Raw genomic sequence first — 57,671 nt, 5'->3', positions numbered from 1 at the left:
ACATCAATAAACCAGCATTTGATTGTTCTGAAGATGTGTTAGCGCTTTCAAATTTTTCATTCATTAATCCAAAAGCAGATAACACTTCTTTGGACATATTCATTGCTAACATTGCGATGAAAACCAGATACATCAGGTTAATCATCTTCTGTCTAGGGGTTAATTTTCCTCCTGCCATTTTTTTCTAATTAGTTCTTATTAATAAATTTAATATAATAGTTAAAAACTAATTATCCTTTGTTACTCATTGCAGAAAGCATACCACCATAAACACTGTTCAAAGAAGCAATGTTTGCAGTCATTGATTGCATTTGTTCTTTTAATTTAGAAGCATTTTCAGCGATTTCGCTGTTTGCTTGTGCATTTCTTGACGCACTTTCTAATTGTACTTTGTATAAGCTATTTAAAGATTCCATTTGTGCAGCAGCCATAGACATTTCTTCAGCATATTTCTTTTGTCCTGCAATAGAATCTACTGTTGGAGAAATTGCTTTTGCAGCTCCTTCGAAATTTTTGATTGAGTTTCCTAAGCTTGACATTAATTCACCGTCAATTTTAGCTTCTTTCAACATAGCATCTAATTTTTGAGACAACAAGCCTTGGGCGTCAGTTGGAGTCTCTACTTTGTCAGTTTTTTTTCTAGCCTGACCATTCGCTAATTCAGGGTAAACAAGAGTCCAGTCTAATTCGTCGTCTACTGGTTCGAAAGCAGAAAGAGCAAAGATTAACGCCTCAGTTACTAATCCAACAGAAAGCATTAACGTTCCTGTTAATGGTCCGATTTCAAAGTGAGTAATTTTGAATAATGCTCCAATGATTACTACTGCCGCTCCCATACCATAAGCGAAATTCATTGCTTTTTTACTTAATAATGCCATAATACTTTTTTTTAGGTTTTAATAAAATAGATTTGATTTGGTTATTGAATTTAATTGTAATTTACTTTTTCTTTTTTCCGCCAGTTACCTGAGTTCCCATGTAATCTTGTACAGTTCTGAAACCAATGTAACTTCTTGCAGAATCAGCATATTCGTGATCACGTGTACCTACCTGTAGGAAGTAAGCAACATCTTTCCATGATCCACCACGAACCACTTTTCTTTGATTGTTCCCGTCGATAACGTTTGGATTCATCGTTGAAACATATTCATATGCATTTGGATTGTAAGCTGAATCTGTCCACTCTGAAACGTTTCCTGCCATATTATACAATCCGTAACCATTTACATCATAAGATTTAGCTTCTACTGTATACAAAGCCTCATCAGCAGCATAATCTCCTCTGCTTGGTTTGAAGTTTGCTAAGAAACATCCTCTGTCACTCTTAGTATAAGGACCTCCCCAAGGGTAAGTTGCAGATTCCAGACCTCCTCTTGCAGCATACTCCCATTCTGCCTCTGTAGGTAATCTGAAAGCATTTACTAAATCACGTCCTTTTTTCTTAGATTTAATATAACTGTTTTTATTTAAAGTTCTCCATGCACAGAAAGCTTTAGCTTGTTTCCATGTCACACCAACTACAGGATAATCTCCATAAGCTTTGTGCCAGAAATAATCATTATGCATTGGCTCATTATAAGAATAAGCGAAATCTTTAATCCAAACCGTTGTATCAGGATAAATTCCGATTTGTTCTGTTTTAACGAAATCTTTTCTTTTTCCAACTTTAGCTTTAGCAGCAGCCTGAATATCCATCCATGAATAACGGAATTTCAATTTATTCACATCAATTGTTCTTAAACCATTGTATGATTCTTCAATTGGCAAATACATAGAATCCATTACTTCAGTGTAATACTCATCCGGATAAGCTTTAGTATCTTTAATTAACTTAACTTTTTTGTTTAATTTTCTACCAGCATATGGATCATCTTTCGTTCCTACACTATAGTAATTATCATACATATATTTATCATACGCCGTCATCTTATCTGGCTCAGAATCATTAAATGCATAGTCAGCAATACTACCTGCCTTTTTACCCTTACCATCACCAGCGGCTTTTTGTCCTGTTTCATCAGCCAAAATAGCCAAACGAACTCTCATTGTAGAGTCTTTTACCCACTCCACAAACTGACGATACTCGCTATTTGTGATTTCAGTTTCATCCATATAAAATGAACGAACTGTTACCGTTTTAGTTGGAGCGTCTTCTACATTAGCTAAATCAGCATCTGATTTACCCATAATAAAGGATCCACCTGGAACTAATGTCATTCCATAAGGTTTCTCAGGATGCCATTTCCCTCCTGTAACACCAACTAACTCACCCTTGTCACCTGACTTACCACAGCCGATTACTAGTGTTAATATTGCTGCAAATGCAAAAAACTTCTTCATATAAATTTGGGATTATCTATTCATTATTATAAGTCCGTAAACGTATTTATTATTTATCTAAAAAACAATACTAGTTGCGAAATTTATTTTACCGTTCAAAAATAATGTTAAATAAAATAAAAAAAAAATATTTCATCGACAAACTAGCGTAAAAAATCGACGTAAAACGTTAAATTTTATATTATATATTTATTTTCCTACTAAATTATCTTAACTTATTTTTAATAATTCTAAAGAATTAAGATTTTTTTAAAAATTATCTTTTATAAAGCATTTTTTCTTTGTGCTTTCCACCATCTTTCTGGCAATTCTTGATTACAAGCACACAAATATTCTTCATAAGAACACGGTAATAACGTATTTCTTTTTAATTTATTGTTCCCATTTGATACAAATGGAATTTCGATCCACCAACGCTCTGTTTTATCACTTTTGTAAAAGATGAGTTCTTCCTCTTCCAGTGGCACTATGTATTTCAGATAGTTAGTCCTGCTGCCAAATGGATATTCTTTAGAACGATAATGATATCCTTCAATAAAATACCAAACAATTTGGGCGATCATGGCCGACTCATATACGGTACTATTGTGATTAAAGATTCCAAATGATGAAACTTTATCACTAATTCCGGCATATCTTGAAAGCGAACAAATCTCTTTTCCGTTGAAACCATTAGGTTCAAAAGAAATATTGTTACCTGAATCTGAAGATTTTACCGAATTCAAATCAATAGTAACCAAATCAGCATCTCTAAAAACAGGCTCTGCTAAAGCAATATTATTTGAAATTTCCCCTAAACGATAAGCATCAAAGAACAGTTTTTCAATCAAATCAATTTCTTCCTGCGAGTTATAGTAGGTTTGATATCCTATATTACAATAGTTAAACAGGTTATTTGGCTCATCTATAATGATTTTCGTCAGATACGAATTGGCCGAAACCGTTTCGTTTTCCTTACCAAAATCAAATCGATTATCTACAGCAACCATATTTACCATTTGCTCTAAATCGTCATATGCACGATACAAGGCATAGGTCAAATCCTGTGAACCTCCCACGACTATAGGAATAACTTTATTCTTAATTAAAGCAGCCGTTACTTTTTTTAACGCAAAATACGTATCTTCTACAGAATCTCCCGCAAGGATATCACCCAAATCAGCAATTGACGCATCCCAGTTGCCAGGAAACATACTATACAGTTTTTTTCTAACTGCATTCAGGTTAACTTCATTAACCATGTTAATATTTCTCCGATCTTCTAAAACACCTACTATAGCTATATGCACCTTGCTAATATCAGGAAATTGATCCTGAGTATGCAAAACAATTTTGCTACCCAATTCTTGCGAAGACAACGAACTAATGAATTGTAAAATTCCGTCGTTAACTGGTTCTAGAAAATCAAATTCCATTTATTATTTCTTTTTAACAGCTGGCTTTTTAGCCGGAGCTTTCTTTGCTGTTGTTGCTTTCTTTGCTGGTGCTTTCTTTGCTGGCGTCTTTTTCGCAATCATTTCCTGAACTTCGGCCAATGTTAATTTCGTTGCATCAACATCTTTGCTTAGTTCAATTTTGATTTTGCCTTTTGTGATAACCGAGCGGCCCCAACGTGCTTTTTCAACCAAAATTCCTTCGTCTTCCCAATTGTGAAGCACTTTGTCTATATTTTTTTGTAATTTATCTTCAATCAGTTCTTCAACATCATTTTGCGATAAATTATCAAAATTGTATTTTTTGCTCACATTCACAAAAAGACCATTCCATTTGATGAACGGACCAAAACGCCCCACTCCTTTTTGAACTGCTTCTCCTTTGTAAACTGCAATTGGCGCATCAGCTAGTGCTTTTTCGTCAATTAATTCCTGAGCTCTTTCTTTTGTAACAGCAAGTGGATCCTCACCTCTTGGCAGCGAAATAAAAACACTTCCATGACGCACATAAGGTCCGTAGCGTCCATTGCTTACTTCCACTTCTTCGCCTTTATATTCACCTAAGTTTTTAGGCAATAAAAACAAATTCAAAGCATCTTCCAGCGTAATATTTCCAATATTTTGATCCGCCATTAAACTGGCAAATTTTTTATCTTCATCGTCTGCTTCTCCAATTTGAGCCATTGGTCCAAATTTTCCTAAACGAACAGATACCTGTCTTCCATCTGCATCTTTACCCAGAATCCTTTCACCGCTTTCTCTTTCTGCATTTGCCTCAACATCTTTAACATTTGGATGAAACTTATCATAGAATTCCTGCATCATGGTTGCCCAATCTATATTTCCTTCTGCAATTTCGTCAAAATCCTGTTCTACTTTTGCAGTGAAATTATAATCAAGGATATTTCCGAAGTTTTTGACTAAGAAATCAGTAACGATTGTTCCAATATCTGTTGGAACTAATTTCCCTTTATCCGAACCTGTATTTTCTTTCAACAACTTCTCGCCAACTTTATCAGCCTGTAAAGTAAGTTGTGTATAATTGCGTTCCTGACCTTCCAATGTTCCTTTCTCAACATAATTTCTGTTGATGATAGTCGAAATAGTTGGGGCATACGTAGACGGACGACCAATTCCTAATTCTTCTAATTTTTTCACCAAAGAAGCCTCTGTATAACGCGCCGGAGGTCTTGAATATCGTTCTGTAGCTGTAATATAATTGTTAACCAATTTTTCATTCACTTTTAAAGCTGGCAACATTCCTTCTTGCTCTTCCTCGTCATCATCATGCCCTTCTAAGTACACTTTTAAGAAACCTTCAAAAAGCAATACTTCTCCGGAAGCTGTAAAAATTTCACTGTGATTATTCGCTTCAATTTTTACGTTTGTTCTTTCTAATTGTGCATCGCTCATTTGAGATGCCAATGTTCTTTTCCAGATCAAATCATACAAACGAGCCTGGTCACGGTCAATATTTACCGTGTGGCGCGACATATCAGTCGGACGAATGGCTTCGTGCGCTTCTTGTGCTCCTTTGCTTTTGTTGGCAAAAGTTCTCGGTTTCGAAAACTCTTTTCCGTATGATTTTATGATTTCAGCCTCAGCAGCATCCATTGCATCTTTAGAAAGGTTCACACTATCCGTTCTCATATACGTAATAAGTCCGGCCTCGTATAAACGTTGCGCTAATTGCATTGTGATTCCTACTGGTAAATACAATTTTCTGGCAGCTTCCTGTTGAAGTGTAGAAGTTGTAAAAGGTGCTGTTGGAGATTTTTTGGTAGGTTTAGTTTCTAAATCGGCTACCTTATATTTAGATCCGATGTTTTGTTTTAAGAAATCTTCGGCTTCTTTTTTAGTATTGAAGTTTTTTGGCAATTTAGCTTTAAAAGCTTTTCCTGCCTCATTCACAAATTCTGCTACAATTGAATAACTCGCAACGGCATTAAAATTCTGAATTTCGCGTTCTCTCTCAACAATCAAACGAACAGAAACAGATTGTACACGTCCGGCAGAAAGTCCGCCTTTAATTTTTCTCCATAAAACCGGAGACAATTCGTAACCTACCAAACGATCCAGAACACGACGTGCCTGTTGCGCGTTTACTAAGTTATAATCAATTTCTCTTGGATTCTCGATTGCTTTAAGAATCGCTGATTTGGTAATCTCATGAAAAACAATTCTTTTGGTTTTTTTAATATCTAGTTTTAATTCTTCCGCCAAGTGCCATGAAATAGCTTCTCCCTCGCGGTCCTCATCACTTGCTAACCAAACCATTTCGGCATTTTTAGATAGTGTTTTTAGTTTACTTACTAAGGCTTTTTTATCAGGAGAAACTTCATATTTAGGTTTAAATCCATTTTCTACATCTACCCCTATTTCCTTTGATGGTAAGTCTGCTATGTGGCCATAACTTGACTCGACCTGAAAATCACTTCCTAGAAATTTCTCTATCGTTTTCGCCTTTGCAGGTGATTCCACTATTACTAAATTCTTTGCCATTGATCTATTTTTCTGCAACAAAAGTAGAAGTTTTTTTTAAATATCAACCCTGATAATGCATTTTTGAGGTATTTTGATATTATGTTTCTAAAAATTGCAGATTTATCTGTATTCTCACCTATTATATATATAGGTATAATTTTAAATGGATTATGTATCAAGAATGTGCTTTTTACCCGAGTGCCCTAGCCCAGATTGAAGAGAAAAGCCCGGAGTAAAAAAAAGCTGATTTCTCTTGCCAGAAAACAGCGACCAACGAAAGCTCCTTTTGGGTTAGAAAAATTAGCTTATTTTATGAGGACATGAAATCGAAAGCTGGAAATAGCTTCTAATTACCATAATTAAGGTAAAAAGCACCTTAAAATAGAATCATCAACATTTCAAAAAACATTGTTAATTCTTTCTCTGCCATCTTGTCATATTTATACCTTTTGCGTTATCTTTGCACTTTGAAATTATACAATGGAAAAGATTATTGAAGAAAGCAAGCAGGGCGAAAGTCTTGTTTTAGAAAATAAACCGGAGAATACTAAGAAACTTTTTATAGAAAGTTACGGTTGTGCGATGAATTTTTCGGACAGTGAGGTCGTAGCTTCCATTTTATCGATTAACGGATACAATACTACACAAACTCTTGAAGAAGCCGATTTGGTTCTTGTAAACACTTGCTCGATTCGGGATAAGGCTGAACAAACTATTCGTAAACGTCTGGAGAAATATAATGCGGTGAAACGCATTAACCCGAAAATGAAAGTCGGCGTTTTGGGCTGTATGGCCGAGCGTTTGAAAAGTCAGTTTCTGGAGGAAGAAAAAATAGTCGATCTTGTTGTTGGACCTGATGCTTACAAAGATTTACCGAATTTATTGGCAGAAGTGGAGGAAGGCCGTGACGCCATCAATGTAATTTTATCGAAAGAGGAAACGTACGGAGATATTTCGCCGGTTCGTTTGATGAGCAACGGAATTACAGCTTTGGTTTCAATTACCCGTGGTTGCGATAATATGTGTACGTTTTGCGTCGTTCCTTTTACTCGTGGTCGTGAGCGTAGTCGTGAACCTCAAAGTATCATGAAGGAAATTCAGGATTTATGGGATAAAGGTTTTAAGGAAATTACGCTTTTAGGACAAAACGTTGACAGTTACCTATGGTACGGCGGTGGTTTGAAGAAGGATTTTGTAAGCGCTTCTGAAATGCAAAAAGCAACTGCTGTCGATTTTGATCAATTGCTTGAAATGGTTGCCGTTGGTTTCCCTAAAATGCGAATCAGATTTTCGACTTCTAACCCGCAGGACATGCACGAAAGCATTTTGCATGTTATCGCCAAATATCCGAATATCTGCAAACACATTCACTTGCCTGTTCAGTCTGGAAGCAACAGAATTCTAAAAGAAATGAATCGTCTGCACACTCGTGAAGAATATATGATTTTGATTGATAAAATTAGATCTATTGTACCGAATGCGTCGATTTCGCAAGATATGATTGCCGGTTTCCCAACAGAAACAGAGCAAGATCATCAAGATACAATGAGTTTAATGGAATACGTGAAGTATAATTTCGGTTATATGTATTCGTACTCTGAACGTCCGGGAACTTTGGCAGGAAGAAAAATGGAGGATGATGTTCCGGAAGAAACCAAAGCCAGAAGATTACAGGAAATTGTCGACTTGCAACAAAAACACGCCTGGTTTAGAAGCGAGGAATTCGTTGGACAAGTTGTAGAGGTTTTAGTCGAAAAAGTGTCTAAAAAATCAAAAGAAGAGTTTTCGGGAAGAAATTCTCAAAGCATCACAGTAGTTTTCCCAAAAGAAAACTATAAAATTGGAGATTTTGTGAATGTAAAAATTGAAAGCTGTACTTCAGGAACATTGAAAGGAACAGCCGTAGGCTTGAGTGAAATGAATTAAAATTAGTTTCAGGTTTCAAGTTTCAGGTTCTTTGCGTAACTTGAAGCTTAAAACCTGAAACAAAAATATATAAGCACGAGGTTAAAAGTTAAATTTCAGTTTCAGTGAGAAACTTGAAACCTGAAACCAATAAAAACTTGAAACAAAAAAATACATGGAAACAGTTCAAGCAATAAAACAACGATTTGAGATTATTGGGAATGACCCAAAATTAAATCGCGCCATTGAAAAAGCCATTCAGGTTGCTCCTACTGATATTTCGGTAATGGTAACTGGGGAAAGTGGTGTTGGTAAAGAGAATATTCCGAGAATAATCCATTCGCTTTCGCATAGAAAGCATGGTAAATATATTGCTGTAAACTGTGGAGCTATTCCGGAGGGAACAATTGATAGTGAACTTTTTGGACACGAAAAAGGGGCTTTTACTGGTGCAACAAGCACTCGTGAAGGTTATTTTGAAGTAGCAGATGGCGGAACTATTTTCTTAGACGAAGTTGGAGAATTGCCTTTAACAACACAAGTTCGTTTGCTTCGTGTTTTAGAAAATGGTGAATTTATAAAAGTAGGTTCGTCTCAGGTTCAGAAAACGAATGTGAGAATTGTTGCGGCAACGAACGTGAATTTATTTAATGCAATCGAAAAAGGAAAATTCCGTGAGGATTTGTACTATCGTTTGACAACAGTTGAAATTACTTTACCGCCTTTACGCGAAAGAAACGAAGACATTCATTTATTGTTCCGAAAATTTGTAGCCGATTTTGCGCACAAATACAAAATGCCTCCGTTGAAATTAGACGACGATGCAGTTCAGCTTTTGCAAAAATTCAGATGGAACGGTAATATTCGTCAACTTCGAAACGTAGCCGAGCAAATTTCGGTTTTAGAAACGAATCGTGATATTACTCTTGCAACTTTACGATCTTATTTACCAACCGAAGGAAGTAATTTGCCTTCTGTAATTAGTGATAAGAAAAAGGATAGTGACTTTAGCACCGAAAGGGACATTTTATACAAAGTGCTTTTTGATATGAAAAGCGATTTGAACGATTTGAAAAAACTTACTTTAGAGTTAATGAAAAACGGCAACTCAAAAGTGCAGGATATTAATCCGAATTTGATTCAGAAAATATATGGTTCTCAGGAAAACGACAGCGAAATTGATTTTGAAGAAGAACCAAGAACGGCTGTTATGACACCTGCACCACGCGAAGATAATTATCGTATACAGGATGACAATAATTATTTAGATGCCGAAACCATTGAAGAAGAAGAAATTCTGCGTTTAGAACAAAAAGAAATCGAAATGATTAAAAAATCATTAGAAAAAAATAAGGGAAAACGAAAAGCGGCGGCTGATGAATTAGGAATTTCGGAGAGAACTTTATATAGAAAAATTAAGCAATTTGATTTGTAGCTTTTGACACAAAGACGCTAAATGTTTTTAAATCAAAAAGAATATCTTTGAACTCTTAAAATTAGAAATGAAAAATTTAAAATATATTTTAATTCTGGTAATCGCTACGACTTTCAGTGGCTGTAGTGTCTACAACTTTACCGGAACAGGAACAATTGATGCCAAAACTTTTCAGGTAAACTTTTTTCAGAATAATGCTGATTTAATTGAGCCTGGAATCGACAGACAATTTACACTGGCACTACAGGATTTGATTATGAATCAAACCAACTTAAACCTGGTAAGCAATAGCGGTGATTTAATGTATGAGGGCGAAATTGTAGATTACAGAATTACACCAATGACGGCAACTGCAGATCAGCAGGCGGCTCAAAACCGTTTGACGATTCGTATAAATGTCAGGTTTTCGAATAGAAAGAAAGAAACAGATGATTTCGAGAAAACATTTGAATTTTACTATGACTTTCCCGGAACATCATTACCAACAGGATCTGTTTTAAATGCAGCGATTACAACTATTTTTGAAAGAATCACGCAGGATATTTTCAATGAGTCCTTGGCAAAATGGTAAAAATGTTGATTTGTTTAATCGGTTAATCGTTAAATCGATCAAACACATTTCCGATTAAACAGTTAAACAAATAAACGATTAAACAACAAAAAATGAACGTAACTGATTATACATACTTAATGAACAAACCCGATGCTATTACAGAAAAGCAGGCGGAAGCATTAGGTAATGTTTTGAATGAATTTCCATATTTTCAAAGTGCACGCGCATTGCGATTAAAAGGACTTTACAATCAAAATAGTTTTAAGTATAATTATGCATTAAAAGTTACGGCAGCACATACTACTGATCGCTCAGTTTTATTTGATTTTATTACTTCGGAGGCTTTCACTTCTATTCAAAGTGAATATTATGACAAAAAGCTTAAGGATCTTTTAAATATTATTGTATTTGACAGCGAAATTGTCTTAGCAGAAGAAAAGAAGAAACTGGCAGAAGTTCGCATCGACCCAATCGAGCAGTCTATTTTAAATTCTATTAAAGAAGCAACGGGAGTTACTTTTGAAGAACCTGTAAAAACGGAAGAAAAACCAGTTGATACTGTTATCGAGCAACCTGCTTTAGATTCTTTTACAGAACCAATAACTGTTACTTTTGAAGAACCTGTAGTTGAAAAAAAACCAATTGATACGGTTATCGAACAGCCAGCTTTAGATTCATTTACAGAAACGACAACTGTTACTTTTGAAGAACCTGTAGTTGAAGAAAAACCAATTGATACGGTTATCGAACAACCGACTTTAGATTCTTTTACAGAAGCGACAAGCGTTACTTTTGAAGAGCCAGTAAAAATTGAATATAAACCAATTGATACAATCATACCAACTTTAGATTCCTTTGAAGAAGTAATAACAACTAAACTTGGAGAAGAACCGAAAATTGAAGAAAGACCAATTGATTCGGTTACAGAGCAATCTATTTTAGATTCTTTTAAAGAAGCAGCAACCGTTACTTTTGAAGAACCCGTGCAAGTTGAAGAAAACCCAATTGATCTTATAATAGAACAACCGACTTTAGATTCTTTTGAAGAAGTAAGTTCAACTATTGATGACGCTCCTATTATTGAAACAACTCCAATTGTGGAATCAACACCTATTATAAAGGGACCAACTCCAACTTTCTTTGATGAAGTTGTAGAGGAAGAAATTCCGGATGTAAGAGTGGAGCCAATTGAAGAATCAGTATACAATTCGCTACAAGAAGTTTCGACAGTTGTTTTTGAAGAAGTGCCTGTAGTTGAAGAACCAAAAGAAAGTGAAGAGCCAAAAGAAATTGCCGTCTCAGAAACCGTAAAAACGGCAGAAGAAAATCTGGAAATCGGAAAACCTTTGGACTTTTCTGCTAATGAAAAACATTCGTTTCAGGAATGGCTTCAATTAGCTAAAACAGAACCTATTGACCGTAGCAAAGATGCTGCGGAAGAAGCAGAAGCAATTCAAAAAGCAGAAAATACAATCAAAAAGGTAGCTAAACCTGAAACAATTGACGAAGAGAAAAAGAAAAAAGCAGAAATAATCAATAAATTTATTGAAGCAAACCCAAAAATTTCTCCAATAAAACAAACTGCAATAGTCCCAGCGGTACAATTGGACAGTAATAACGAAGAGAATTCTTACCTAATGACTGAAACTTTGGCTCGGGTATATTTGGAACAAAAAAAATATACAAAAGCCATACAAGCATATGAAATATTAATTTTGAAATATCCAGAAAAAATTAGTTTCTTTGCAGACCGTATTTCGGATATTAAGATTTTACAACAAAATAACAATAATAATTAAGCAATGAGCACATTTTCAATTTTTTTAGTTTTAATCACAATAGTTTGTTTTCTATTGATCGTAGTAATCATGGTTCAAAACCCTAAAGGAGGCGGATTATCGTCTACTATCAGCGGAACTCAAATGTTAGGTGGAGTACAAAAAACAACTGACTTTTTAGATAAAAGTACCTGGACATTAGCTACTATTTTGATTGCTTTAATTTTGCTTTCAAGCTTAAGTTTCACAGGATCGTTAAGTGATACTGATTCTAAACTTATTGAAAAAACTGAAGCTCCTGCAACTACAACACCAGCAGCACCAGTTCAACAAACTCCTGCTCCGGCAACACCAGCAGCGAAATAATATTTTTAAAATAAATATAAAATGCCAGCCTGTCAAAGCTGGCATTTTTTTTAGGAAAAAATGTCAGTTTTTAGAGCATGGCACAATTTCTGAAAGTTCTTTGAACATTAAAAAACGTATAACTAATAATAATATAAAATCATGACTTTAAACATTAAACCGCTTTCAGACCGCGTACTTATTGAGCCTGTAGCAGCTGAGACTAAAACTGCGTCAGGGATTTTTATTCCAGATACTGCCAAAGAAAAACCACAAAAAGGAACTGTAGTTGCAGTAGGAAATGGATCTAAAGATCACACTATGACCGTTAAGGTTGGCGATACTGTTCTTTATGGTAAATATGCAGGAACAGAATTAAAACTTGAAGGAACTGATTATTTGATTATGCGCGAGGACGATATCTTAGCGATAATCTAAAAATGATAGTATTAAGTTCCGAGTATTAAGAAGTAAGACTGCGGTAACTTGAAACAAATAAAACTTTAAACTAAATAAAAAAATGGCAAAAGATATAAAATTTGATATTGAAGCACGTGACGGATTAAAACGTGGTGTTGATGCATTAGCAAATGCTGTAAAAGTAACTCTTGGACCAAAAGGTCGTAATGTAATTATCGGAAAATCATTTGGTGGACCAACCGTTACTAAAGATGGTGTTTCTGTTGCAAAAGAAATCGAATTAAAAGACCCATTAGAAAACATGGGCGCGCAAATGGTTAAAGAAGTTGCTTCTAAAACTAATGATTTAGCGGGTGACGGGACTACAACTGCTACAGTTTTAGCTCAGGCAATCGTTAAAGAAGGTTTGAAAAACGTTGCTGCAGGTGCAAATCCAATGGATTTGAAACGTGGTATCGATAAAGCTGTTGAAGCTATCGTTGCTGACCTTGCAAAACAAGCTAAAGTGGTTGGAAGCGATTCTGACAAGATCAAACAAATTGCTTCTATCTCTGCAAATAACGACGAAGTGATTGGAGAGCTAATTGCTACTGCTTTTGCTAAAGTAGGAAAAGAAGGTGTTATCACTGTTGAAGAAGCTAAAGGAACTGACACTTTTGTGGATGTTGTGGAAGGTATGCAGTTTGACAGAGGATATCTTTCTCCTTACTTCGTAACAAACCCGGAGAAAATGGAAGTGGAACTAGACTCTCCATACATCTTATTATACGACAAAAAAGTTTCTTCTTTAAAAGAATTATTACCAGTTTTAGAGCCAGTTGCACAATCAGGAAAACCATTATTGATTATTGCTGAAGATGTTGATGGTGAAGCTTTATCTACTTTGGTAGTAAACAAATTAAGAGGTGCTCTTAAAATTGCTGCTGTAAAAGCTCCTGGTTTTGGAGACAGAAGAAAAGCAATGTTAGAAGATATCGCAATCTTAACTGGTGGAACTGTAATCTCTGAAGAAAGAGGATATACATTAGAAAACACTACTATCGAAATGTTAGGAACTGCAAAAAAAGTTTCTATCGACAAAGACAACACTACAATTGTAAGTGGTGCTGGTGAAGCTGATATCATCAAAAACAGAGTAAACCAAATTAAAGCTCAGATGGAAACTACAACATCTGATTATGATAAAGAAAAATTGCAGGAACGTTTGGCTAAATTAGCTGGTGGTGTTGCTGTTCTTTATGTTGGTGCTGCTTCTGAAGTGGAAATGAAAGAGAAAAAAGACAGGGTTGATGATGCGTTACACGCTACTCGTGCTGCTGTTGAAGAAGGAATTGTTGCTGGTGGTGGTGTTGCTTTACTAAGAGCAAAAGCTGCATTAGCAGGAATCAAAGCTGACAACGCTGACGAAGCAACAGGAATCCAGATTGTTTCTCGCGCTGTTGAATCTCCATTAAGAACTATTGTTGAAAATGCAGGTCTTGAAGGTTCTGTAGTAGTAGCAAAAGTGGGTGAAGGTTCTGGTGATTTCGGATACAACGCTAAAACTGACGAATATGTAGACATGCTTAAAGCAGGAATTATCGATCCTAAAAAAGTAACTCGTGTAGCATTAGAAAATGCTGCTTCTGTTGCCGGAATGATCTTAACTACAGAGTGTGCATTAATTGATATTAAAGAAGAAAGCGCTGGCGGAATGCCAATGGGTGGCGGTATGCCAGGAATGATGTAATCGTTCTAACTTCTTATAATTTAAAACGCCGGATAGAGTTTCTATCCGGCGTTTTTTTTTGCCCCAAATTACACTATTTCCACTAATTTTTTTCATAGATTAAGCAAAGTATTCGTGGAAATTTGTGAAATTCGTGGCAAACTTAACATTCTCTTTTTCTTTTAAAAATAGGTTATCGGTATCTTTGCGGTTCTATTAAAATTGTACAATGAGAAAATTCATCACTCAAATCTTATCTTTTACCTTCTTACTTCTTACCACTTTTTCCTATTCCCAATCCAATAAAGACACTTATGTCGTTTTGGTTTCTATGGATGGGTTTCGTTGGGATTATGCGAAACATTTCAAGCTTCAAAACCTCAACAGAATTGCCAAAGAAGGCGTGCATGCCAAATCAATGCGACCTTCCTACCCTAGCAAAACTTTCCCGAATCATTATGCGATCGTGACCGGACTTTATCCCGATCATCATGGGATTATCAATAATGTTTTTTATGATAGTGCTTTAAATGAATCTTTTTCATTGTCAACAAATGCTAAAAATGATTCGAGATTTTATGGCGGAAATCCGATTTGGAATGTAGCCGAACAACAGGGCGTAAAAACCGCTTCTTTCTTTTGGCCGGGATCAGATACAGATAAAAAAAGACCGGGTATTTACAAAAATTATGATGATAAAGTTCCCTACGAAACCCGAATTGATACCGTTATAAAATGGTTGAAACTTCCGGAGAAACAACGTCCGCATTTGATTACCTTATATTTTGATGAACCAGATCATACGGGACATAACTTTGGTCCGCTTTCACCTGAGAATGAAAAAATGGTCATCAAAATGGATTCGGTTATGGGGCAATTAACTTCAAAACTAGATCAATTAACCATTGGAAAACAAATCAATTTAATCATTGTCTCAGATCACGGAATGGCCGACATCAGCAATGACAAAAAAGTAGCTGTTTTAGATTACATAAAACCGGAATGGTTAGGTTACAAGGCTGTAATTAACCCGATTATGAGCCTTCAGGCAAAACCCGGATTTCAGGATTCTATCGCAAAGGCCTTAAAAAAAGTGCCCCATATTAAATTCTGGAGATCAGCCGAAGTTCCAAAGAGATTGCATTACGGAACAAATCCGCGTGTGCATGATTTTGTTATTGAGGCCAAAAAAGGATACAGTCTGGTAAACAGCAAAACACAAAATGTAAAAGGCGGAACACACGGTTACGACAATCGAAGAAAGGACATGCAGGCTATATTCTACGCAAAAGGCCCGGCATTTAAAGTAGATAAAGAAGTCGGATCGTTTCAAAACGTTTCGGTTTATCCTTTAATAGCACGTATTCTGGGGTTAAAAATCGAAGAAGTCGACGGTAATTTCAACGAAGTCAGCGGCATGCTTAGAAATTAGATAATGTGTCAATTAGAAAAAATTTTTAATTAGAAAATTCTATAGATTGCGAATATCATTATCTAATTATCTAATTGGCACATTGCCACATTATAAAACAACCTTATACGTTGGATCTTCAATTACATTGACATTTATAACCGCTTCAGCATTTTTAAGTAATGTTCTGCAATCTTCGCTTAGGTGTTTGAGCTCGACAACTTTATTAAGCTGATTGTATTTCTTCGTCAAATTATTCAAGGCTTCGATGGCTGACATATCGGCGACGCGACTTTCTTTGAAGTCTATAATCACATGATTGGGGTCGTTTTGTATGTCGAATTTTTCCATAAAAACTGCAATCGAACCAAAAAATAACGGACCGTAAATTTCATAATGTTTGATTCCGTTTTCGTCGATAAAATTTCTGCCGCGGATTCTTTTGGCGCTTTCCCAGGCAAAAACCAAAGCTGAAATTATTACACCAATCAATACGGCCAAAGCCAAGTTGTGAAGTAAAATAGTAACTAGAGCCACTAAAATTCCAACGAAAATATCGTGTTTTGGCATTTTATTAATGACCTTAAAACTCGCCCATTCAAAAGTTGTAATAGCTACCATCATCATCACCCCTACTAAAGCTGCCATAGGTAATTTCCCGATTACAGGCGCTCCAAAAAGAATGATTACTAAAATAGTCAAGGCAGCAATAATTCCTGAAAGTCTGGCTCTTGAACCGGCACCAAGATTCACCAAAGTCTGTGCGATCATTGGGCAGCCTCCCATTCCGAAGAAGAAACCGTTTAAGATATTCGAACTTCCCTGTGCAATGCATTCGCGATTGCTGTTTCCGCGTGTTCCGGTAATTTCATCTACAAGATTTAGGGTTAACAAACCTTCGGTCAAACCCACTGCAGCAACGATAACAGCGTAAGGGAAAATGACTTTGAAAGTCTCAAAAGACAAAGGAATATTCGGAATATGAAAGGGTGGAAAACCGCCCTGAACAGAAGCGATATCCTGAACTGTTTTGGTATCAATATTAAAGATAAGTACAATTGCAAAAACCACCATAATCGCTACCAAAGAAGCCGGAACTGTTTTGGTTATTTTAGGAAAAAGCAAAACAATACCAATGGTCAACGCCACCAAACCTAACATTATATACAAGGGCGTTTCCTGCAACCACGACACTTGTCCGTTTACCATGGTCTTAAACTGTTCTAATTGCGACATGAAAATCACCACCGCCAAACCGTTTACAAAACCAAACATAACAGGCTGTGGCACTAGCCGAATAAATTTTCCGAGTTTAAAAAGCCCAATACAAATTTGTACTACACCACCCAATGCGACAGCAGCAAAAACATATTCTATGCCGTGCGATTTCATCAAGGCGATTAAAACAATCACGGTTGCTCCTGCCCCGCCAGAAATCATTCCGGGTCTTCCTCCAAAAATAGCCGTTACCAAACCCGCAATAAAAGCGGCATACAAACCCACCAAAGGCGGAAAACCAGCCAAAATAGCAAACGACAGCGATTCAGGAATCATAGTCATGGCAACTGTTAAACCGGCTAAAATTTCGTTTTTGTAATTGACTTTTTGGGTAAAGTCGAAGAGTTGGAAAGCTTTTTTCATAAGTCGCAAATTTAAAAAAATAATGCGCATAAAGCCAAGAAACCTTTCTTATGGAAAAAAGATAAAAAATAGTCTATTTAATAATGAAGCCTTTTAATAAGCTGATTCAATAAAAATACTAATAGCGAAAGAATGAAACTTATCATGATGAGTTAATATAAAGGTTTTACGAAGAAATTATTTCGCCAAAATTATTGATAATCAAATAGAAAAAAACGGGTGTTTTTACCCTTTTTTCTACTTAAAACTATTTTTTTTATTCTAATGCCACACAAATATATCCCAGAGTATTTACATAATCTATGATGTTTTTAGGCTCAAGTTGTGCACCTTCGACCCTTAATATTTTATCGCAGTCTTCTAAGTCAAAATTGATTTTATACGTTGGAAACTGCCTTTGAATAACGGCGATAACATGATTTTTATCTGCCTCTTTCTGGACATTTGTTTTAAAAACCTCAACTGTCATAATTATTTATTTTAAATTATAATAAAATCATGAATTTCGATTATAAAGTATTGTGATATTCCTAACCTAAAATATCTCTGTATTTACGATATAGTCATAACATATTATGATTAATGATCGAAACCTGAAACAAATGTAATTGACAAGCCTCTTTTATAATAGTATAATTATACAAACGGCGTAAGATTTATACCAATGGCGTTCGTATAATTTTTATATCTAAAGAGGTAGAAACTATAATATTAACCCTAATTTTGCGTCATGAAAATGCTTAAAGTTTACCAGAATTTTTTCCTCAGGAACCTTATCGTACACACTTTCATATTTTTGGTGATTTTCGCCTGCGTGTACGACGAAATACGATTAGACGGCCACAGCTGGCCGTACATGATCAGTAAAATTACTGTTGGCTATTTTCCTTGTATTGTATGGATTACTATTTTCAATCTTTTAATCATAAAACGGTTCTTATTCAAAAAAAAGGTTAAAATATTCTTTGTTCTTTTTGCTACTTACTGGACAGGTTTTTACTTTTTTATGAATTGGTTTTTCCCTCTTGTGGGTTTAGGAAACTTCAAAACACTGCAAGTATTATCGCTGATCATCAATGGAATGTTTTTTTATTTTATTCATGTTGTGATTACTAAAAAAATCATGGATACAGATAAAGACATTATGAATTTCAAGTCAGAACTTTTGTTTTTAAAACAACAGCTTAACCCACATTTTTTGCTGAATGCGATGAATAATTTATATGGAGAATCTCTGACTGAACCGGATAAAGTTCCGGACAGAATTTTGAATCTTTCAGATATGCTTCGTTACCAAATCGAAGCTACCAAAAAAGATTATGTTTTACTGGATGAAGAAATTGCGTTTATAAAAAAGTATATGGAATATTATACTTTTAGAAATGAAAGACTAACCATAACCCAAAATTTTGAAGGCAATTTTGACAGCATTGATATTCCGCCCTTGTTCTTTTTGCCTTTGGTTGAGAATGCAGTTAAATTTTCTGGCGAAACTGCCGAACCTTTTATTTTAATGGATTTAAAAGTAAAATCCCGACATTTATCGTTTACCCTAAAGAACAATTATTTAGAGTCGGGTTCAAGACTTTCGGGCACCGGAATTGGAATCGAAAACCTAAAAAGACGTCTTGAAGTATATGGTTTAAAACATGAATTGAGCTGCAGGAAAGAAAAGAATACCTTTATCGCAAAATTAAACATATGGCACTTACCTACCGCTGTCTTATCATAGATGATGAATCGCCGGCACACAAGGCGCTTACATCGCATATTGCAAAATGTGACGATCTGGAGCATTCAGGAAGTGCTTTCAGCGGAATGGAAGCGGTAAAAATGCTCAACGAAAACAAATACGATATTATTTTTCTCGACATTAATATGCCTGTAATTTCGGGTGTCGAATTAATGGAATTACAACCCAATCGCCCGCTCACGATTGTTACTACGGCTTATTCTGATTTTGCCCTTTCAGCGTATCAAAACGATGCAATTGATTATTTATTGAAACCTATTTCGTTCGAAAAATTCTCTAAAGCGATCGAAAAAGCCAGAACCTATTACTCAGGAAAAAATATCAAAAAAGAAAACACCGCCACCGAAAGAACTCTATCGCACCGTGCAAACGGCCAAATGATCGACACGCTTTTGGCTGATATTCTCTATATCGAAAGTTTAGGCAACTACATGAAATTGTACAGCAAAAAATTAAAATCTCCTATTATTATTTACGGCTCGCTCTCAAGTATCAACGACGAAATTAACAGCAACGATTTTGTGCAAGTACATCGCTCTTATATTGTAAATACAAAAGAAATTGCTGCCAAAACTTTTAAAACACTAACTATGTCCAACGGAGAAATTATTCCTGTTGGGAGGAAGTATCAGATTCTTTTGTAATGAGATAATGTGTCAATTAGATAATTCTTAAAAGCTCAACTTTAATTAGTTGAGCTTTTTTTGTAATAAAAAACCGTATAAATACGTAGTTGTAATCTTTAAACAAACGTTAATATTGTTTAAGCAAATTTATCAACCAAAAAACCTAATTATGAAAAAAATTTTACTACTACTTCTTTTCTTCAAAGTTTTCGTAACTTATGGACAGAAAGATACAATCACCACCAAAACCATCATTTACGACTTCAAAACCAAAAAATACACGAAAGCAAATCTATGTCCGCGTGTTGGAGAGCCTATAGTTCTCAAAATCAAAAATATTAATCGTTTAGCCTATGAAGTAGTTATTAAATCAGAAGATGTTGCGATTGCTGACGAATATTTTAAAGATGGAATTGAAAATGCCTTAAAAAAAACGTTTACCGCTGGAGAAATTAGTGAAGTTGTAACTACAAAAACAATCCCTGAAGCAACTGTATCGACAACATCGCTAAAAGACCAAAATGAAACTGATAAGTCACTTGATCAAGGTATTAAAAATATTCAAGGTGAAATTGATGAAAATCAAAAATTAATAAACGAAAAAATAAGCTTAAGAGATAATCTAGTAGAATTGATAAAAAATCTAACAACAACTTTAGAAAATTCAAAAAGAACTAATAAAGATTTTGATCCAACAAGTGATCAAAAAATAGTAGATACAAAATCATTAGAGGTAATTGCATACCAAAAGGATATAGATTCTTTAGAAAATTTAAATCTTACAAACAAAAATGAAATTATAAAATTAAATAATACTGTTAATGCAGTACATGAAACTTTTAATCAATTCAATAAATTATACAATGATATATTATATGCATCTTACAACGTAAGATCTATCGATGAAAATTATCAAAATTTCTATTTATTAGTTTTAAATCCTTTATTAGAATGTAGTATATATAACAATTATGTTAAAGATCCAAAATACATCCTATATCAATTACCTCAATATCGCTCTCAAATTTATGATTTTGAAAAAACCGTAACTAATTTTATTGATTTTTATAATAGAGCCATGAGTAATTGGAAGATATTCGACGCCATTAAATTACTTGACACCAAAGAAAATATTCGTCTTAAATACCAACAATACAAAGAGGAAGTTGATAAAATAAAAACTTCTATTGATGCTCTAAATTTATCTTCTAAACTGCGAAAAGTAGAAGCAATTCATTCAATTCTTAAGGAAGAAAAGGCATACGAAATGGTTTCTTCTCCTATACAACCGTTAGAAGACTATGTAACTTTTGATGTCACTATTAAACATAGAGATAAAAATAAATCCTCAGAATATAATGATAATAGAGAATTTACTTATATGGAATATACAAGAGGAGGAGTTCGCTTTGATTTCAGCACTGGAATTGTAATGAATTTTATTGGAAATAACGATAAATATGGATTAACAGATGTAAATGTAGTTACAAATGGGGACGGAAGCGAAGATACTGCCATGAAAAAAATAGTAGTAACCGAAAACAATCAATTTACGCCTGCATTGGCTGGAATGTTTCACACCAGTTTTAGAAGTTGTGGCATTTGGGCTTTTGGCTTAACATTAGGCGCTTCTGTAAATGTAGAAACATTTGAGTTAAATTCATTATTTCCAGGAGTTAGTGTGTTAATAGGAAAAAAACAAAAGTTTATTATTTCTGCTGGCCCGGCATTTAGGCAAGTAGATGAGTTAAAAGCTAACTATAGAGAAGATGTAGCTTACAACAGTAGTGATTTTACACCTGAGACACAATTAACCGCAAAACAATTTAAAGTTGGCTTTTTCTGTGGTATCACATATAATTTGACACAAAAACAACGAGCAAAATTTAAAATAGGAACTGAATAAAATTTAATTGTAGCTGTAACTCTTAAAAAAAACCTTGCGCAAAAGCCTATTTGACTTTTGCGCATTTTTTATTAAAACATCACATTAAAAAATAACTCGATTTAAATACACTTTATAAAACCCGTATAAGTACTTGGTGGTTGGGATTTATTTAGTGGTATACTTGTCTGAAAATAAATACTTTATGGGATTATGGATTTCCGTAAAATATGGAATTTATAAATAATGAGATTTGCTTTGAATAAAAATAATTTGATTACTATTTCCTTTTACATTAATAATTCTTTTTTAAAATTATCAATTCAATAAAAAATCATGTCAGAAAAAATTCAAAATAACTTTTACTTGCTAAAAGAAACAAAGAAAGAATTTAAGAAATCGAAAATTGTAGAAGAAAAAATAGACTTTGTATATCTTCGAAAATTATTTAAAGAGAAAGATTTTAAAGAGCAAACTGTCCTTCCAAGCTTAAGTAAACAATACCAAATAAAGGTTTATTATAAAAAATCTGTTACACCAATAAAATGGAAAGATTTCATTCGAACTATAGTCGAACCCAACCAAGATATTCTTAAGTCATCTTTATCAACTTCGGAAAGCTATGTGATAATTTTTTATAACCCTAAAACTAAAAAATATTTCGCTTCGACTGGTGGTTACGCTCATGTTCTAATTCAAGAAATTGCAACTAATGATTTTGGTCTAGAAATCCTTTCACGGATTTTAAAGGCTGATGATAAAACTCTAAGATCATCTAAAGAAAGAAATTTGACTGGTGGAATTCAGGGTGCAATTAAATTTTTTAGAAATGATTATAATCTTTATGAAAATGAAAGTTTTGGAAATATTTACAATGAATTAAATGCATCAATTAGTAAAGACCAATTAATAAAGATATTTGGGTTTGCTAAAAGTGATTTAAAATTAGATAGTTTATGCATTGCTAAAAATTCTTTCTCACTAAAAAAATCAATTTCATTTATAGAATTACTTAGTGTTATAGAACGTTGCGAAAATTTAATAAAACTCCCTCCCATTGTAGAAATCAATAGTGTAGAAAAAATAAGTAAATCAAATAGTGTCCTATTACACGATCTATGGGAAAATCTCAATCAAAACATCTATGCTAATTATTTCGATGAAACTATTTTTTTTAGTGTCGAAATAAGTCATAAAGATTTTGAAAAATATTACTACGCAAATTCAACTACGGTTACACTGTCTACAAAACTTTTAAAAGAAAAATTCGTTTTCGACGAAGGTATTCGTAACATTCAAACTATACTTGATCAAATAAGAATTGCTAATCCTTCTTTATCATATATTGAATTCGAAAAATGTATTGATAGTGGATATATAGAAACTTTTGACGAAAATGGAGCTACAATTACAAAAGACTCAATAAAAAATCATTATTGCTCGGAAATATCTTTGTCTATGAAAAGTTATTTTCTAATTGAAAAAGATTGGTATGAAATAGGTAGCACATTAATAGATAAAATAAATGAACAGGCTAAACACTTTATAACAACCAACAAATATTTAGGGCCTCCCATGAGCAAATGGCTAAAAGGTTCAGAAAATGAATATAATTCAACATATTTCACCATAAATAATTCTTTAGTCTTCGATAAATTCACTCCTCAAAATATAGAAGCGTGTGATATAATGAGATGGGATACAAATAAAATCTATTTTTATCATGTTAAAAAAGGCTTCAATAATTCTATGAGAGATCTATGTAGCCAAGTATTAATTGCCGCAAGAAAAGTTAATGAAGATTCTAAAAATAAATATATTTTTTTAGAAGTTCTTTATGATACTGTCATAAAAAACAAAGGAAAAACACTATACTCAAAAGAAGCAAAGCAAAATCTTTCAAAAATTACTAAATCTGGCTTTATTGATTTAATGAAAAATCGAACCCTTGTTTTTGTATTGGCCGTATTAGACGACGCAACAGTAAATCGAAAAATGGAAATTGACATAGATAAATTCGATTCAAATATTGCAAAATTTTCCTTAAGCGAACTTTCTAAAAGTATGAGAAATTTGGAAGTTGAATTTCAAATATTGCAGTTAGAAAAATAAAAATCAAACTATGAAAAAGACAATTTTATTCTTAATGATTTCTTTCTATATTAATATTTCATATTCACAAGAAGTCAGTTGTGATGATTTATTAAATTTTATCACAGAAAAAGGATATTCAAAAGGAACATTAAGTAGTTATATTTTAGATTCTAGTTGGCTATATAAAGTTACTGCATATGAATATGAATATAAAACCTATGTTATCGCAGAAATTAAAAAAAATGAATACAGTTATCAAACAAGTACCTATATATTCTGTGGAATCCCTAATATGAATTGGAGAAATTTCCAATACGGGAGTTATGGAGATTCAAATTCGTATGGCGACAGATTCCATAAGTACATAATAAATTATAAATGTAATTGTGATTAATACCTCCAGCTAGCGCGAGCGTTCCGCTCGTGAACACAATCAAAATCACATTATATTTTGTGATAATAAGAAATACTTCGCGTTCACGAGCGGAACGCTCGCGCTAGCATTAGACGGTTAAATAATGAATTTTAAATCGTATTTTTCGTTTCACAACCACATCATTTAAAAATGAGAAACTTTCTATTCCTAATACTTTTACTAGCTCAAAATTCTTTTTCACAATCATATGAAAAAAATGCTGAATGTGTTAGAACAAAAAATCTATCAGAACAAAAAAGGTTAAATCATTTTCCCTTCTCCAAAAGCTCACAAATCAAGCTTATTTCTTTTAAAGACAACCCGAAAGAACTTTCTGGACAAGGGTTAATAAAATATATAGATTCCATCACCTTAGGAAAAGATGCTTATAATCCTAAATTTTACAATGAAACAGCCACTTTAACTTCAGAACAAATAAACAAGCTAACTGATATTATCTTCAATTTTAGTTATAAAAAAATGCCATATACACTGGAAGATGTAAAATGTTATATGCCTAGAAATGCTGTTTTATTTCTGGACGTTGATAATAAAATAATTGCATATTTAGAACTTTGTTTAGTTGCAAGCATTTCAGATCTAGCGACAAAAGATTCAGCATAGGCGAATATTGTGACACAAAGTATGATATGCTTAAATCTATATTTGAAAGCAATGGTATTAAATATGGTATTTCTGAAATTGAATAGTTTGCTTCCATAAACGCTACAAGATTATACAAGTATGAAAAACGCCCAAACAACAAATAAAAAGAAAAACTGGCTTAAGATAATTGTTGAAACTTTATTAGATTTTATTCTAATGTCGAGAGAATAATTCACTGGGATAAATACATTAACACAACATGTTTATTTTATTTTACCCATCGAAATTCTGTGAGGATGTTATTATACCATATTATATCATTAAAAAAACCGTAAAACATTATTTTTGGTTAATGCTATATTTGAAAAAAACTGATAATGGCGACAAATAATATTAATTTAAATACTCTGGAGAAATTGGTTCAGGCAGAAGCGGAAAGAAGAAAAATACTTTGGCAGAGAAAATGTAAAAAGCTAATATGGCTTAGTACTTTTTTGATTATAACTTTTATAATCTTACAAACATAAAACCCTCTTTTTCAAGAACTCTCCATTATTCATCTTACTATTTCTGTTCTTCAAAAACTATTTCTTTTTAATCCCGATCGCACGGATCTACACATCGACCACGCAACGATCGCGCTATCGTGTAACTGAAGAGCCAGTCCTTAAATAAATATAGCCTCAAAATACATGTTCCCGTAAAAATGAATTACAGTATATTTACATTTGTTCAACCAAAAAACATCCAATCTCATAAAGCAAAAAACATGAATAAAAGCATTACCTGTTTACTATTCTTTTTAATAAATTTAGGAAGCTATAGCCAAACTGCCCAGGATTTTTTTTATAGTGGATCTGCAAAAGATTGCAAAAAAGATTACAAAGGAGCTATTGAAGATTTCGACAAAGCAATAGCACTTGAATCTAATATAGACACCTATATTTTTTGCAGGGGTATGTCTAAGAATGCGATGGGAGATTACAATGGTGCTATTGAAGATTATACTAAAGCATTGGAAATTTCATATAATAAAAGTTATATGTATTTTCTTAGAGGTTCTGTAAAACAAACACAGAAAAACTATACAGGAGCTGTGGAAGATTTTACCCAGGCTATAGACCTGGATCCAAGTTATTATCAGGCCTACATGGGAAGAGGAATAATAAAAGATCTCTTAAAAGACTACAAAAACGCACTTATTGACTTCGATAAGGCTAAAGAAATCTATTCGTATGAAGAAGAACCTTACTACTTTAGCGGTAATATAAAATTTAAATTTAAAGATTATAACGGTGCTATTTTAGATTATGATAAATACAAAGAACTCAAACCCAGTAGCTACAAAATCTATTACAATAGAGGGATTTGTAAAATAGCATTAAACCAAAAAGCAGAAGCTTGCGAAGATTTTTTTCATGCAGAGTATTCCGATATAGATAAAGATAACGCAGTTGAGGCTATTAAGAAATACTGTCAATAAACTTTTCCCTCTGCAAATGTCTCCGACTTCGCGCATTTTTTAAGTTCTTATAAATAAATCTGATTAAAAGTATCTTGATTCTAAGCAATATTCTCCAACCCACCCGGAAACGGCCTGTAAGCATAATAATGCAAAACCTCTTCAATAGCTGTTTTTAAAGCTTCGTTTATAGGAAGCAGGCTAACACCCATTCTAAGATCGATTTGAGCTAACTGCATATAATAATCAGAAAAAATAGGAACGTATTTGCCTTTGTTAATCGCTACTTCCGCTTTAGTAAAGTTCTCCTGCTGTTCTTCTTTTATGATATTGCAGGTGGCCAATCGTAGCTTTCCAAATTTATCAGTTGTGGCACCGTAACCAAAGAGCCGGCAAATTAAACCCCGATAACGGTAATTACTGCAGCTTCCTTTATGGTATTCCAAAATCGAAAGAGAGCGGTATAAAAAGCAATTTTTAGTCGAAATACTGTTTAATTCTTTTAGGGTTTCTTCGGCTTTACCATTCAAAAACAAATGAAAAGCCCAGGGTAAAAATTCTAAAGGCGAAGCGTCTATGTTGGGAGTGGAGCAGCATTTGCCACAACCGGCGTTGCAATGCAAATGTGTTTCAGACTGAAAAGCCGTAATTTCAATTTCAAGACGATCAAACAATGCTTCAACCTGCCTAACCTTCTCTTCTATTGACATTTGTTTTTTGGTAAGGTAGGCTAATAGAAACGGCTCTAGGATTTTAGATTTTAGATTTTAGATTTTAGATTTTAGATTTTAGATTTTAGATTTTAGATTTTAGATTTTAGATTTTAGATTTTAGATTTTAGATTTTGTCGCTTTGCTCCAATTTATCCACTTCTGCGAAGTGTTCTCTGATAGTGCCGATAGCTTTTTCCTTTAACAAATTAATCGCGAAAGTTTTCCATATATTTATCTCCGATAAATTAAAATTATTCAGACACCAAATCTAATTATGCTGGAATGACACTTTTTTCAGAATTGAGAAAGTCATTATAAAAGTAAAACCGTTTTTAAACAAATCATTAATGAACAAAATCAAACTTGCCTTACTAATGGGCGCTATTTTTACCTTTATAGTATCAATTGCTTTAGGAGGAAGAAGTTTGACCTTTTATTTTAAGAATAAGGAAATGTTTCAAAATCCTCAATCTTATAAAAAAGAATTTATTGTTATTGACTCCACTTATACCAAAACAATAGGCTCGAAAAATAAAAGGGATCTAACTTATGGTTTATCTAAGGAATTCGATAATTATAAAACGATTTTTGATTTAAATACTCCGGACGGAAGTGCTGTTATTGAAAATGATATTAGTGTAGAACCCATTGCAGATACACTAACCGAATCGCACCTAAACTACTATGCCTGGGTAAACCAAGAAAAGAAAAAAGGCTTTATCTGCAACCAATATGAACAATCTATTCAGGATAACTGGATTTTTTCAGATCAAATCTTATACTTTAAAACTTCCATAGTTATGTTTCTGTTTTCACTTGCTATTTTTTATTGGCTGAAAGTATATCGAATTTTTATGAAGAAATAAACCCGATAGCACAAATTTGCAATCCCGTGCCCGGAGAGATTAAACACGTCAATTCAGCTAAAACAAAACCTGACAAACTGTAGGGGACGGAATTGTAGCTTTTTTATGTTTAACAAAATGTAACCCCAATATTAAATTTACTGCATGATATTAAAAACAGGTATAAATACGTGGTGCCTACTCCAATTTAATTCTTAAACTTGCTATCAGTATGGTGGAACATATTTTTATCATGGTTTTTCTGTAGGTAGGAACCTTGATTGTTTAATACTATTTTTTGGGGCAAAAAGTGAGATCACAATCGACAACGATTTACGATCTCACTTTTTAGTTTACACCATATCAACTTCCAAATAGTTTCTTTAAAAAAGCGCGAATGTCATAAACATTCGCGCTTTTTATCTTGGCTTCAAAAGAATATAAATTTGAAATCTTACTTTTTATTTTGATTATTTACTTCTATTTGAGCTTCCAGATATAAAATTATTTTTTTAAGGCTGTCAATGGTTTCTGTCGTTAATACAAACACTGCAATGGACAAAATATAAAAACAAAACCGAGTTATAATCAAGATGTCCTAAAGATTATAAAAGACCGACACGGATATTCGTACGATTATATCCGAAAATCGATTCGTGGTGATTGATGCTTTTAAAAAATCTCTGTCACTCTCAACCTTTGAACCTTTTAAAAAAAACCTTTGTATCTTTGCCCAAGTACCCCAAGAACCTCCAAACATGACACGAGAACATTATATTCCCTTCAATAAGGAATTCTTACTCGAACAACAACTTGCCGCTTTCTCGCAAGATCCCAAAAAAGTTGATGATTTTAAAAAATTGTTTGATATTATCGAGCATTATTTTCATTATGAAGCTTTTAATCTTAACCGAAATCTAAAGCAGAACTATGCTTTGTTTGATCCGGATTTGAGCAACAAAGAGCGTAAAAGTTTTATTGGCAAAAGTGATTTTTCGGTTTTTAAAGAAACATTGCTGACCGTTTTAGAACTCGGAAATTATACGCGTATTGAGCAGGAAACTTTGAATGTTGCTTTTAAGGAATCAGATTTGATTGGCCTGAATCTCTCTATCGATTTTAATGCTTTTAAGGATTATGAAATGTATGTTCGTGGTCAGCATACAGCAAAAGAAAAGGTTAAGAAATATTTTTTTTGGAAGAAGGAGGTCGAAATCGAATACTACGATCGCGTACTGATTTACCTGCATTACAATGACACGAATTTCCTGAAAGAAAAGAAAGTTAAATTGGGTAAAATGCCCATTGAACCGGGTTCGGTAGTTTTGAAAATCTTTAAGCGTGTTCCTAAAAATGATCTTGAAACTATTTTCCCCAATGCGATTCCGAGAATGTCAACTACTGACAAATTGCTGCTTTGGGTTCCGGGAATCTTTGGTGGAATTTCATTGTTAAGTGCGAAAGTAATTCCGGCACTGATCAATATGTATGACGCTTATCAAACCGGCGAAGCGATTGATTTACTGAACAGCAAAACGTCTTTAAATCAAGGATTAATCGCCTTGGGAATTCTGTCGCTTTATCTGTTTCGACAATACAATAATTTTGTAAACAAGAAAATTAAATATTCTAAAATACTTTCGGATAGTTTGTATTTCAAGAACCTCGGAAATAACAGCGGCGCTTTTTATTCACTTCTGAACTCGTCTGAAGAAGAGGTGCTTAAGGAAACTATTCTGGCTTATACTTTTTTATACAAAAATGAAACTCCTTTAACCGCAGAAGAACTCGATTCTCAAATTGAATCCTGGTTTGAAACAACATTAAAAACCAATCTTGATTTTGATGTAAAAGATGCTTTGGATAAACTACAACGAACTGGTCTTGGTATAGAAACCAATGGAAAATGGGAAGTGGTTCCGTTAGACAAAGCACTTGTTATTATTGATGCTTTATGGGATGGGGTTTTTGAGTATAATTCATAATTTGAGTTATGAGTTATAAGTTGTGAAATGTGAAAATGTGAATTTGGTTGCGCATGACAAATTGAAATGGGTTGGCGATTTAATTGACGATTTTGATTGCGAAGAATGGATTGAAATCCATCCCTACAATATATTTTGTTCCTACGGAACGGCTTAGAAAAAACTCGTATCTATGACTTATAAATGCGCTTTCATTTCAAATGATAAACTTTGCCAAAACTTCTTATAAAAACAGGTGCCCTAGCCCTGATAGGAGCGGTATCCTTTTTCTTGCTCCTTTAGCAAGGAAAAGATACAAGCGGATAGCAGGAATTGCTCCTTATAAAACAAAAAAAAGAGGACCTAAAAGCCCTCTTTACAATTATAATTTTGATAGATTACTCGCTATCAGTTTCAACCAAATCTTCTACATTTTCGCCCATATCTCCTACGGCTACTAATTCTGGTTTTGAGCCTTTAAGCGCGTTGAATCTTTCGATTTGTTCCAGATCTCCTTCTTCTCCACTAAAATATGGGAAAACATCCATAATTGGCGATTCTGAAATAGCCGGGATTGTGTAATCTCCCATCGTGTTTTTCATTACCGAAATCGTATTATCATACGCTTCTTTTACGTCATTTGCCTGAACTAACAAATACATGTTTGTTTTGCGTTCTTTGCCACTTTCTTCGTCAAAAGCGATTAACGATACTTTTGATTTAAACCAGCGATCGGCATTTTCGAACGGGTGAATCTCAGCGTAATTGGCCACTTTGATGTTTGTGATTTTAAATTCTTCACTTACATACGCCGCCATTTCTTCGTTGATTCTGCTCTCTGCTTCTGTATATGATATGGCGTCTACCAAATAAGGTTCTGTGGTAACCTTTTGTGTTCCAATATCATCTGTTTTTCTATATTTTACTTTGCATTCGTACCAAACTGCGCTCATTTCTATAAATTTTAAGGATGCCAAAGATAGATTTTAACGGAAATAAAATCGATTAATTGTGAAATAGATATTCACAATTTCGAATAATTTTTGTCTTTGAATCTGACTTCATTTTTAAATTACTATTTATCAGTCCCTAACATATAATTCAATCATAAAATTGCGAATTAACTTATAAAAATTTAATAAATTTGTAGTAGCTAAATCCTATAAACGAGAATATTACAAGCTAATTATTTTCAAAAATAAGATTAGACCAAAACAAATTTTATCAGACAACCCAAACTACTACAAACTTTAAATACCTCTACAATGAAACTTACCAATTTTTTAAGCGAACAAGGTTATGACTTAATTGAAGGACCAGTTAGAAATCATAAACCATTGCAATTATGGCTAAAAAAACCTTTTGATGAGGCTCAGCTTTACTACGACAATATCGGCCATGCTTTTAAAAGCGATATTGTTTTGACCGAAATCGAGAACGCAGCCCTAAATGTCGATTATACCAAAAAAGACGAATACGGATTTAATATCGGAATTACGCTTTTGGGAGAAATTTTGAAAACGCTCGGACTCGGAACATTCGGAATTACATCAAAAATACAATCTGGGAAAACGGTAACGATCAGCTATGGAAATTCGGTTACCAAAGAATATACGATTGGGAATCTTGAAGAATATTTTTATGGTGCCGATTTCCTGCATCCGAATCCTTCTCTTTTAAGAAACATCAACCAAAATTATCTTTTATTGACAACAGGAACCGTTTTTGCCCAAAATCTTGTAGTCGATATTGAGACCGATTTTACTTTGAACGCAGCCTTTGTTGCCAGTCTAAATGATACCGCTGAAGGCAAACTCGATTTTTCGACAAGCAATCTCAATAAGCTAAAAATGACATCGAACGTGGGCATTTCTTTTCCGATTGCCGTAAAAGCCAGCCGAATTGATTATGACAGAAGCCGATTTAAAAAATTAATTCAGGTTACGGATACGAATAATATATTTTAATTACCTGTATAATTCTTTCAGGCTCCTGACAAACTGAAAGAAATTTTATTAGATTTACATACCTAAATCCAAAAAAATGAGAACATTAGAACAATGGTTTGAAGAATATGCCGTAAGTCATCAGAACCCGAAAAACAAGGCTATTCATTATGTTTGCGTGCCGGCAATTTACTTTTCTATAGTGGGTTTACTGATGAGTATTCCGAGTGGTATAATTGCCAGTACTTTGAAATTAAATACCCCAATTATCGAAAATTGGGCTGTTGTTGTTTTGCTTTTTGTGCTGATTTTTTACATTCGGTTATCGGTTGCCATGGCAATTAAGATTGCGATTTTCTCAGCGATTTGCCTGGTTGTAAATTATTATATTGGGCAATTTGTTCCGTTGTGGATATTCTCCATTGGCGTGTTTGTGATCGCCTGGATTGGGCAATTCTACGGACATAATATTGAAGGCAAAAAACCTTCATTCTTAAAAGATCTTCAGTTTTTAATGATAGGCCCGGCCTGGGTTGTGGAGAATTTGTTTTCCCGAAAGTAAGGTTTTGAACTGTTTTGAGATGGAACGCGGATGACGCGGATTATGACGGATTTTTCACAACTTTTATTTTTACAAATTGGGCATAACGGAATAGGCCTAGTCTAATTTATAGCATATTATAACATAAAAAAATGAGAATACTTTTAGTCTTTATTTTTCCATTACTATTTCTTACCACTGGAGATACCCTTAATTGGAAAAGAAACATGTCACTTAATGAAAGTGATTTCTATTTATTAAACAGTTTTGAATTGAAAGGCAAAGTAAAATCTGTTAAAAATTATACACGTATTTTTAAAAACGAGGAAAAAAATTTAGACGGAATAGATCCTGTAAACATTAATAAAAACTTAAAAGTCGATCTACATGATCAACTTTTCTTTGACACCAGGAAACTTCTAACTTCTAAGATTAATTATTTAGTTGGTACCAACCAAATATTTTCAGAACACCATTTTGCATATGATAAAAACTTAAATATCATCAACATAGAAGAAAAAAAAGGTTTTGGCATACGTTATAAATATGACAGCCAAAACAGAAGAATTGAAAAGAAATTATATGCAACTGACAAGGAGGTAATCGAAATAACATCATTTTTATATGACGTTGAGAATCCTTTGTCTGTGTTAAAAGACATGAAATCTCTGGCTAGAGATCACTATGTCAATTTTGTACATTATAACGAAGACAATCAGCAAGTTGATACAAAGAAATATTTACTGGAAACAACTGCAAGATATGTGGGAGAAGAAAGTATAAAATACAATAAGGACGGATATTTTTTAGAAACCTTAGTTCATGGCTCAAAGGCTGACAATCATTATATAGTGAAATACAAATATACTTATGACGATCAGAACACTATAACAAACTATCTTCATGATGATTATGAAATTTGCAAAAATATTTATCTCTTTGACAAACAAGGAAATTGGATTTTAAAGATTAAAGGATCGGATATAAATAATTATGTCTATGTCTATAAAAGAGAAATCACTTATTATCCATAAATTATTTTTATTCAAGAAAACCAACATAAAGTTCCCCTATTTTCGAGCTAAAATTTCTTCTTTGCCAAAATAACACAAAAACCATTACTATTCGTTAAAAATCAAGCACTTAATCAATAATCTCTTAACTTTATCTTTCAAAAAACCCAAATAGTCTGGCTATGAAAATAAACAACAAAGAAATTAAAATTGAAAGCTTTGATATTTTTACCTACAGAAGAATCAGGCGCGCTATTGGGTATTTAGGCATCAGTCTGCCGATACTTTTGGTTGGTTTGTCTTTTATTCCTTTTTTTAAAACACCACTTCAGCTTTCTATAAGCAATTACTATTACACTAATCTCAGGGAAATTTTTACCGGAACTTTGGCCGCTGTCGGGTTATTTATGATTCGGTACAAAGGTCATGGAAATGCTTCCTTTTGGAAAAATGATAATTTATTGACCAATATCTCCGGAATTATGGCAATTGGCGTGGCGCTGTTTCCTATGAATCCGGATGATTTTGCTGCTAAAATTTATACGCTGATTCCGTATCCTGAAAAATGGTTGGGCTGGCTTCATTATGGTTTTGCAGCTTTACTTTTTTTAATCATGTCTTTATTGGCTATTAATGTTTTTACCATTGGGCAGGAGAATGAAACCAGAGATCCGAAAAGCATTTTAAACGAAAACAATATTTATCGCTTTTGTGGTTATTCAATCATTGTTTTTGTAATTCTGGTTCCCATTTCTGAGACTTTAAAATGGTTTCGATATTCCACTTTGATTCTCGAGGCCCTTGCCCTATTTGCTTTCGGAGTTGCGTGGTTAATTAAAGGACGCGCTTTAGGCGACAGTGGCGAAATTGGTAAAAAACTATATCAGGAAAATAATCCTGTGGATACGGAAAAGGTTTTTGAAGAATAACGTTCTTCTGAAGTTAAATCTAGATGGTACAGTAAAATCAAAGTATTATAAAATAATAAAAAAGATATTTCTTTTGAAAACGAGTGCCCTAGCCCAGACAGGAGCGGCATCCTTTTGGGGCGGGGTTCGCCCCAAAAGATATAGCGGATGGCTGGAAACAGCTCCTGAAAAAACTACTAAAAATTAAAAAACTTCTTTATAAGATTTTTTATAAAGAAGTTTTTTGTTGTCCCAACCTTTTCATAAAAATAGTACTCTATAGTAATAGAGAAGTTTCTTCCAGAAAACTTAAAACTATCATTTATGAAAAACGTACTTCTAATTTCGCTATTATTCTTCGGATTTTTTACTCAGGCTCAAAGTCCGCAACTGAATGTAAAAGGTAAAGATTCTTCTTTGGTGAGACTGAATCAACTTAAGGTTGCTGTAAAAATTGTGGGCAATATTGCCTATACAACTACCGAAATGCATTTTTATAACGGCACCAATCGCCAAATGGAAGCCGAACTGCTATTTCCATTACCGGAAGGGGTTTCGGTTTCGAGGTATGCGATTGATATTAACGGGAAAATGCGTGAAGCGGTTCCGGTAAACAAAAACAAAGGGAAACAGGTTTTTGAAGCTGTTGAACACCGTCGTGTCGATCCGGGATTATTAGAGAAAGTAGAAGGAAATAATTTCAGGACCCGCATTTATCCTTTGATGCCGGGAAAAGAACGTATCGTAATTATTGGATATGAACAGGAATTAAGCAGTTTTGATGCGACACATTTATCGTACCAAATGTTGAGCAGTTATTCCGGGAAACTGGATGTTTTTGAGTTGGACGTCGCGGTTTTGGGGGCAACCGCGGCACCAACCATTGCGAATGAAGAAGGAATTCTGGCATTAGAAAATCAGAATCAGTCTTATCTGACTTCGATTAAAAAAGTGAATTATCAGCTTAAGGATAAATTAGTCATCACGATTCCGATTCGTGCTGAAATTCCGAGTGTTGTGGCCCAAAGTGTTAATGATCAGCATTATTTTTATGCCAATACAATTTTGGATAGTCCTAAAATATTGAAGAAAAACCCAAATACCATTGGTTTGATTTGGGATGTTTCGCTAAGCTGCAAAAACCGAAATATTAAAAAAGAACTACAATTGCTTGCCGCCTATTTTAATCAATTGAAAAACGTATCGGTGACTTTGTATCTTGCAGGTTATAATTTCGAAAAAAAGAGCACTTATACCATTCAAAACGGAGATTGGTCTGCCTTGAAATCAGTTTTAGAAAATGTGGTTTACGATGGCGGCACCCGATTCTCAAAAATCAAATTGCCTGTTCATGATGAATATTTATTTTTTACGGATGGCTTATCTTCTTTAAGTTCAAACTTATTAAATACTACTAAAAAACCAATTTATACGATTAGTTCTTTGGGCTCATCAGATTATGCTTTTTTGAATTATAACGCGATAAAAACTGGCGGAAATTTCATTAATCTGAATCAGTTAAAGATTGAAGACGCTTATGATAAATTGATGTATCAGAGTTTGAAATTTCTGGGAATCAAAGAAAATTATCTGGTAACCGATTTATACCCGATGGCCGGAACGCCGGTTTCAGGAAGCTTTAGCGTTGCCGGAATTTCATTGAAAAGCAAAAATGATGTGGTATTGCTTTTTGGATATGACGAAAAAACTGTATTAGAAAAAACAATACATATTGATGCGACAATTCCGGTTTCCGGAGAAATTAGCATCGAAAAATTGTGGGCACAAAAGAAAATAGCAAATCTTGAAATTCAGTATAAAACAAATGCTGATGAAATTGAAGCGCTGGGAAAACGATACGGAATTGTAACGCAAAATACTTCGCTTATTGTTTTAGAAAGTCTGCACGATTATATTCAATATGACATTATTCCACCTGCAGAATTGAGAGCCGAATTTGATAATATCATGAAACAACAATTGGCCAGCGCACAGGCAAAAAAATTCAGCAACTGGGAAAATGTCGCCAGTTATTACGAACAGCTTAAAACCTGGTGGGATAAGAATACAAAATATAATATTCCGAAACCAGAATCAAATTCTAAAATTACTGGTAATGTAAGAGGTGTTGTTTTAGACGAAGGTGGGCTTCCGTTACCCGGAGCGACAATTGTTGTAAAAGGTAGTAAACGCAATACCCAAACAGATTTTGATGGCAAATTTGGCATTGATGCTGTAAGTGGCGATAAACTACAGGTTAGTTATATTGGGATGGAGACGCAGGAGATAAGAGTTGGAAGAGGAAGAAATTACAATATAACCTTGAGAAGTGCCCATCAGGAATTACAGGAAGTTGTGACTGTTGGATATGGAACAAGTCGCCGACGAGATGATGTTGAAGAGGACGAGGAATCAGATAAAAAAGAAAAAAGAAATTACACTACTGCTTCTGCGATGATGGTACGTTCGGAGAGTATTTCAGCTCCAAATATAACCGTTGAAAAAGCATTGGCCGGAAAAGTTGCAGGAGTTGCTGTTAGCAATGCACCTCTTTCTGAAAACGCAATCCAGAATCAAAATGTTGTAGATTCTAATTTGGATGTTACTGTTGGTTATTCCAGCTTTAACCAAACCAAAGTGAACACCTGGAATCCGGACAGAATTTATTTGAAAGTTTTGGCCAATGCTCCGGCTGATAAAAGATACAGTTTGTACCTTGAGTTACGTACAGACCAAATCAACAATCCGAATTTTTATTTTGATGTAGCCAATTACTTTTACGACAATGGCGATAAGGAAAAAGCGTTGTTAGTATTGAGCAATATTGCCGATTTAGGTTTAGAGAATCATCAACTTTACAAATCGCTGACTTATCTATTACGCCAGTGGGGAACGTATGAAGATGCTTTGTTCACCGCCACTCAGGTAGCAAAATGGAGAGAGCAGGAACCACAGGCGCACCGTGATTTGGCTTTAACACTGGAAGATAATAAACAATATCAGGCTGCTTTTGATGAATTGATCAAGGCTTTAGAAGTAAACTATTTCGGTGAAATGAGCGGACAATATTCTGGTGTAGAAGATATTATTTTAATGGATTTAAACAGAATGATTCAGGAACACAGCGGCATTAAAACAGATAAACTGGACAAGAAATATCTAAACAAAATGCCAGTTGCGATCCGCATTATCCTAAACTGGAATCAAATGGATACAGATATCGACCTGCACATTATAGAACCAACCAACGAAGAGTGTTATTACGGACATCGCGATACCGAAATTGGTGCCCGTTTCTCTAAAGATTTCACACAAGGTTACGGTCCGGAACAATATTTATTACGAAATGCCGTGAAAGGGAAATACATCATCAAATCGAATTATTTTGGAGAAAGAACTTTAACCGAAAATGGCCCAACAACAGTAATGGTTGAAGTTTATACTTCTAAAAATGGAATCACAGAACGAAAATTGCAAACGATTCAGCTTGGTAAAATCAAAGAAAATCAAAATCTTGCAGAAGTTGTGATTGATTAATTATTGATTCTTTTTTAGCGAAAAAGGTTTTAATTGACATATGAAAGTATGTCAATTAAAACCTTTTTCTTGTCTGTTTGTTTTTGTTTTGGAGCAGAAAAATTTCGTTTTCAAAATACGTTTGGTCCCGCTATCCGCTATATTCCCGATTAACAAAAACTACGGCTAAAAAACTTTGTTTTTCTAAATCGGGAGATACCGCTGCTATCGGGGCTAGATGAGAGGTCTTGTTTTTCATCACATGTATATCCAAAAAAAATATAAATAATTTCTTATTCTTTACTATCTTCGTTATTACGTTATTTTTGAAATTGTAATAGAAATAATAATTATCACATTTATAAAACATTGAAATCATGGAAAATAAAAAAGTAGTAACCTTTATCTTTTGGATTGTTGCCATTATTTTAGGCGTTACATTGTACAAGCAATTCGACTTTGAAAATCTAAAATTTGAGAAACCGGCATTAGCCGTTATTTACATACTTTGCTTTGCGTTTGCAATTTTTATTCTGGTAAAAAATTCTAAGAAAAAGATATAAAAAAAAACCATTTCATTATGAAATAGGTTTTTTGCTTTAGTGAATTCATTGGTGTAGAATTTAAAACTTTTTCCTGAAGATTTCAGATTTTAAACGACTTGATAGAAGCTTGAAAGAAAAAGTATTTAACTTTCAAAGTTTGTCATAAGTATTAAATAGACCTGAACCCTTTAATTATGTAATTGATTTTTGAGAGCGTATAGTTTGCTTCTAAGATTTTTTAACATTAGAGGATCAGAAACTTTACCTCTAACCCTGGTTAAAAAAATAGCTTCTCCGATAGTCATCTTTAAAGCATGTCCTTGTTTGTTAAAGAGTTCCGAGATTAGTTTTGAGGTTTGCAACATCGGATGAATTGATTTTAACATACTGAAAAAATAACCATTGTTTCCATGAAAATATATTGGCAAAATAGGTACATCTGCCTTACAGATAATTTTACCTACTACCGGATGCCACTCCGGATCTGTAATTTCACTTGTCTTAAAATCATAAGATGAAACTTCTCCAGCAGGAAATATTGCGACAGGAATACCTTCTGATAAGGCTTTGAGTGTCATTTTTAATCCCGTAATACTCGCAGAATTTTGCACATTTTCAAAGGGGTTTACTGCAATAATGCATTTTTCAAGATTTGGAATTTCCTTTAATAAAAAATTTCCCATATACATTGTATCCGGACGTACTTTCGCAATTGTACTTAATAAAGCTAATGATTCGATACCTCCATACGGGTGATTTGCAACAACTATAAAAGCACCTTCACGCGGAATATTTAATAATTCGGCAGCATCAAATTGAACATTCACACCAATTTTCATTAATACATGATTAGCAAAATCTGCACCTTCGAGATTACCGGCCTCTTTTACAATAGTATTTAAATTATTAATTTTCAATACTTTCATTAAATAAGAAGATAATCCGGGAATAGGAATTTTAGAAAGGCCAGCAGCTTCTGAAAATTTTTCTTTGGAAATTAATGTCATATTATGGCTTATTAAGGTTGAATGCGAAAACTAATAAAAACCTAAAAAGGAATGCAACTAGCAATAGTTAATGTTTATTAATAAAATTTTGTTTTTATAATTTCATGACTTGAAACGAGAATTTTGAGTTATGAGGAAAGATAATCAACCAACTCCATATTCTTTATCGCAATCATGGGTAAAGATACTCTGATTTTATATGTGAACATTGAATCTGCAAATAAAACATCTATAAAGAGTGATTATATTGGTTGATACACACTCTTTGGCTTTAAACTTATACATAGAAAGCATTGAAACTAGAGAAAGGTTTTTTTATGTAAATCAAAGCCAGAATATCAGATCAAAAATTAAATTCCTAGCTAACACAGGCTTCAATCGTTTTGCGGATTTAGTGGAATTACTATTTTATTTCATAATTTTGTTTAGCAGAAAGTACTCTGCTATTGATTGAAGCGTGCGAGCATTATATATTATGTAAAACGACCGCTAGTATTATAGCTCATAACAATTTGAAAGATTAGTTCCAACCAAATATTTAATATTATGAAAAAGTTACAATTCAAAGTAAGCATCAATGCACCTGTAACCAAGATATATGATATTATGCTTGGCATTACCAGTAAATCAACATATGAACAATGGGCTTCATTGTTTAACCCCACCTCTACCTATGAAGGAAATTGGGACAAAGGAAGTAAAATTCTATTTATTGGAATAGATGAAAAAGGAGAAAAGGGAGGTATGGTGTCCAGGATAGTTGAAAATATTCCTAACCAATTTGTTTCTATTCAACATTATGCACTTTTAAAAGGAGATAAGGAAATAACAGAAGGACCAGAAGTAGAAAAATGGGCAAACGGATTTGAAAACTACACCTTCCAAGAAAACAATGGAACGACAACCGTTACTGCTGACTTAGACACAACTGAAGATTTTGTAGCTTATATGAACGAGACTTACCCAAAAGCACTCGACAAGCTGAAAGAAATTTGTGAAAAATAATTGCTTGCAAACACTGGTTTTCTAAAAACGAAAGAATTTTTGAACCATAAAAAAGCCTAAGAATATAAAACTCTCAGGCTTTCGTTTTTTATAGTAACCCTAACGCTACAGAATTCGAATCTTTTATGGGGCAGATCTGAAGATATTAAATAAAATTAATTCCAGATCTCTATTTTTCCTTCATTAAAACCTTGATCCAAATGTCTTATTTGAATTCTCTTAAAAATACTTCATTCTAAAATTAAATCGCAAACCGTTACCTGTCAAAGAAAATGAGACAATAAATGATAATTTCATTAAATTTGAATTAAGTTAGTTTTCATTTTATTGGAGTTTATAAATTTCACAATTATCATAGTAATTTAATTGGTATATAAATATCAATAATATGAAAGTTTTCAGGATGTAATTTAGGATCATTTAAATGACTTAAAAAGAAATTTCTATTATCTGGCTGATAACCATTTTCTTCAAACCATACTTCGTAAATATAATTCCAAGTTTTAAAACATTCAGACATAGGGGCTTCTTTATGAAAAATAGCATATAATCCACCGCTTATTATTGTACTGCCAATTATCCCTTCTCCCACTGTTTTCTTAGGAACAGACAAACAAACATCTGCCTGAAGCATTCCTAATAAATTAGCATTACTTCTATAAACAGTTAATGCTTTGGTTTCAGGAAAATTCACTAAATTTCTGGGAGAAGCCCAGCTAAAAAGCTGTTTAAACATTTCCCCAAAGGTTTCGCTATCATGATTGTGGATATTGAGACTTCTGATGTAAATAACATTAAACGCCTCTAGTTTTTTGATTTCAAAATCAAGTTTCATAATTTCACTCATTTCAATCTTTTTTAAATTATTTAATTTGAGTGCAAGGTAGTTTTCGATTTCCGACTGCATTTTTCCAATATTGCTATCTGTTATACCAATATTGCTATTTTGATACAGCTTTCGCCATTCACTTGGTGTTATTTGTTTGACTTCACGAAAACTTCTTGAAAAAGATGAAATGCTTAGAAAACCACAATCATTGGCTATTTCACTAATCGTTTTTGAAGGATTGTTCATTAAGAAAAATAGAGCTCTTTCTATCTTTGCATTTTTAATAAACTCATTGACTGTGGTCCCTGTTACTGATTTAAAAATTCTATGGAAATGAAATTTTGAGAAATTAGAAAGGATAGCCAGTTTTTCTAAAGAAAGTTCTTCATGAAGGTTTTCTTTAATATAATCTATACTTTTATTGATTCTAAAGTAGTACTCTTTAATAGACTCTTCTTTTGTCATTCGTTTTGATCTATAGTGTCTTATTAATTAAATATTATTTGAATTTGCAAACGAATATTGAAGACAAAGTTAGGAAGTATTATAGAATCTTTTTAAGTCATTTTTTAACACAAAATTATTGTGCCTATAAAATTAAAGCCCAATGGTTGGGTTCGAACCAAAATTACTTACAAATAGTATTCTTTTAAAAAGCAAAAAAATTACAAGAGAACTTCGAACCCATAAAAAAAGCCTGAGAATCAACATTCTCAGGCTTTTTCTTTTTTTAGTGACCGCGGAGGGGTTCGAACCCCCAACCCTCAGAGCCGAAATCTGATATTCTATCCAGTTGAACTACGCGGTCGTTTGATTTATGAGTTTAGATTTTAGATTACCAATTGGAATCTAAAATCTAAACTCTGCAATCTAAAATTTTTTATACTAAAAGTTTCTTCACAATTGCAGAAATGGTTTTTCCTTCAGCAGTTCCGCCTAATTGAGCAGAAGCTAATCCCATAACTTTACCCATTGAAGCAATTCCAGAAGCTCCAGTTTCAGCAATGATTTTTGCTACCACTGCTTCTACTTCTTCTTCGCTTAATTGAGCTGGCAAAAATTTCTCGATTACAGCAACCTGAGCCAATTCTGGTTCAGCTAAATCAGGGCGATTTTGTTCTGTAAAAATTCTGGCGCTTTCTTTACGGGTTTTAACAAGTCTCTGAAGTAATTTAACTTCATCGTCTTCAGTTAATTCTTCTTTAGAACCTGTAGCTGTTGCAGCCAATAACATCTCCGATTTAATAGCTCTTAATGCTTCTAATGCAACTGTATCTTTTGCTCTCATGGCGGTTTTGATCTCGTCCATGATTAATGTTTGTAAACTCATTTTTTTATTTTATTTAAATAAGCCAGGCTTATAAATGATGTGATTATTTGAAATTGTTTTCGACTTCACTCAAACTGATAATAAGATTCACTTTAAAAGTCTAATAAAGAAGTCAAATTTCGAAATTCTGTGCGAAGATAAAAAAAATAACCCGAAAATTAAATCCAATTTTCGGGTTATCCTAATATTATGAATGTAAACTTAATCTACGTTATCGTGCAAAAATGAATTATTTGAACGCAATTGCAGATCGTTATTACTATCAGTACCAACAGATATTCTTGAATTGGTTGTATTCGATTGATTGTTTGAAAGATCAATACCTAATCTTTTGTAAGCAGGCTCTTTTTCAAGTTCATCAATTCTCGAAACATTATTATGGAATTTATAGTTAAATTCTTTCAGTTTCTTTCTTCTTTCTTCAGCTCTCAAACGTAACGTTTCTTCGATAGTCAATTCCATTGGAGAAACACTTGAAGTTGTCGCATAATCAGCTTCCTGAGCAAAATCAACCTTCGGTTTTAACTGAATATTCAATTCTGCAGGAACAACATCTTCTACCACTTTTTCAATTGGTTTAGACGTCATCAAATCATTCTCAACTTCCATATATTCTTCAAGAGAATATTTGATAACTCCATTTTCAGCAACTTCTGTTACCGGTACAAATTGTACAGGGTCGTTAACTTTGATATTGCGTGTTTCGTTTGTTAATTCGAATAAAATCTTACTCTCCTCAACAACCGGTTCTTTTTTAACTTCCGGCTCAGATCTGAAAAGAGGCAAGTCAAAAGAGAAAGTCGTTTGTTCTTCTCTTTCAAAAGTTCTTTGCTGAACTGGTTTTACTTCCTGAACAGCTTCCGCTGCCGGAGCTGAAATCGTAAAATCGATATCTGTAATTGGCGAAACGATTTCAAAGGTTACATCAAGATTTTTGATAAACTCTGACATCACCACTAACTCTTCCTGATTGATAGTTGGAGCAACTGCAACTGGAGCAACAGGAGTTGGAACTAGAGGATTATGAGTATTAGCAAAAGGCTCATCTTCCATTAAATCAAAAACAACTTTTTCTTCTGATTTCGCAGTAGGTGTTTCAGCATTTAAATCAAAAGATGTAACCGTTTTATTCGTTAGATTATGAACACTTCTTTGCTCATCTTCTAACGTATGAATAATTTTTTTAGGTTCTGTATTTACAATTTCATTTTGTTGTTCAACATCAAAACCAGTCGCAATAATAGTTACTGCAATAGCCTCACCAAGAGTTTCGTCTTCACCAACTCCCATGATAATATTAGCGTTATAACCTGCTTCTGCCTGGATATGATCGTTGATTTCTCCAATTTCATCAAGCGTGATCTCATTAGATCCAGAAACGATAAGCAACAATACGTTTTTGGCTCCTGTAATTTTGTTGTCGTTTAATAACGGAGAATCCAATGCTGAAATAATAGCTTCTTTCGCTCTGTTTTCACCTGTAGCAACAGAAGATCCCATGATCGCAGTTCCACTGTTTGACAAAACAGTTTTGGCGTCACGTAAATCGATATTTTGAGTATAGTGGTGTGTAATTACTTCAGCAATACCTCTGGAGGCCGTTGCCAAAACTTCATCCGCTTTAGAGAATCCGGCTTTAAAACCAAGATTTCCGTATACTTCTCTTAACTTGTTATTATTGATTACAATTAACGAATCGACTTGTTTACGTAATTTTTCGATTCCTAAAAGCGCTTGTTCCTGACGAACTTTACCTTCAAACTGAAACGGAATTGTTACGATACCAACCGTTAAAATCTCTCTTTCTTTTGCTAATTGCGCAATTACCGGAGCCGCACCTGTACCTGTTCCACCACCCATACCAGCGGTGATAAATACCATTTTAGTACCACGGTCTAACATTTTTTCAATATCGGCGATACTTTCAATAGCAGATTGTTGCCCTACATCTGGATTTGCTCCTGCTCCAAGACCCTCTGTTAAGTTCATCCCTAACTGAATTTTATTTGGTACAGCACTATTCTGAAGTGCTTGTGAGTCTGTATTACAAACGATAAAATCTACCCCTTTAATACCTTGTTTGAACATGTGGTTGATTGCATTACTTCCGCCTCCACCTACACCTATTACCTTGATTACATTTGATTGGTTTTTTGGTAAATCAAATGAAATACTTCCAAATTCTGAGTTGCTCATCATCTTTTTGGTTTTGAAATTCTTATTAAATACATTTTTTACTTCTTGACTTGGGGCAAAAAGTAATCCTTTTCGTTTATTACTATTTTATTCTGCGTTGTCTAAAAAATCTTTGATTTTATCGACATAACGATCAAAAAATGATCTTCTTATTTTTGTTTCGGTAGATTCTGCTTCAACAGTAGTATTATTTCTAACTTCTCTTGACTGCTCTATAGCTTCTACTCTTTCAACGTAGTTTTCCTCCACTTCGTATCGTTGTTGTACCGGTTGCTGTGCCTGTGGCGGAACATTTCTGTACACCACCTTTGGCTGTTCGTTAACCAACTCCATTCTAACAGCACTTTGTGTGCTATTCTCGATGCTGTTCATTACCAAACCAACTGCAGTTGCAAACAATGGGCTCGAAATTTCTTCGCTTGAATTTCCTGCTAAATGCTCATTCGGATATCCTATTCTGGTGTCCATTCCGGTAATGTACTCTACTAATTGTTTGATGTGCTTTAGTTGAGCTCCACCACCTGTAAGAACGATTCCTGCAATTAATTTTTTACGGGGATCTTCGTGTCCATAAGCTTTAATTTCTGCAAAAACCTGTTCAATAATTTCCACCACACGTGCATGGATAATTTTAGATAAGTTTTTAAGCGAAATCTCTTTTGGTTCTCTACCTCTTAATCCGGGAATAGAAACAATTTCGTTGTCTTTATTTTCACCCGGCCATGCTGATCCAAATTTTATTTTTAAAAGCTCTGCCTGTTTTTCTATAATCGAACATCCTTCTTTAATGTCTTCTGTAATTACATTTCCTCCGAAAGGGATTACAGCAGTATGACGAATGATTCCGTCTTTAAAAATGGCCAAATCTGTTGTTCCACCACCAATATCGATAAGCGCAACACCGGCTTCTTTTTCTTCCTGACTCAAAACAGCATCTGCCGAAGCCAATGGCTCTAATGTCAATCCTGATAATTCGATTCCTGAACTCTGAATACATCTTCCAACGTTTCTGATAGAAGAAGCCTGTCCTACTACAACGTGAAAACTAGACTCCAGTCTTCCACCGTACATTCCGATTGGTTCCTTAATTTCAGATTGTCCGTCAATTTTAAATTCTTGCGGCAAAACGTGAATGATTTCTTCTCCCGGTAACATGGCCAGTTTATTTACCTGGTCAATCAAAAGTTGAATATCTTTTTCGCCAATTACTTCTTCCGGATTACTACGGCTGATGTAATCTGTATGCTGAATACTTCTGATGTGCTGTCCGGCAATACCTACCACCACATCTTTAATTTTATAACCTGAATTATTTTCTGCCTCTAAAATAGCTTGTTGAATTGATTGGATCGTTTGCGTAATGTTGTTTACAACACCTCTCGCAACACCCAAACTTTTGGATTTACCAATACCCAAAATTTCCAACTTGCCATACTCGTTCTTCTTGCCTATCATGGCAACTATTTTGGTTGTTCCAATATCTAGACCTACTGCAATGTTATCTTTTTCCATTTTCTATTATTTTGTGCAAACTACTTGTTCCGTAAACCTCAGGTCAATCTTTTTGTATTTGTATAACGAACTATCTAAAACTGCTTTTTGAAAAAAGGCTTTATAGTTTCTAAATTTCTTATCAACATTCATCGTTCTTCCAAAATCGATGAAGTAATCATAATTTCTATTAAACATTTTTAGGCTACCATTAGGCATAATTTGAATTGCAATGATGTTTTTTTTCAAAAACGCATCGTCATAAATTGTGCGAAATAAGGTAGCTAAATCTTCGTTATTTTTTTCATTTATTGCCCCCGAAACAAGAGGAACCCGCGCCGTAAAATTGTCTGATAAAGGCATTTTATTACCCTCATAGTCAATATAAAAAGAGTTATCACCATCATAAACTCTCGCTATTGGTGTCTTCTGTTTTACTATCGCTTTTAGAACGCCATCGATACTTACAAAAACATCTGACTTCTCAATCATGTCTTGCGTATCAAGGGTTTTTTCTATGTTATTCAAATCTAGTTCATCTTTTCGGATACTGGAAGCGTCTCTTTTATTTTCTATCAACAATTTATTAACCATTTCAGGCTTTACAAAAAGCGTATTTTCTCCTACAAAAACGACCATGGATTTTTTCAATTTTCGATCTCCATTTCTATGCTGTGCGAACGAATACAAAAAAAGTACAAGCCCAAAAATGAGAATCAATCGAATATTTGTCCAATTAAATATTTTCATTTAGCATTTTTTTAATTGACGGAACCATTTCACCAATATCACCAGCTCCTATTGTCACAATTATTGGCGCATCACTGGCTTTGATTTCCGCTAATAAATCATTTTTTGCAACAATTTTCTTGTTCGAATTTGTCATTTTCCCTAACAACCAATCTGATGTAATCCCTTCCATCGGTAATTCGCGTGCCGGGTAAATATCCATTAAAAATACTTCATCAAATTGCGATAAACTTTCAGCAAATCCGTCAGCAAAATCTCTCGTTCTGCTGAATAAATGTGGCTGAAAAATTGCTAATACTTTACGCCCAGGATATAATTCGCTAACCGCTTGATGTACAGCATTTATTTCTGTTGGATGATGTGCATAATCATCTATATAAACCAAATTATCAGATTTAATCTGATAAGAGAAACGTCTTCTGATTCCATTGAATGAAGCAATGGCTTTTGCAATGGAGTCGGTCGGGGTGCCAAACGTTTTGGCCATTGCAATAGCCATCAATCCATTCATTAAATTATGTTTTCCTGGCAATCCAAAATGCAGGTCTTTCATTATTTCTGATGGTGTCTGAACATCAAAAACATAACTTCCATCTTCAATACGAACATTGAACGCCTTATATACAGCATCTTCATTTATAGCACATTGCACGCCTTCAAGAGGCAATTCTTTGGTTATAAAGAGTTTACTTTTATCTTCAACTTTAGAAGCAAATTCTACAAACGAAGCCTCAATAGCATCGCTGGTTCCGTAAATATCTAAATGATCCGCATCCATAGAAGTAATACAGGCAATATTTGGATGCAAATGCAAAAACGAACGATCAAATTCATCAGCTTCTACAACAGTTACCGTTTTTCCGGTTCCAATTAAATTAGAATTGTAATTCTCTACAATTCCACCCACAAAAGCAGTTACATCTGCACCACTTTCATATAAAATATGCCCTAAAATACTGGATGTTGTAGTTTTTCCGTGAGTTCCGGCAACCGCGAAACTAAACGTATCTTTAGTAATGATTCCTAAAACTTCAGCACGCTTTTTAATCTCATAATTTCTTTCGATAAAGTAATTCCACTCCGAATGTGTTTTTGGAACTGCAGGTGTAAAAATCACCAACGTATTCTCTACAAAATAATCACTCGGAATTAAATTAATATTATCTTCAAAATGAATATCAATACCGCTTTCAATCAATTCATTTGTCAACATTGATGGCGTTTTATCGTAACCTGAAACCTGTTTCCCGATATATTTGAAATAACGGGCCAGAGCACTCATTCCGATGCCTCCAATGCCAATAAAATAAACGTTCTGTATTTGATTTAAATTCATTTTAATTTTTATTTTTTGGGCTATTTACATCTAGTTTTCTTTTGTAAAAAAACTAGCAATTAAGCCTTTGTATTTTATCTTCTTTAATAACCCAAAATGCCTAAAATAGCATTATGATTTCTTTTTCTTGTTTTATAATTTTAGACTAAACTTATATTATAACAACTTTTTAATTTCCTCTACGATCACTTTTGTTGCATTCGGCATCGCCAATTTTTTAATATTTGCACTTAATTGTTTCTGCTTTCCGTCATCTTTCAATAAAGCTTCAAAAACAATACTAAACTGACTGTCTAATTCTGATTCTTTCAATAAAATAGCGCCTTTTGCTTCTACAATTGCCTGTGCATTTTTGGTCTGATGATCTTCGGCTACATTTGGCGACGGAATAAAAATTACTGGTTTCCCAACAATACACAACTCCGAAACCGATGATGCTCCGGCACGTGAAATAATCACATCTGCGGCAGCGTAAACAAAATCCATTCTTTCAATGAAATCAACTACCCTAACATTCTGTTGATTGTGCTTTTTATAATCTTCAAAATACAACTTTCCGCATTGCCAAATAATCTGAACATCCTGCGAAAGCATCATATGCAATTCTTTTTCAATTAACTGATTCACTCTTCTGGCTCCTAAACTTCCGCCCAAAACCAAAAGCGTTTTTATATTCGGATCTAAACCATAAAATGCGATTGCTTCTTCCTTTTTACTCTCGATATCAATTAAATCCTGACGAACCGGATTTCCAGTCAGCACCATTTTTTCTTTTGGAAAAAAACGCTCTAAATTTTCATATGCAACACAAATGGCATTCGCTCTTTTGCTCAGCAATTTATTTGTAATCCCCGGAAATGAATTCTGTTCCTGGATTACTGTGGGAATTCCGGCTGAACCAGCCGCTTGTAACAAAGGCCCACTGGCAAAGCCACCGGTTCCAATTACAACATTAGGTTTAAACTGCTTAATGATTCTTCTTGATTCTAATAAACTTGTTGCCAATTTTAATGGAAACATCAAATTTTGCAACGTTAGTTTTCTCTGTAAACCAGCAATCCAAAGCCCTTTTATTTCATAACCTGCCTGAGGCACTTTTTGCATTTCCATTTTATCCTGCGCACCTACAAAAAGGAATTCAGCATCAGGAAATTGTAATTTTAATTCATTTGCAATTGCAATTGCAGGATAAATATGTCCTCCAGTACCGCCACCGCTTAATATGAATTTATAATTTGTCATCTTTTAAAAATTTTACTCTTTAAAAACTATATTGTTCTTAACTTATTTATTTAAAACTGCATTCATAGGATTTCTCGAATTGTCCTCAATTGAATACATCATTCCTTCTTCTTCATATATTCCATCAGCAGGTAAATCTTCTTCTGCTAATTCTTTATCAATTAATCTCTGAAGCGCTTCTTTTCGTCTTTCTTTTTCTTCTCTTTCTTCAGCAATTTCTTCGTCTTTTTTAGTTACGCTGATGATAATTCCCAGAGAGAAACAAGTCATCCAAATCGAACTACCACCACTACTAATCAGTGGCAATGTTTGTCCCGTTACCGGCAATAATTCAACTGCAACTGCCATATTAATCATTGCCTGAAATATCATCGGAAAACCAAGCCCGACGACGACTAACTTTCCAAATAATGTAGTTGCTTTATGAGATGCGATAACAAATCGGAACAATAACAACAAATACAAAACCAATATCGAAACTCCTCCTACTAAGCCATATTCTTCAACTACAATGGCATAAATAAAATCGGAAGAAGATTGTGGCAAAAAGTTCTTCTGAACGCTTTTCCCCGGCCCTAATCCGCCTAATCTTCCAGATGCAATTGCAATTTTTGCTTTTTCAATTTGATAATCATCTTCATCCGGTTTGTCTGTGGTAAAGTTCGTAATACGGCTTTCCCAGGTTGATACCCTGCTAAAGAATCTTGATTCTGGAAAAGCTTTGGCTACCAAAAGGAAAAACGCCAGCATTGCAATTCCTGAACCTATAATAAAACCAATATACTTTAATGGATATTTACCAATAAAAGTTAACATCATAACCATAGCAAAAATCAGCGCTGTGGTCGAAAAATTCGCAGGTAAAATAAGCGCCAATGTGATAAAAACCGGTACCCAAAGCTGTAGGAATGAAACCTGAAAAGGCTCGTTCTCCTCTTTCTTTTTTGACAAATAACGTGCTACGAAAATAAACAGCACAATAGAAGCCAAAGTCGAAGTCTGAAATGTGATCCCGATAAACGGCACCTGAATCCAACGACTTGCATTTGCTCCCGCAATTACAGTTCCTTTCAGCAAGGTATAAAGCAATAAGAACCACACAATTGGCAAAGCAATTTTTGAAATCGCCCTGAAATAATGATATGGTACTCTATGAACCCAATAAATAATCAAAAATCCAATACAGATATGAGCCAAATGTTTTACCAAATAACCCAAAGTGTTTCCGGTTCCGTGGCCGATATAAGCCAAATTACTACTTGCACTAAAAACAGGCATAAACGAAAACAGCGCTAACAAAGCCACGAATGACCATATTACTCTATCTCCTTTTAATTTGTTAACTAGCTCTTTCATAATTATTTAGTTTCAAGTTTTTCTTGTTTCAGGCTTCAGGTTCCTCCTAACGTGAAACCTGAAACTTGAAATTATTTTTCTACAAGTTATGAACCGCTTGTTTGAATTGTTTTCCACGATCTTCATAGTTTTCGAACAAATCGAAACTTGCACAGGCTGGAGACAATAAAACGGCATCACCTTTTTCTGTTAAACGTTGCGCTGTTTTTACAGCATCACTCATATTATTTACTTCTACCATGATATCAACTACATTGCCAAAAGCTTCGATAATTTTACGATTATCAATTCCTAAGCAGATAATTGCTTTTACTTTTTCACGAACTAATGACATCAATTCGTTGTAATCATTTCCTTTGTCAACACCTCCAACAATCCAAACCGTTGGAACATTCATACTATCTAAAGCAAAGAATGTAGCATTCACATTTGTTGCTTTTGAATCGTTGATATATTGTACATTCTGAATTTTTAATACTTTCTCTAAACGGTGTTCTACACCTTGAAAATTGGATAAACTTTCGCGAATTGTTGCATTTCTAATTTGCATCAATTTTGCTACAGAGCTTGCTGCCATTGCGTTTTTCATATTATGTTTTCCTTCTAACGCAATGTATTCTGTTTCCATTGTAAACTCTTCTTGGTTGATCTTTATTTCCATTTTGTTGTTATTTATAGAAGCCCCTTCGTCGAATTTTTTAGTCAGCGAGAAAGGAATTAATTTTGCTTTTGTTGTGTTGTTTTTTAACCATTCTGCGCTTGCCTCATCATCTGCATCGTAAATAAGATAATCGCTTTCGGTTTGATTCATTGTTATTCGAAACTTTGAATCGATATACTTGTGATATTTATACTCATATCGGTCTAAATGATCCGGACTAATATTCGTAATTATGGCAATATCCGGCCGGTAATCTATAATTCCGTCGAGTTGAAAACTGCTCAATTCCAGAACGTACGCATCAAATTTATTTTCGGCAACCTGCCATGCAAAACTTTTTCCAATGTTTCCTCCCAAACCTACATTTAACCCTGCTGATTTCAACAAATGATACGTTAGCATTGTTGTTGTTGTCTTACCGTTACTTCCGGTAATTCCAACTGTAAGTGCTTCTGTAAAAGGTTTTGCAAATTCAATTTCAGAAATCACTTTTACTCCGGCTTCAATCAGCTTTTTTACTATGGGAGATTTTTCCGGAATCCCCGGACTTTTCATAACCACGTCGGCATTCAAAATCAGGTCTTCCGTATGCTGTTCTTCTTCCCAGGCAATTTTATTAATGATAAGAACTTCTTTGTAACTCTCTTTTATCTTTCCAAAATCTGATACAAAAACATCGTATCCCTTTTTCTTTCCGAGAATAGCAGTACCTACACCACTTTCTCCTCCTCCAAGTACTACTAGCCTCATCTATCTTAATTTTAAAGTAACGATTGATAATATGGCTAACATGATGGCAACAATCCAGAAACGGGTCACAATTTTACTTTCGTGATATCCTTTTTTCTGATAATGATGATGCAGTGGCGACATCAGGAAAATTCTTCGACCTTCACCGTATCTCTTTTTAGTAAATTTGAAATAACTCACTTGTAAAACCACTGAGAAATTTTCCACTAAAAAGATTCCACACAATAACGGAATCAATAATTCTTTACGAACTGCAATGGCTAAAACCGCAATGATTCCACCAATAGTTAAACTTCCTGTATCTCCCATAAACACAGATGCGGGATATGAATTATACCAAAGAAACCCAATTAAGGCTCCAACAAAAGCTGATATAAATACCGTCATTTCCCCCGAATTTGGGATGTACATGATATTCAAATAATTAGAAAAAATAATATTTCCCGAAACGAATGTAAATATTCCGAGCGCGAGGACGGACACTGCCGACGTACCGGCCGCGAGACCATCAATACCGTCTGTTAAATTAGCGCCGTTAGAAACTGCCGTGATAATGAAAATTACAACCGGAATAAAGATCAACCAAGCCCATTTTTCATATCCTTCACCTGTCCAGGCTAATATTTCAGCATAATCAAATTCATTATTTTTTACAAAAGGAATTGTAGTTGCCGTCGATTTCTCTTCAATAGGAGCTGGCAAAACAACCGTTGTGTTTGTTCCGCTTTTATAAATATCAGTTCTTCCTGTATCAGTTCGCACCGTTACAGCCGGATTAAAATAAAGTACTGTCCCAACAATAAGCCCCAAACCAACCTGACCAATTACTTTAAAAATTCCTTTAAGACCTTCTTTATCTTTTTTGAATATTTTAATATAATCATCAATAAAACCAATTGTTCCCATCCAAAGTGTGGTTACAATAAGCAATACGATATAAATATTATGCAAACGAGCAAATAACAAAACAGGCACAAGCGTTGCAAAAATGATAATCAGTCCCCCCATTGTTGGTGTTCCTGCTTTTTCATTTTGTCCCTGAAGACCAAGCTCACGAACCGTTTCACCTACTTGTTGTTTTCTCAAAAAGTTGATGATTCGCTTACCGTAAATCGTAGACAAAAGCAGCGAAAGCATTAATGCTAAAGCCGATCTAAAAGTGATGTACTGAAAAACTCCCGTTCCCGGTATATCTAATGTTTTGTCAAAATATTCAAATAAATAGTATAGCATATATCTTGGTTTATTTGGTTAATCGTTGATTTGTTTATTCGTTCGTTTTTAATTCAATAATTATTCGATTAAACGAATAATCAATTCACCGGTTAAACTTTTACTTTCTTAGTTGATCTAAAATTTCTTTTACCGTTTCCATATCATCAAAATGATGACGAACACCATTTACTTCCTGATACGTTTCATGGCCTTTTCCCGCAATTAAAATAATATCATTTGGCTGAGCCAATTGACAAGCCGTTTTTATAGCTTGTTTTCTGTCGGTTATTCTTAATATCTTTTTATAATTATGAGCTTCCACTCCTTTTTCCATTTCATCTAAAATCACTTCCGGATCTTCGTTTCTTGGATTATCAGAAGTTAAAATTGCTTTATCACTCAAATCTGAAGCAATTTTAGCCATAATTGGTCTTTTGGTTTTATCTCTATTCCCGCCGCAACCCACAACTGTAATCAATTGTTCGTTTTTGGTACGGATATCATTAATCGTTTTCAAAACATTATCCAATGCATCCGGCGTATGTGCGTAATCTACAATTGCTGTAATGTTTCCTTCTGAAACTATATACTGAAAACGACCAGAAACACTCTCTAAATCAGACAGTAACCGCAATGCTTCCAGACTATCCATTCCTAGTTCGACTGCAGTTCCGTAAATTGCCAAAACATTGTAAGCGTTAAAAGTCCCGATCAGTTTTACCCAAACTTCGTTGTCATTTACTTTCAATAACAAACCAGACAATTGACTTTCTAATATTGTTGCTTTAAAGTCGGCATATGACTTTAAGGCATATGTAAATTTTCTGGCAACCGTATTTTGAAGCATTACAGTTCCGTTTTTATCATCAATGTTTGATAAAGCAAAAGCTGTTTTTGGCAATGAATCAAAAAATGATTTTTTTACATCTCTATATTCTGCAAAAGTTGGATGATAATCTAAATGATCATGCGAAAGATTCGTAAAAATTCCACCAACAAAATGCAAAGCTTCTGTTCTCTTTTGATGAATTCCGTGCGAACTCACTTCCATAAAACAATGTGTTACACCAGCCTCAATCATTTCATTTAAATAATAATTGATCGTAATAGAATCCGGTGTTGTATGTGTTGCTTTGTATTCAGTTTTATCAACCATGATTTTTACAGTTGACAATAAACCAACTTTAAAACCCGCTTTTTCAAATAATTGAAACAATAACGAAGCAATTGTCGTTTTTCCATTTGTACCGGTTACACCAACTAATTTTAATTTTTCAGAAGGATTTCCGAAAAAATTAGCTGCCATAAAAGCCAAAGTAGTATTCGTGTCTTTTACTTTTATATAGGTAATTCCTTTTTCAATATTTTCTGGTAAAGTATCGCAGATGATAGCAATTGCTCCTAACTGAATTGCTTTTTCAATATAATCGTGACCATCAGAAAGTGATCCGCGAATAGCCACAAAAATATCATCTGCTTCAATTTTTCTTGAATCAAAATCAATTTTATGTACGCCGATTTCTGTCGAACCTGTTACAGATTCAATCGCTACTTTATATAATATGTCTTTCAGTATTTTCACGATAATTCTAATACTATAGTTGTGTTTTTATTAATATTTTGGCCTGGCTGAATGGACTGTTTTTTTACTTTTCCAACGCCAATAACTTTTACTTTTAAATCAAGATTTTCTAACAAAGCAATGGCATCCATTCCGGGCATTCCTTTCAAATTCGGAATCTTATTTGTTTTTTTGTTTGATTCTTTATCAAACTTATCATAACTGATTTCCTGTTTTGGAATTTTAGAATCCAGCTGCTTAATTTTATTTGTTGAAGGTGCATCTGTAAAAATCTTTTGGGCAATTCTTTTAAAAACCGGTCCCGCAACATCAGCTCCATAATAATTATTTTTAGATGTATTTGGCTTATGAACTACCACAATACAAGAATATTTTGGATGGTCAGCCGGAAAATAACCTACGAAAGATGATGCATAATACAAACCCTCTCGCCCTGCCTTTCCGTAATTTACCATAGCTGTTCCTGTTTTACCTGCCATCGAAAACTCCTTTGAATACAACTTAGATGCCGTTCCTTTTTTAACGACATTCAGCATTACTGCTTTTAATTTTTTAATGGTTTCTTCAGAGCAAACTTTTGGATTTATAACTTCAACATCAAACTTCTTGATGGTTTTATTCCATTCTTTAATTTCAGAAACAAATTGCGGCTTTACCATTACACCGTTATTGGCAACTGAATTATAAAATGCCAATGTCTGCATTGGCGTAACCGAAACTCCATATCCAAATGCCATCCACGGAAGTGAAACCCCAGACCAATTTTTATCTCCCGGATGTGGAATAATTGCTCTTCCTTCTCCTTTAAAATGCAATCCTAAAGTTTTATTCAAACCAAAATTTTTAATATGATCTACAAATTTTGACGGATTGCTTTTATAGTTATCATAAACTGCCTGAACCATGACTGTATTAGACGAAAGCTCGAATCCGCGGGCTAATGAAACTTTTCCGTAACCACCTTTGTGTGAATCATTAACGGCACGTCCGTAATACCTTATTTGCCCCCCGTGGCTATCATAAACCGTGCTTGTATCGGCTACTTTATCTTCTAAAATCGCCATTAAATCGACCAATTTAAAAGTAGATCCAGGCTCGTGAGATTCTGCTATAGCGTAATTTGTGGTTTCAGAATATGTTCCATTTTCTGCTCTTCCTAAATTCGAAATCGCTTTTACGTGACCTGTTTCTGTTTCCATCACCACCACACAACCATGGTCTGCTTCGTAATCTTCCAATTGTTTTAACAAAGCGTGATGCGCGATATCCTGGATAAAAACATCAATTGTTGAAATTACATCGTAACCATCCTGAGGATCAACCTCATTAATATCACGAATAGGTTTCCATTGTCCTTTTGCAATTTTTTGTTTCAGAATTTTACCATCCTTACCATTTAAATAACTTTTATAAGCCCATTCAATTCCTTTACCAACCTCAATGCCTGTCGCTGGGTCAATTCGGTCGTAACCAATGGTTCTTTCAGCAATTTTTCCAATCGGATGTTTTCTAACTGTTTCCTGTTCAACTATAATTCCACCTTTAAAAGCTCCTAAATTGAATAATGGAAAACCTTTAATTTTTACGTATTCCGTATAACTCAATTTTCTAGCAATCAAATAGTAACGGTTTTTATTGGCTCTCGCTTTTCTTAATTCCTGTTCGTAATAACCTCCCGGTCTATCTAATACAGTAGCCAATGAATCTGATAATGCTTTTACGTGTTTTTCAAAAGTTTCTGTTTTTGGCGCTTTGGCATCAAATCTAATTTCGTAGTTAGGAATTGATGTTGCCAGTAAACTTCCGTCTGCTGAATAAATATTTCCCTTGTTTGCCGGAATCACAAAATTTCTAACCGTACGTTGTTTCGCCAGTTTTCTGTAATAATCTCCTTCAACCCATTGAATATTGGTCAATTTAACGACAATAGCAATTGCCATCACGAAGATGAAAACTGCTACGAGGTAAATTCTGTAGGATATATGTTTATCGTCTACTGCCATATTCTTTTAAAGAAATTTTTTTCTTCTTCTTTTTTAACTTCTATTTTTACCGGAGGAACTGTCGATGGAAAAATCTGTTTTTCAAGCATTTTATCCGAAATCGTTGATTCCATTTTTAATTTCATTAGTTCTGAACGTCGGTCTACAAATTCAGATCGCAATTCTTTTACTTCATTGCTCAGTTTTGCTATTTCAAAAACCTTTTGTTCGTATCGTTGTGTATTGGCAATCATAATTATGGCAAGCAAAATGATAAAGACAATGAATCGCCAGTTTTTTACAGCGTCATCATTTATAAGAAACCTTGCTTTTAATATGCCAAATACTCCACTTTTCATTTTTCTACCTTAATATTATATCTTCTCTGCAATTCTTAATTTTGCACTTCTTGCTCTGTTGTTGATTTTGATTTCAGCATCGTCTGGAACAATCAATTTTCCAATAGTTTTAAACGGAACTGAAAAGTTTCCATAAAAATCGCGTTCCGGTTCTCCTTCAAACATTCCATTTTTGATAAATCTTTTCACCAATCTGTCTTCTAAAGAATGATAGGAGATTACTGAAAATCTTCCGCCCGGATTTAAAATCTCCAATGACTGCTCGATAAATTCTTTCAAAACATCCATTTCCTGA

General features: G+C 34.0%; 48 protein-coding genes and 1 tRNA gene (2 of these 49 cut by a window edge). 24 read left to right on the top strand and 25 right to left on the bottom strand.

Translation table 11 applies throughout. The features are described 5' to 3' along the window. The 5 genes from gldM to topA form a co-directional block, all read right to left on the bottom strand. Positions 1–178 carry the 5' end (the start) of a gliding motility protein GldM gene (gldM, locus tag ASC72_RS19560; RefSeq protein WP_056194828.1) on the bottom strand. It extends 1,361 nt beyond the left edge of the window, so the window shows 178 of its 1,539 coding nt (coding positions 1–178); its start codon is at positions 176–178; its stop codon lies off the left edge, out of view. A 52-nt stretch (positions 179–230) separates the two neighbouring features. After that, positions 231–878 carry a gliding motility protein GldL gene (gene gldL / locus ASC72_RS19555; RefSeq protein ID WP_056194827.1) on the bottom strand — a complete coding sequence of 216 codons (648 nt, stop codon included), beginning with the start codon at positions 876–878 and terminating at the stop codon, positions 231–233. Positions 879–939: 61 nt separating this feature from the next. Then, positions 940–2,340 carry a gliding motility lipoprotein GldK gene (gldK, locus tag ASC72_RS19550; RefSeq protein ID WP_056194824.1) on the bottom strand — a complete coding sequence of 467 codons (1,401 nt, stop codon included), beginning with the start codon at positions 2,338–2,340 and terminating at the stop codon, positions 940–942. 263 nt (positions 2,341–2,603) lie between these two features. Further along, complete coding sequence (locus tag ASC72_RS19545) at positions 2,604–3,755, bottom strand: formimidoylglutamase (protein ID WP_056194821.1); 1,152 nt, start codon at positions 3,753–3,755, stop codon at positions 2,604–2,606. A 3-nt stretch (positions 3,756–3,758) separates the two neighbouring features. Further along, entirely contained in the window at positions 3,759–6,275 is a 2,517-nt protein-coding gene (gene topA, locus ASC72_RS19540) for a type I DNA topoisomerase (protein WP_056194819.1), read from the bottom strand. A gap of 462 nt (positions 6,276–6,737) precedes the next feature. Here topA and miaB point away from each other — a divergent pair, with 462 nt between their 5' ends. The 8 genes from miaB (at position 6,738) to ASC72_RS19500 (ending at position 15,833) form a co-directional block, all read left to right on the top strand. Further along, on the top strand, positions 6,738–8,183 hold the full coding sequence (gene miaB / locus ASC72_RS19535; RefSeq protein WP_056194816.1) for a tRNA (N6-isopentenyl adenosine(37)-C2)-methylthiotransferase MiaB: 1,446 nt from the start codon (positions 6,738–6,740) through the stop codon (positions 8,181–8,183). A gap of 154 nt (positions 8,184–8,337) precedes the next feature. After that, on the top strand, positions 8,338–9,597 hold the full coding sequence (locus ASC72_RS19530; RefSeq protein ID WP_056194813.1) for a sigma-54-dependent Fis family transcriptional regulator: 1,260 nt from the start codon (positions 8,338–8,340) through the stop codon (positions 9,595–9,597). Positions 9,598–9,664: 67 nt separating this feature from the next. Next, positions 9,665–10,168 (top strand): LptE family protein, encoded by a 504-nt coding sequence (locus tag ASC72_RS19525; protein ID WP_056194810.1) that lies wholly within the window; start codon positions 9,665–9,667, stop codon positions 10,166–10,168. Between the two features lie 92 nt (positions 10,169–10,260). Next, positions 10,261–11,949 (top strand): tetratricopeptide repeat protein, encoded by a 1,689-nt coding sequence (locus ASC72_RS19520; RefSeq protein ID WP_056194807.1) that lies wholly within the window; start codon positions 10,261–10,263, stop codon positions 11,947–11,949. A 3-nt stretch (positions 11,950–11,952) separates the two neighbouring features. Then, positions 11,953–12,294 carry a preprotein translocase subunit SecG gene (secG, locus tag ASC72_RS19515; protein WP_056194803.1) on the top strand — a complete coding sequence of 114 codons (342 nt, stop codon included), beginning with the start codon at positions 11,953–11,955 and terminating at the stop codon, positions 12,292–12,294. A 141-nt stretch (positions 12,295–12,435) separates the two neighbouring features. Beyond that, a complete protein-coding gene (groES, locus tag ASC72_RS19510; RefSeq protein ID WP_007806577.1) occupies positions 12,436–12,711 on the top strand; it encodes a co-chaperone GroES in 276 nt (91 codons plus the stop codon). Between the two features lie 82 nt (positions 12,712–12,793). Then, positions 12,794–14,422, top strand: a complete 1,629-nt coding sequence (gene groL, locus ASC72_RS19505; protein WP_056194801.1) for a chaperonin GroEL — start codon at positions 12,794–12,796, stop codon at positions 14,420–14,422. 208 nt (positions 14,423–14,630) lie between these two features. Next, the gene (locus ASC72_RS19500) at positions 14,631–15,833 is read left to right on the top strand and encodes an ectonucleotide pyrophosphatase/phosphodiesterase (RefSeq protein WP_056194798.1); all 1,203 of its coding nucleotides are present in this window, start codon (positions 14,631–14,633) and stop codon (positions 15,831–15,833) included. A gap of 90 nt (positions 15,834–15,923) precedes the next feature. Here the strand turns inward: ASC72_RS19500 and ASC72_RS19495 are convergent, their stop codons facing one another. Continuing rightward, the gene (locus tag ASC72_RS19495) at positions 15,924–17,453 is read right to left on the bottom strand and encodes a SulP family inorganic anion transporter (protein ID WP_056194796.1); all 1,530 of its coding nucleotides are present in this window, start codon (positions 17,451–17,453) and stop codon (positions 15,924–15,926) included. Positions 17,454–17,709: 256 nt separating this feature from the next. Continuing rightward, the gene (locus ASC72_RS19490) at positions 17,710–17,922 is read right to left on the bottom strand and encodes a hypothetical protein (RefSeq protein WP_056194793.1); all 213 of its coding nucleotides are present in this window, start codon (positions 17,920–17,922) and stop codon (positions 17,710–17,712) included. A gap of 261 nt (positions 17,923–18,183) precedes the next feature. Between ASC72_RS19490 and ASC72_RS19485 the strand changes: the two genes are divergently transcribed. The 7 genes from ASC72_RS19485 (at position 18,184) to ASC72_RS19455 (ending at position 26,315) form a co-directional block, all read left to right on the top strand. Beyond that, positions 18,184–19,185: a sensor histidine kinase gene (locus tag ASC72_RS19485; protein ID WP_056194790.1), complete on the top strand. Its 1,002-nt coding sequence runs from the start codon at positions 18,184–18,186 to the stop codon at positions 19,183–19,185. Then, entirely contained in the window at positions 19,155–19,850 is a 696-nt protein-coding gene (locus ASC72_RS19480; protein WP_056194787.1) for a LytTR family DNA-binding domain-containing protein, read from the top strand. Before ASC72_RS19485 ends, ASC72_RS19480 begins: the two co-directional genes overlap by 31 nt. A gap of 151 nt (positions 19,851–20,001) precedes the next feature. Continuing rightward, the gene (locus ASC72_RS19475; protein WP_056194785.1) at positions 20,002–21,738 is read left to right on the top strand and encodes a hypothetical protein; all 1,737 of its coding nucleotides are present in this window, start codon (positions 20,002–20,004) and stop codon (positions 21,736–21,738) included. A gap of 315 nt (positions 21,739–22,053) precedes the next feature. Then, a complete protein-coding gene (locus ASC72_RS19470; protein ID WP_056194783.1) occupies positions 22,054–23,829 on the top strand; it encodes a DUF6119 family protein in 1,776 nt (591 codons plus the stop codon). 10 nt (positions 23,830–23,839) lie between these two features. Further along, a complete protein-coding gene (locus tag ASC72_RS19465) occupies positions 23,840–24,205 on the top strand; it encodes a hypothetical protein (protein WP_056194781.1) in 366 nt (121 codons plus the stop codon). 171 nt (positions 24,206–24,376) lie between these two features. Continuing rightward, a complete protein-coding gene (locus ASC72_RS19460) occupies positions 24,377–24,850 on the top strand; it encodes a hypothetical protein (protein WP_056194778.1) in 474 nt (157 codons plus the stop codon). A gap of 751 nt (positions 24,851–25,601) precedes the next feature. Continuing rightward, entirely contained in the window at positions 25,602–26,315 is a 714-nt protein-coding gene (locus tag ASC72_RS19455; RefSeq protein ID WP_198528528.1) for a tetratricopeptide repeat protein, read from the top strand. A gap of 80 nt (positions 26,316–26,395) precedes the next feature. Here the strand turns inward: ASC72_RS19455 and ASC72_RS19450 are convergent, their stop codons facing one another. Next, positions 26,396–27,004: a YkgJ family cysteine cluster protein gene (locus tag ASC72_RS19450; protein ID WP_056194773.1), complete on the bottom strand. Its 609-nt coding sequence runs from the start codon at positions 27,002–27,004 to the stop codon at positions 26,396–26,398. 350 nt (positions 27,005–27,354) lie between these two features. Between ASC72_RS19450 and ASC72_RS19445 the strand changes: the two genes are divergently transcribed. Next, the gene (locus ASC72_RS19445; RefSeq protein WP_056194770.1) at positions 27,355–27,873 is read left to right on the top strand and encodes a hypothetical protein; all 519 of its coding nucleotides are present in this window, start codon (positions 27,355–27,357) and stop codon (positions 27,871–27,873) included. A gap of 737 nt (positions 27,874–28,610) precedes the next feature. After that, positions 28,611–29,837, top strand: a complete 1,227-nt coding sequence (locus tag ASC72_RS19440) for a TMEM143 family protein (RefSeq protein ID WP_056194768.1) — start codon at positions 28,611–28,613, stop codon at positions 29,835–29,837. A 377-nt stretch (positions 29,838–30,214) separates the two neighbouring features. Here ASC72_RS19440 and ASC72_RS19435 read toward each other — a convergent pair whose 3' ends face one another. After that, complete coding sequence (locus tag ASC72_RS19435) at positions 30,215–30,769, bottom strand: DUF4494 domain-containing protein (RefSeq protein WP_056194766.1); 555 nt, start codon at positions 30,767–30,769, stop codon at positions 30,215–30,217. Between the two features lie 312 nt (positions 30,770–31,081). Here ASC72_RS19435 and ASC72_RS19430 point away from each other — a divergent pair, with 312 nt between their 5' ends. The 6 genes from ASC72_RS19430 to ASC72_RS19395 all read left to right on the top strand — a co-directional run bounded on the left by ASC72_RS19430 (position 31,082) and on the right by ASC72_RS19395 (position 38,303). Beyond that, complete coding sequence (locus ASC72_RS19430) at positions 31,082–31,783, top strand: hypothetical protein (protein ID WP_056194763.1); 702 nt, start codon at positions 31,082–31,084, stop codon at positions 31,781–31,783. 76 nt (positions 31,784–31,859) lie between these two features. Continuing rightward, a complete protein-coding gene (locus tag ASC72_RS19425; RefSeq protein WP_056194761.1) occupies positions 31,860–32,324 on the top strand; it encodes a DUF962 domain-containing protein in 465 nt (154 codons plus the stop codon). Between the two features lie 131 nt (positions 32,325–32,455). Next, positions 32,456–33,337, top strand: coding sequence for a hypothetical protein (locus ASC72_RS19420; protein WP_056194758.1), 882 nt, complete (start codon positions 32,456–32,458; stop codon positions 33,335–33,337). Positions 33,338–33,498: 161 nt separating this feature from the next. Then, positions 33,499–34,245, top strand: coding sequence for a hypothetical protein (locus ASC72_RS19415; protein WP_056194755.1), 747 nt, complete (start codon positions 33,499–33,501; stop codon positions 34,243–34,245). A 303-nt stretch (positions 34,246–34,548) separates the two neighbouring features. Then, positions 34,549–37,761, top strand: coding sequence for a VIT domain-containing protein (locus tag ASC72_RS19405; protein WP_056194750.1), 3,213 nt, complete (start codon positions 34,549–34,551; stop codon positions 37,759–37,761). 356 nt (positions 37,762–38,117) lie between these two features. Further along, positions 38,118–38,303: a hypothetical protein gene (locus ASC72_RS19395; RefSeq protein ID WP_056194743.1), complete on the top strand. Its 186-nt coding sequence runs from the start codon at positions 38,118–38,120 to the stop codon at positions 38,301–38,303. A 170-nt stretch (positions 38,304–38,473) separates the two neighbouring features. Here ASC72_RS19395 and ASC72_RS19390 read toward each other — a convergent pair whose 3' ends face one another. Beyond that, positions 38,474–39,292, bottom strand: coding sequence for a hypothetical protein (locus tag ASC72_RS19390; RefSeq protein ID WP_056194741.1), 819 nt, complete (start codon positions 39,290–39,292; stop codon positions 38,474–38,476). A 546-nt stretch (positions 39,293–39,838) separates the two neighbouring features. Between ASC72_RS19390 and ASC72_RS19385 the strand changes: the two genes are divergently transcribed. Then, positions 39,839–40,297 (top strand): hypothetical protein, encoded by a 459-nt coding sequence (locus ASC72_RS19385; protein ID WP_056194738.1) that lies wholly within the window; start codon positions 39,839–39,841, stop codon positions 40,295–40,297. A 352-nt stretch (positions 40,298–40,649) separates the two neighbouring features. On the opposite strand, the gene ASC72_RS19380 is transcribed toward ASC72_RS19385, so the two are convergent. The 15 genes from ASC72_RS19380 to rsmH form a co-directional block, all read right to left on the bottom strand. After that, on the bottom strand, positions 40,650–41,591 hold the full coding sequence (locus ASC72_RS19380; protein WP_056194735.1) for a GyrI-like domain-containing protein: 942 nt from the start codon (positions 41,589–41,591) through the stop codon (positions 40,650–40,652). 269 nt (positions 41,592–41,860) lie between these two features. Next, a tRNA-Arg gene (locus ASC72_RS19375) sits at positions 41,861–41,934 on the bottom strand. Between the two features lie 72 nt (positions 41,935–42,006). After that, the gene (locus ASC72_RS19370) at positions 42,007–42,456 is read right to left on the bottom strand and encodes a GatB/YqeY domain-containing protein (RefSeq protein WP_056194734.1); all 450 of its coding nucleotides are present in this window, start codon (positions 42,454–42,456) and stop codon (positions 42,007–42,009) included. Between the two features lie 201 nt (positions 42,457–42,657). Next, positions 42,658–44,655 (bottom strand): cell division protein FtsZ, encoded by a 1,998-nt coding sequence (ftsZ, locus tag ASC72_RS19365; RefSeq protein WP_056194731.1) that lies wholly within the window; start codon positions 44,653–44,655, stop codon positions 42,658–42,660. A gap of 84 nt (positions 44,656–44,739) precedes the next feature. Then, complete coding sequence (gene ftsA, locus ASC72_RS19360; protein ID WP_056194729.1) at positions 44,740–46,164, bottom strand: cell division protein FtsA; 1,425 nt, start codon at positions 46,162–46,164, stop codon at positions 44,740–44,742. 6 nt (positions 46,165–46,170) lie between these two features. Beyond that, positions 46,171–46,893, bottom strand: a complete 723-nt coding sequence (locus tag ASC72_RS19355; protein WP_056194726.1) for a cell division protein FtsQ/DivIB — start codon at positions 46,891–46,893, stop codon at positions 46,171–46,173. Further along, complete coding sequence (gene murC / locus ASC72_RS19350) at positions 46,880–48,229, bottom strand: UDP-N-acetylmuramate--L-alanine ligase (protein ID WP_056194724.1); 1,350 nt, start codon at positions 48,227–48,229, stop codon at positions 46,880–46,882. The genes ASC72_RS19355 and murC overlap by 14 nt, the downstream gene beginning before the upstream one ends. Before the next feature lie 156 nt (positions 48,230–48,385). Then, entirely contained in the window at positions 48,386–49,471 is a 1,086-nt protein-coding gene (gene murG, locus ASC72_RS19345) for an undecaprenyldiphospho-muramoylpentapeptide beta-N-acetylglucosaminyltransferase (RefSeq protein WP_056194721.1), read from the bottom strand. 42 nt (positions 49,472–49,513) lie between these two features. Next, complete coding sequence (locus ASC72_RS19340; protein ID WP_056194718.1) at positions 49,514–50,827, bottom strand: FtsW/RodA/SpoVE family cell cycle protein; 1,314 nt, start codon at positions 50,825–50,827, stop codon at positions 49,514–49,516. 79 nt (positions 50,828–50,906) lie between these two features. Continuing rightward, positions 50,907–52,238, bottom strand: coding sequence for a UDP-N-acetylmuramoyl-L-alanine--D-glutamate ligase (murD, locus tag ASC72_RS19335; protein ID WP_056194715.1), 1,332 nt, complete (start codon positions 52,236–52,238; stop codon positions 50,907–50,909). Continuing rightward, complete coding sequence (mraY, locus tag ASC72_RS19330; RefSeq protein ID WP_056194713.1) at positions 52,239–53,471, bottom strand: phospho-N-acetylmuramoyl-pentapeptide-transferase; 1,233 nt, start codon at positions 53,469–53,471, stop codon at positions 52,239–52,241. 100 nt (positions 53,472–53,571) lie between these two features. Continuing rightward, entirely contained in the window at positions 53,572–55,035 is a 1,464-nt protein-coding gene (locus ASC72_RS19325; RefSeq protein WP_056194710.1) for a UDP-N-acetylmuramoyl-L-alanyl-D-glutamate--2,6-diaminopimelate ligase, read from the bottom strand. Then, on the bottom strand, positions 55,032–57,038 hold the full coding sequence (locus tag ASC72_RS19320; protein ID WP_056194707.1) for a penicillin-binding protein: 2,007 nt from the start codon (positions 57,036–57,038) through the stop codon (positions 55,032–55,034). The genes ASC72_RS19325 and ASC72_RS19320 overlap by 4 nt, the downstream gene beginning before the upstream one ends. Then, a complete protein-coding gene (locus tag ASC72_RS19315; protein WP_056194704.1) occupies positions 57,029–57,376 on the bottom strand; it encodes an FtsL-like putative cell division protein in 348 nt (115 codons plus the stop codon). The genes ASC72_RS19320 and ASC72_RS19315 overlap by 10 nt, the downstream gene beginning before the upstream one ends. Positions 57,377–57,391: 15 nt before the next feature. Then, positions 57,392–57,671, bottom strand: partial view of a 16S rRNA (cytosine(1402)-N(4))-methyltransferase RsmH gene (gene rsmH, locus ASC72_RS19310; protein ID WP_198528527.1) — the 3' end only. 629 nt of this gene lie beyond the right edge of the window; the window shows 280 of its 909 coding nt (coding positions 630–909); its start codon lies beyond the right edge, outside the window — the gene reads right to left on this strand; it ends in the stop codon at positions 57,392–57,394.

Origin of the sequence: Flavobacterium sp. Root420, from assembly GCF_001427905.1 — a bacterium.
In the GTDB taxonomy this organism is placed as follows: domain Bacteria; phylum Bacteroidota; class Bacteroidia; order Flavobacteriales; family Flavobacteriaceae; genus Flavobacterium.
The sequence above is the reverse complement of the archived record's forward strand: the minus strand, read 5'-3'. Positions and strand labels throughout refer to the sequence as shown.

Excerpts from the sequence above, each read along its gene's own strand:
- gldL (WP_056194827.1), bottom strand. The coding sequence starts at position 878 with ATGGCATTATTAAGTAAAAAAGCAATGAATTTCGCTTATGGTATGGGA.
- gldK (WP_056194824.1), bottom strand. The coding sequence starts at position 2,340 with ATGAAGAAGTTTTTTGCATTTGCAGCAATATTAACACTAGTAATCGGC.
- ASC72_RS19545 (WP_056194821.1), bottom strand. The coding sequence starts at position 3,755 with ATGGAATTTGATTTTCTAGAACCAGTTAACGACGGAATTTTACAATTC.
- topA (WP_056194819.1), bottom strand. The coding sequence starts at position 6,275 with ATGGCAAAGAATTTAGTAATAGTGGAATCACCTGCAAAGGCGAAAACG.
- miaB (WP_056194816.1), top strand. The coding sequence starts at position 6,738 with ATGGAAAAGATTATTGAAGAAAGCAAGCAGGGCGAAAGTCTTGTTTTA.
- ASC72_RS19530 (WP_056194813.1), top strand. The coding sequence starts at position 8,338 with ATGGAAACAGTTCAAGCAATAAAACAACGATTTGAGATTATTGGGAAT.
- ASC72_RS19525 (WP_056194810.1), top strand. The coding sequence starts at position 9,665 with ATGAAAAATTTAAAATATATTTTAATTCTGGTAATCGCTACGACTTTC.
- ASC72_RS19520 (WP_056194807.1), top strand. The coding sequence starts at position 10,261 with ATGAACGTAACTGATTATACATACTTAATGAACAAACCCGATGCTATT.
- secG (WP_056194803.1), top strand. The coding sequence starts at position 11,953 with ATGAGCACATTTTCAATTTTTTTAGTTTTAATCACAATAGTTTGTTTT.
- groES (WP_007806577.1), top strand. The coding sequence starts at position 12,436 with ATGACTTTAAACATTAAACCGCTTTCAGACCGCGTACTTATTGAGCCT.
- groL (WP_056194801.1), top strand. The coding sequence starts at position 12,794 with ATGGCAAAAGATATAAAATTTGATATTGAAGCACGTGACGGATTAAAA.
- ASC72_RS19500 (WP_056194798.1), top strand. The coding sequence starts at position 14,631 with ATGAGAAAATTCATCACTCAAATCTTATCTTTTACCTTCTTACTTCTT.
- ASC72_RS19495 (WP_056194796.1), bottom strand. The coding sequence starts at position 17,453 with ATGAAAAAAGCTTTCCAACTCTTCGACTTTACCCAAAAAGTCAATTAC.
- ASC72_RS19490 (WP_056194793.1), bottom strand. The coding sequence starts at position 17,922 with ATGACAGTTGAGGTTTTTAAAACAAATGTCCAGAAAGAGGCAGATAAA.
- ASC72_RS19485 (WP_056194790.1), top strand. The coding sequence starts at position 18,184 with ATGAAAATGCTTAAAGTTTACCAGAATTTTTTCCTCAGGAACCTTATC.
- ASC72_RS19480 (WP_056194787.1), top strand. The coding sequence starts at position 19,155 with ATGGCACTTACCTACCGCTGTCTTATCATAGATGATGAATCGCCGGCA.
- ASC72_RS19475 (WP_056194785.1), top strand. The coding sequence starts at position 20,002 with ATGAAAAAAATTTTACTACTACTTCTTTTCTTCAAAGTTTTCGTAACT.
- ASC72_RS19470 (WP_056194783.1), top strand. The coding sequence starts at position 22,054 with ATGTCAGAAAAAATTCAAAATAACTTTTACTTGCTAAAAGAAACAAAG.
- ASC72_RS19465 (WP_056194781.1), top strand. The coding sequence starts at position 23,840 with ATGAAAAAGACAATTTTATTCTTAATGATTTCTTTCTATATTAATATT.
- ASC72_RS19460 (WP_056194778.1), top strand. The coding sequence starts at position 24,377 with ATGAGAAACTTTCTATTCCTAATACTTTTACTAGCTCAAAATTCTTTT.
- ASC72_RS19455 (WP_198528528.1), top strand. The coding sequence starts at position 25,602 with ATGAATAAAAGCATTACCTGTTTACTATTCTTTTTAATAAATTTAGGA.
- ASC72_RS19450 (WP_056194773.1), bottom strand. The coding sequence starts at position 27,004 with ATGTCAATAGAAGAGAAGGTTAGGCAGGTTGAAGCATTGTTTGATCGT.
- ASC72_RS19445 (WP_056194770.1), top strand. The coding sequence starts at position 27,355 with ATGAACAAAATCAAACTTGCCTTACTAATGGGCGCTATTTTTACCTTT.
- ASC72_RS19440 (WP_056194768.1), top strand. The coding sequence starts at position 28,611 with ATGACACGAGAACATTATATTCCCTTCAATAAGGAATTCTTACTCGAA.
- ASC72_RS19435 (WP_056194766.1), bottom strand. The coding sequence starts at position 30,769 with ATGAGCGCAGTTTGGTACGAATGCAAAGTAAAATATAGAAAAACAGAT.
- ASC72_RS19430 (WP_056194763.1), top strand. The coding sequence starts at position 31,082 with ATGAAACTTACCAATTTTTTAAGCGAACAAGGTTATGACTTAATTGAA.
- ASC72_RS19425 (WP_056194761.1), top strand. The coding sequence starts at position 31,860 with ATGAGAACATTAGAACAATGGTTTGAAGAATATGCCGTAAGTCATCAG.
- ASC72_RS19420 (WP_056194758.1), top strand. The coding sequence starts at position 32,456 with ATGAGAATACTTTTAGTCTTTATTTTTCCATTACTATTTCTTACCACT.
- ASC72_RS19415 (WP_056194755.1), top strand. The coding sequence starts at position 33,499 with ATGAAAATAAACAACAAAGAAATTAAAATTGAAAGCTTTGATATTTTT.
- ASC72_RS19405 (WP_056194750.1), top strand. The coding sequence starts at position 34,549 with ATGAAAAACGTACTTCTAATTTCGCTATTATTCTTCGGATTTTTTACT.
- ASC72_RS19395 (WP_056194743.1), top strand. The coding sequence starts at position 38,118 with ATGGAAAATAAAAAAGTAGTAACCTTTATCTTTTGGATTGTTGCCATT.
- ASC72_RS19390 (WP_056194741.1), bottom strand. The coding sequence starts at position 39,292 with ATGACATTAATTTCCAAAGAAAAATTTTCAGAAGCTGCTGGCCTTTCT.
- ASC72_RS19385 (WP_056194738.1), top strand. The coding sequence starts at position 39,839 with ATGAAAAAGTTACAATTCAAAGTAAGCATCAATGCACCTGTAACCAAG.
- ASC72_RS19380 (WP_056194735.1), bottom strand. The coding sequence starts at position 41,591 with ATGACAAAAGAAGAGTCTATTAAAGAGTACTACTTTAGAATCAATAAA.
- ASC72_RS19370 (WP_056194734.1), bottom strand. The coding sequence starts at position 42,456 with ATGAGTTTACAAACATTAATCATGGACGAGATCAAAACCGCCATGAGA.
- ftsZ (WP_056194731.1), bottom strand. The coding sequence starts at position 44,655 with ATGATGAGCAACTCAGAATTTGGAAGTATTTCATTTGATTTACCAAAA.
- ftsA (WP_056194729.1), bottom strand. The coding sequence starts at position 46,164 with ATGGAAAAAGATAACATTGCAGTAGGTCTAGATATTGGAACAACCAAA.
- ASC72_RS19355 (WP_056194726.1), bottom strand. The coding sequence starts at position 46,893 with ATGAAAATATTTAATTGGACAAATATTCGATTGATTCTCATTTTTGGG.
- murC (WP_056194724.1), bottom strand. The coding sequence starts at position 48,229 with ATGAATTTAAATCAAATACAGAACGTTTATTTTATTGGCATTGGAGGC.
- murG (WP_056194721.1), bottom strand. The coding sequence starts at position 49,471 with ATGACAAATTATAAATTCATATTAAGCGGTGGCGGTACTGGAGGACAT.
- ASC72_RS19340 (WP_056194718.1), bottom strand. The coding sequence starts at position 50,827 with ATGAAAGAGCTAGTTAACAAATTAAAAGGAGATAGAGTAATATGGTCA.
- murD (WP_056194715.1), bottom strand. The coding sequence starts at position 52,238 with ATGAGGCTAGTAGTACTTGGAGGAGGAGAAAGTGGTGTAGGTACTGCT.
- mraY (WP_056194713.1), bottom strand. The coding sequence starts at position 53,471 with ATGCTATACTATTTATTTGAATATTTTGACAAAACATTAGATATACCG.
- ASC72_RS19320 (WP_056194707.1), bottom strand. The coding sequence starts at position 57,038 with ATGGCAGTAGACGATAAACATATATCCTACAGAATTTACCTCGTAGCA.
- ASC72_RS19315 (WP_056194704.1), bottom strand. The coding sequence starts at position 57,376 with ATGAAAAGTGGAGTATTTGGCATATTAAAAGCAAGGTTTCTTATAAAT.